This window comes from Burkholderia sp. IMCC1007 (assembly GCF_027257875.1).
GTDB lineage: Bacteria > Pseudomonadota > Gammaproteobacteria > Burkholderiales > Burkholderiaceae > Burkholderia.
The window spans coordinates 1-56094 of record NZ_JAPVQY010000035.1 but is presented as its reverse complement, the minus strand read 5'-3'; the positions used below and the strand labels follow the sequence as shown (position 1 = coordinate 56094).

Below are 56094 nucleotides of genomic sequence, written 5' to 3'. Positions count from 1 at the left end.
CTTTCGTCGCGCCGCTCGGGTTCGCGGCGGTGCTGATCGCGCAGGTCGCGCTGATGCCGCTGAAGGTGCCGTCGATGAACTGGCTCGCGGTCGGCTATCTCGCCGCGGCGCTGGTCGCGATGCAGGCCGGCTATACGCTCGCGCGCGAGGGGCTCGCGGAAGCCGTCGCGCGGATGATGGCCGGTGCGCTGCTGATCGGCGGGGTGTTCGCCGTCGCGAGCCAGATCGTGCAGTTGTTCCATCTCGAGTCCGTGGTGGCGCCGTTCGTCGTCTCGTACAACATCCCGGTCGATCGCCGGCCGTACGGCAACATGGCGCAGGCGAACCACCTGGCCACCTACATCGCGTTCGCGCTCGCGGGGGCGCTGTATCTGGTGCAGACGCGCCGGCTCGCCGCCTGGGCGTGGCTCGCGCTGTCGATCGTACTGTCGGTCGGTCTCGCGCTGACCGTGTCGCGCGGGCCGTGGCTGCAGGTCGCGGTGATGGTGGTCGCGGGGTTCTGGATGGCGTGGCTCGAATCGCGCCGCGAGCCCGGCAACCGGCGTGCATGGCTGATGCCGGTCGTGCTCGCGGTGGCCTTCGTCGCGGTGAACGTCGCGGTGCGCTGGGCCAACGTGCATTTTCATCTGGGGCTCGCCGAATCGGCGGCCGAACGGATGCGTGACGCCGGGCAGATCGCGCCGCGCCTCGCGCTGTGGAAGTATGGTCTGGCGATGTTCCGCGAGCATCCGCTGCTCGGCGTCGGCTGGGGCGAATTCCCGTCGCACCAGTTCGCGCTCGTGCGCACGCTCGGCGGCGTCGAGATCGCGAACAACTCGCACGACATCTTCATCGACCTGCTCGCGAAGTCCGGTGCCGTCGGCCTTGGCGTGCTCGTCGTCGCGCTTGTCACGTGGTTCGTGCGCGCGGTGCGCGCGCCGCAGTCGAGCACGCGCGTGTTCGGCCTCGCGCTGATCGGCGTCCTGCTGATGCATGCGCTCGTCGAGTACCCGCAGCAATACATGTTCTTCCTGCTGCCCGCGATGTTCGTGATCGGTCTGCTTGAAGTGAAGCCGCTGCGGATCCTGCCGGGCCGCGCGGCGTTCGGGCTGTTCGCGGTGCTGTCGGTCGGCGGGGTGCTGGCGGCGGTGCCGGTCCTGCGCGACTACCAGCGTGCGGAAGTGCTGTATTACGGCAGCAATCCGGCCGCGCAGTACCGCGACGCGCCGTCGCGGCTGTTCGGCGCGTGGGGCGACTACGGAGCGGCGACGCTGCTGACCATCTCGCCGGACGATCTGCCGCTCAAGCTTGCCGCTCACGAGCGTGCGATCGCGCTGCTGCCCGGCGAGACGGTGCTGCGCCGCTACGCAGCGCTGCAGGCGATGGCCGGTCGCGAAGCCGATGCGCTCGACACGGTCGCGCGCCTGCACGTGTTCGCGAAGGAGTTGAAGGACTGGCCGCAGCAACTCGCGTCGCTGTACAAGCTGTGCGATCAGCAGCCGTCGTTGAAGGCGTTCAAGGCTGCCGTCGTCGCGAAGTACGGGGAAGTGCCGGCCGACGCGGACGAAGACGACTCGGACGACGATTCCGACTGAAACCGATCGGCGCCCGGCGGGGAATCGCGGCGCCTTTCGTATCGCGATGAAGCAGCGGAGCGGTGACGCGCCGGGGCGGCCCGGCGATTGCTTCCCGTCGCGAATGGATGCGGGCCGAAGCTGGCCTGATTCGCGTCAACCATTGTCAAATTGCCGCCATGTGCGGGGCGGTGCATGCACAATGCGCGAAAGCGGTCGCGTGCTTGGTTGCCCGTTACGGGCCGCCGACGCGAAAGCAGCCCCGGGCATATTCGGGGCACCCATCAAGCAGGATCGCGGCCGATGCAGCCATCGGTCGTGCGGCCGTAACGGGGCGCCGGTCCGATGGCCGCGGCGCAAGGCGACACCCGCGATGCGGCCGGGGGAGGGCTTCCGGTGTGCGGCGAGTTTGCCTGGAACAGTGCTGAAGAACGATATTCGACCATGGCTCTCCGCTCACCCTACCTGATCCTGCCTGCCGTCGCGATGCTGCTTTCCGGCTGCGCGATGCTGTCGTCGTCGCAGGAAAGCAAGCTCACCTGCCACATCCCGCGTGCCGTCTACCCGGATACCGCAAAGCCGCTCACGCGCCCGGTTACGGTGCTGGTGCGCGCACTGATGACGACGTCGGGCGAAGCGCAGAACGTCACCGTGACGACGAGCAGCCGCAATGCGGCGGCTGACCGCGCGGCCGTCGATGCGATGACGCATGCGACCTGCGTGCAGACGGGCGCCACCGCGAATCCGTTCCTGCTGACCCAGCCGTTCGTGTTCGAGCCGCGGCACGCCGATTGATGCGGGGCGGTGCGGACAGTCGGGCCGCATCGTCGTCGTTTCGAACGAACCTCGGGTCGACGGTGTTCTGGCCGGTCAGCCGGCCGCGTCCTCCGCCTTCCAATCGCCCGACTTCCCGCCGCGCTTTTCCCGCACGCTCACGTCGGTGATCACCATCCCGCGATCGACGGCCTTGCACATGTCGTACACGGTCAACAACCCGACCTGCACCGCGGTCAGCGCCTCCATCTCGACGCCGGTCCGGCCGAACGTCTCGACCTGCACGACGCAGTGCACGCCGGGCAGCGCGTCGTCGAGTTCGAAGTCGACGGCCACGCGCGTCAGCGCGAGCGGGTGACACAGCGGAATGAGGTCGGCGGTGCGCTTGGCACCCTGAATCGCGGCGATGCGCGCGACGCCGAGCACGTCGCCTTTCTTCGCCTTGCCGTCGCGGATCAGCGCGAACGTCGCGGGCAGCATCCTGATCGTGCCGCGCGCGATCGCGATGCGTCGGGTTTCCTGCTTGCCGCCGACGTCGACCATGTGTGCGTGGCCCGCGGCGTCGAAATGGGTGAGTCCTGACATGTCTTCCTCTAGTGGAACGGAGTGCGCGCGCACGTCCGTCGATCCTGCTTCGCGATCGGCCGGGCACTGAATCCCATACCGGCGCGACGAACCGATCCAACCTCTCAACGGGCGCCTATCATAGCAGCGGCGTTCGCGTTGCCGGACGCGCAGATGGCGCATGCGCGGCGCGGGACAGTCGTTGCGGCACCGTTACAATGACCGGAATATTCAGACCAAACGCCGCGATGCGCGCCGCTCGCGCGGGACGGCGTCGTTTTCATCCTGCCATGCGTGTCAAACAGTTGCTTGCCGTGTCGCTATCGGCCGCGCTCGCGCTGCCGCCGGGCGGCCATGCGCAGAGCGCGTCCGCGCCGCCGCTCGAGCCGGCGGGCGGCGGCGCGACGTCGATTTCCACGGTGCCGTCCGGCATCGCGACCGGCGTATTCGGCACGTACGGTGGCGCGGAAAGCCGCTTCTCGGGCGCCGGCGGCGCGTCCGCGCCCGCCGCGAACCTGCGTGCGCCACTGCGCGCGCTGGAGCTGCCCGATCTCGGCGACGGCTCCGGCGGCTCGCTGACGCCGCAGGCCGAGCGTCGTCTCGGCGAGCGCGTGATGCGCGAGGTGCGGCGCGACCCGGACTATCTCGACGACTGGCTGGTGCGCGACTACCTAAACGCGATGGCGGCGCGGCTCGCGGCAGCGGCTGCGGCGCGCTTCATCGGCGGCTACACGCCGGACTTCGAGCTGTTCCCGGTACGCGATCCGCAGATCAATGCATTCTCGATGCCAGGCGGCTTCATCGGGATCAACAGCGGGCTGGTGGTGACGACGCAGACGGAGTCGGAGCTCGCATCGGTGGTCGGCCACGAGATGGGGCACGTGCTGCAGCGGCACATCGCGCGGATGATCGGCGCGAACGAGAAGACCGGCTACACCGCGCTCGCGACGATGCTGCTTGGCGTGCTGGCTGGCGTGCTAGCGAGAAGCGGCGATCTGGGCAGCGCGATCGCGATGGGCGGGCAGGCGTATGCGGTCGACAACCAGCTGCGTTTCTCGCGATCGGCCGAGCGCGAGGCCGATCGCGTCGGCTTCCAGCTGCTCGCGGGCGCAGGCTACGACCCGTACGGAATGCCGGGCTTCTTCGAGCGGCTCGATCGCGCGTCGATGGGCGACGCGGGCGTGCCGGCGTATGCCCGCACGCACCCGCTGACGGGCGAACGGATCGCCGACATGGAGGATCGCGCGCGCCGCGCGCCGTACCGGCAGCCGCGCCAGTCGGCCGAATACGGCTTCGTGCGGGCGCGGCTGCGGATCCTGCAGAACCGCGCGCCGAACGACATCGCGGCCGAGGCGCACCGGATGCAGCTCGAGATCGACGATCGCACCGCGCCGAACGTCGCGGCGAACGAGTACGGCGTCGCGCTCGCGAACACGCTGCTCGGCCAGTACGACGCGGCCGACAAGGCGCTCGCATCGGCACGCAGCGCATTCGACGCGCGCGAGCGGCGCGACGGCGATCCGGCGGCGAGTTCGCCGAGCCTCGACGTGCTGGCCGCGGACATCGCGCGCCGCGCGGGCCGGACCGACGACGCGGTGCGGCTCGCGGCGCTCGCGCAGCGGCGCTGGCCGGCGTCGCACGCGGCGATCGTCGCGCACCTGCAGGCGCTGCTGGCCGCGCGCCGCTTCGCCGAAGCGCAAACGCTCGCACGTGCGCAGGCGAAGGCCGACCCCGAACAGCCGGACTGGTGGGATTACCTCGCGAAGGCGAGCGATGGCAAAGGCGACGTGCTCGCGCGGCGCCGCGCGCTCGCGGAGAAACTGGCGCTCGACGGCGCGTGGCCGTCCGCGATCCGCCAGTTGAAGGAAGCGCGCGACGCGAAGGACGTGTCGTTCTACGATCAGTCGATCATCGGCGCGCGGCTGCTGGAATTCGAGGCGCGCTACAAGGAAGAGCGCGAGGAAGAGAAGAACGGCCGCGGATAGCGGCCGTCAGGCGGCCATCAGGTGCGCAAGGGCAGTGGCAGGGCGGGACGCGGGTCAGCTTTCGCTGCTGGTGCTGCGGCCGCCATTGGCTTCTTCATTACGCGCCCGTTGCGCGGGACTCACGACGAAGCCGAACGTCGCAGGCACGTCTGCGCACGCGATGCTGCCGAGCGGCAGCGTGCGGCCGTCGCGCCAGCGCAGCATGGGCGGCTCGGCATCGAAATCCGCGTGATCGGCGAACAGCCCGAGGTCGTGATCGTGCAGTGCCGCGACGCGCGGCGGTGTGCCGGCATCGCGAAACAGCACGCCGCCGCCATCGTCGAGCCATGCGGCGTCCGGTTCGAACGGCGCGCCCGTCTGGTCGGTGAGCGCGAGCTGCCCGTCGCGTTCGGCAAGCCGCACGACCCACGGCGTATACGCGAGCTCGACGTACACGCGCTGCGGCCCGTTCTGGAAGAACCACTGGCCGTGCGCATCGCATTCGTAATTGCGTCCGATGAACGCGTTCAGCGCCGCGTGCCGGATCGGCGAGCCGAGCTCGCCGGCGGCCTGCGCGGCGTCGTCGCGCAGCCGCCATTCGCCGCGCCGGTCGAGCAGCAGCCAGCCGGTGCAGTGCGGAACGTTCGGCCATTTGGCGAGGGCCTGCCTGACGATGTCATCCATGGTCGACGAATTTCGAGCAATAGCCGAACACCCGCGCCGACAGCCAGTCGAGGCGGCCGGGGAACGGCCCGGTCATGAATCCCGCATGGCCGCCGTGCGCGGGCTGGTCGAGCTCGACGGCCGGCGACACGTCGGCGGTGCTCGGCAGTGCGGATTCGGGCAGGAACGGATCGTTGCGGGCGTTGAGGATCAGGGTGGGCACGTCGATTGCGCGCAGCAGCGGGCGCGTCGTGGCCTGGGTCCAGTAGTCGTCCGCGTTCGCGAAGCCGTGCAGCGGCGCGGTCACGACTTCGTCGAAGTCGCGCATCGTCACGGCCCGCAGCATCGCGTCGCGGTCGAACAGCCCCGGATACTGTTCGAGTTTCGCGAGCCCCTTGCGTTTGAGCGTCTTCAGGAAGCTGCGCGTGTAGACCATCGCGAAGCCCTGCGACAGCGCGCGGCCGCCGGCATGCACGTCGATCGGCGTCGAGATCGCGGCGGCGGCGTGCACGATCGACGTGTCGCTGCGGTGCTCGCCGAGCCAGCGCAGCAGCACGTTGCCGCCGAGCGACACGCCGGCCGCGACGATCGGCCCGCGATGCTGCGTGGCGAGCCGGCGCAGGATCCAGTCGACTTCGGCACTGTCGGCGAGATGGTAGAAGCGCGGCTGCCGGTTGATCTCGCCGCTGCAACTGCGAAAGTGCGGGACGACCGCATGCCAGCCCTTCGCGCGCGCGGCGGACATCATCGCGAGCGCATAGTGCGAGCCGGAGCTGCCTTCGAGGCCGTGGAACAGCACGAACAGCGGCGCGTCGCGCGCCGGCGCCGCGCTGTCGAGATGCGCGACCCAGTCGAGATCGATGAAGTCGTGGTCGGGGGTTTCCCATCGCTCTCGTCGATACGCGACGGTCGGTCGTCGCGCGAACAGCGCGGGCACGATGGTTTGCACATGGCTGTTCGGCAGCCAGCGCGGTGCGCGATAGCGCAATGAATCGTCGTCGGGGGCCGGGGCCCCGGTCAGCGGCGAGGTGGGCGGAGAAGCCGTACTCATGATCGCCCCGCTAATGCGTTGCTTCGTTCTTCGTCAGTGCAGCGGACCCTGCCCGTGACGGATCTTCGCGGCGAATTGTCCGGCCGCTTGTTCGGGAATCGGACTCGCGTGGATGTGCGCGATCCGCCATTCGCCGCGTTCGTGGATCATCACGTACGTAGCAAAAACCATGTCGGGGTCGGCCGTCAGGTCGGCCTGCTGATGCGCCTCGGCGATCGTGTAGACGACGGTGCCGAGGCTATCGTATACGCGGATGTCGAGCGGCTCGATCGTCACCGGGCGTGTCGCGAGGCGATTGCCGAGCCCGCTGCGGATCTGGTCGAGGCCGTGCAGATGCTCGCCGTCGGCCCAGACGCAGCTGGCGAAGTCCTCGTCGATCCACAACCCCAGCAGCGCGTCGAGATTGGCATCGGCGACGGCCTGGTAGTAGGCGTTCAGCGTATCGGCAGCGGCTTCGAAAAGGCGGGCAAAACGTGGCATCGGGTTTGTCTCTCGCGCGCGTCGCGCGCCGTATTCAGCACGGCGGCCCGTGTGAGGCCGCCGTACACCGGTGAATCGGATTGCCCGGCGCGTCGTGCGACGCTGCCGGCCAGGGTCAGCGCTGCCCGACGAGCATGCCGCGCAAATCGCCGAATACCTGCTCGGGACCGAGTTCGCGCAGGCAGTTCAGATGGCCGAGCGGGCACTCGCGTTCGAAGCAGGGACTGCATTCGAGATGTAACCATTGTACCTTCGCCAGGTCCGACAGCGGAGGGGTGTGGCGCGGATCGGTCGATCCGTACAACGCGACGAGCGGCCGGCGCAACGCGGCTGCGACATGCATCAGCCCCGAATCGTTGGTGACGACCGCGTTCGCGCGCGCGATCAGCGCGCAGGCCTCGGACAGCGACGTCTGCCCGCACAGATTGCGCACGTTCGGCGCGTGGTCGGCGATCGCCTGCGCGGCGGCCGAATCCTTCGGCGAGCCGAGCGCGACGATCTGCGTGTACGGGAACGACTGGTGGACGATCGTCGCGAGCGTCGCGAAGTGCTCGGGCGGCCAGCGCTTGGCCGGGCCGTATTCCGCGCCGGGGCAGAACACGACGAGCGGCTTGCGCGTATCGAGGTTGAAGCGCGCGGACACGCGCGCCGTCTCGTTCAGGTCGGCGTCCAGCCGCGGCGGCGGCAGCGTCTTCATCGACTCGGGCAGCTTCGCGCCCGGCGCATACGCGAGCGCCGCGTAGTGGGTCGTCATCGGCGGACGCTCGCCCGACTTGTCGGGGTTCGCGTGCCGCACGTTCAACAGCCCGTAGCGGTGCTCGCCCGTGTAGCCGATCCGCAGCGGAATGTTCGCGAGCCACGGGATCACCGCGGACTTCAGCGAATTCGGCAGCACGTACGCCGCGTCGTAGCCGACGTCGCGCAGGTCGCTCGCGAGCTGCCAGCGACGCAGCAACTGCAGCTTGCCGTGCGCGAGGTCGGTCGCGTAGACATCGTGGATCTCGGGCATCCGCTCGAGCACGGGCGCGACCCAGGTGGGCGCGACGGCATCGATCGCGATGCGGGGATGGAGCTTCTTCAGCAGCGCAAAAAGCGGCTGCGCCATCAATGCGTCACCGATCCAGTTCGGTGCGATAACCAGCGCTCGACGCATCAGGTCGACTTCCGATGTCGTAATGAAGCACGGTGCACGGGCACCGCGTTCGGGTTGTTCAGAACGGGAAAAGGGCGGCGCGCCGGCATTCCGGCGGCACCGCCTCGCGTACGGCGGGCCCGTGGGCCCGGCTGACGGGGCTCAGTGGCCCTTGACCACCTCGCCGTCGCGCAGCTTGTAGCGCGTGCCGCAATACGGGCAGCGCGCTTCGCCGTGCGAGACGTCGATGAACACGCGCGGATGTGCGTTCCAGCGCGTCATGGCCGGGTTCGGGCAGTAGGCGGGAAGATCCTTGGCCGTCAGCTCGACCAGCGGCATTTCCTTGATTTCACTCATGAGACGTTCTCTTATCACTCTTTTGTGGGGCGGTCGGTGCGGCAGCGCACTCAGACCTTCGTCAGCCAGTGCGCGTACTTCGCGTTCTTGCCCGACACGATATCGAAGAATGCCGACTGCAGCTTTTCGGTGATCGGGCCGCGTGCGCCGCTGCCGATCGTGCGGTTGTCGAGTTCGCGGATCGGCGTGACTTCGGCGGCCGTGCCCGTGAAGAACGCTTCGTCGGCCGTGTAGACCTCGTCGCGCGTGATGCGCTTCTCGATCACCTCGATGCCGGCGTCCTTCGCGAGCGTGATGACCGTGTCGCGCGTGATGCCGTCGAGGCAGGACGACAGATCGGGCGTGTACAGCTTGCCGTTGTTCACGAGGAAGAAGTTCTCGCCCGAGCCTTCCGACACGTAGCCGTCGACGTCGAGCAGCAGCGCTTCGTCGTAGCCGTCGGCGGTCGCTTCCTGGTTCGCGAGGATCGAGTTCACGTACCAGCCCGACGCCTTCGCGCGCACCATCGACACGTTCACGTGGTGGCGCGTGAACGACGACGTCTTCACGCGGATGCCCTTCGCGAGGCCTTCCTCGCCGAGGTACGCGCCCCACGGCCATGCGGCGATCGCGACGTGGATCGTGTTGCCCTTCGCGGACACGCCGAGCTTTTCCGAGCCGACCCAGATGATCGGGCGCAGGTAGCACGACTCGAGCTTGTTCTCGCGCACGACTGCGAGCTGCGCGGCTTCGAGCGTCTCGCGATCGAACGGCACGTCCATCTGGAAGATCTTCGCCGAATTCTGCAGACGTTTCGTGTGCTCGCGCAGGCGGAAGATCGCGGTGGCGCCGTCGGCCGTCTTGTACGCACGCACGCCTTCGAAGACGCCCATGCCGTAGTGCAGCGTATGGGTCAGGACGTGGATCTTGGCGTCGCGCCAGTCGATCAGCTTGCCGTCCATCCAGATCTTGCCGTCGCGGTCGGCCATTGACATAGGATTCTCCTGGAAGCAGTGGGTGCTGCGGGTTGTGTGCAGCGTTGAGCCGGAAAGACGCTTATTTTAGCGTCATTTGGCGTCGGCCCGGTCGGTCGGCACGGGGCCGGCGCTATAATCGTCCGGCACCGATTCCAATAACGACGGGCTGTGCCGGCAGGAGACGCCGGAGCCCGGACGAACTGCCCGCCGCGGCCCCGCATTCCCATGCTCGCTCGATTGTCCGCCACCGACCGCTTCGCGCTGATCCAGGGCGCGCGCGACTATTCCCCGACATTGATGGCGATCCTGTCCTGGGGGCTCGTCACCGGCATCGCGATGAGCAAATCGGTGATGACGCTCGGGCAGGCGAGCGCGATGTCGATCTTCGTCTATGCGGGCTCGTCGCAGCTCGCGGTGCTGCCGCTCCTCGTCGCGAAGCTGCCGATCTGGACGGTCCTGCTCACGGCCGCGATGGTCAACCTGCGCTTCGTGATCTTCAGCGCCGGGCTTGCTCCCCATTTTTCCTACCTGCCGCTGTGGCGGCGCGTCGCGATCGGCTATTTCAACGGCGACGTGATCTACCTGCTGTTCCAGAAACAAGGCTTCGCCTACGGCCACGTGCCGGGCAAGGAGGCGTACTTCTGGGGGATGGCGGTCGCCAGCTGGGCGTCGTGGCAGGTGTCGTCGCTCGCCGGCATCCTGCTCGCGAGCGTCTTTCCCGCGAGCTGGGGGCTGGAGCTGGCCGGCACGCTCGCGCTGATTCCTATCATGGTGTCGGCGGTCGCGAACCGCTCGACGCTCGCGGCCGTCGCGGTCGCGGGCATCGTGTCGCTGATCGCGTTCGATCTGCCGTACCGGCTCGCGCTGCCGATCGCGGTGCTCGCCGCGCTCGCGGCCGGCTGCACGGCCGATTTGTTCGTCGAGCGGGCCGACTGGCGGCGCATCCGTACCGAAACCGTGCACGAAAAGGACATCGAATGAGCGCGACCGAAATCTGGATCGTCATCGTCGGAATGACGATCGTCACGGCGGTCACGCGCGCGCTGTTCCTGATCGGCGGCGAACGCACGGTGCTGCCCGAGCGCGTGCAACGCGCGCTGCGCTATGCGCCGGCCGCCGCGCTCGTCGCGGTCGTGCTGCCGGACGTGCTCGAAACGCCCACCGGGATCTCGTTCGCGCTGTCCAACCATCCGTTCTACGCGGCACTTGCCGGCCTCGGATGGTTTTTGTGGCGGCGCAGCATGCTCGGCACGATCCTCATCGGGATGCTCGTCTTCACCGTGCTGCGGTTGATCTTCTGACACGTCGTCGTGCCGACCGGCCAAGCGCACGCCGCCCGGATGCTCGCATTGTTGCATTGCGGCAATGTGTCGAACGCCGCGCGCAATCCCAAATAGGCGGAATTCGCTGCCGCGCGGGTCAGTCTGCCGGATGGATCGGCTAGAATGCCCGTTCGAGATTTTTTACGCGTGCGCGCCATGCGAACCGCCAGCCACGGCCGCATCCGGCGCCCTTTCGCGGCAGCCCGCGCACGTTTCAGCGTGAACCCCCTTTCCCCATCCACTACTTCAATCTGTCCAACATGAGCCAAGTCAAGCGTCTTACCGACCTGATCGCCGCCGGCCAGCTCGCCGGCAAGCGGGTGTTCATCCGCGCCGACCTGAACGTCCCGCAGGACGATCACGGCAACATCACCGAAGACACGCGCGTGCGCGCGTCCGTGCCGGCCATCCAGGCCGCGCTCGACGCCGGCGCGGCCGTGATGGTCACGTCGCACCTCGGCCGTCCGACCGAAGGCGAATTCAAGCCGGAAGATTCGCTCGCGCCGGTCGCGAAGCGCCTCGCCGAACTGCTCGGCCGCGACGTGCCGCTCGTCCCGAACTGGGTCGAGAACGGCGTGAACGTCGCGCCGGGCCAGGTCGTGCTGCTCGAGAATTGCCGGGTGAACAAGGGCGAGAAGAAGAATTCGGACGAGCTCGCGCAGAAGATGGCGAAGCTCTGCGACGTGTACGTGAACGACGCGTTCGGCACCGCGCACCGCGCGGAAGCGACCACCCACGGGATCGCGAAGTACGTGCCGGTCGCGTGCGCGGGCCCGCTGCTGGCCGCTGAACTCGACGCGCTCGGCAAGGCGCTCGGCAACCCGGCGCGCCCGCTGGTCGCGATCGTCGCCGGCTCGAAGGTGTCGACCAAGCTGACGATCCTGAAGTCGCTGGCCGGCAAGGTCGACCAGCTGATCGTCGGCGGCGGCATCGCGAACACGTTCATGCTCGCGGCCGGCCTGTCGATCGGCAAGTCGCTCGCGGAAGCCGATCTCGTCGCCGAGGCGAAGGCGATCATCGACGAAGCGCGCGAGCGCGGCGCGTCGGTGCCGATCCCGACCGACGTCGTCACCGCCAAGGAATTCTCGCCGACGGCCGCGGCCACGGTGAAGCAGGTCGCCGACATCGAAGCGGACGACATGATCCTCGACATCGGCCCCGATACGGCCAAGGCGCTCGCGAGCCAGCTCGAGAAGGCCGGCACGATCGTGTGGAACGGTCCGGTCGGCGTATTCGAATTCGACCAGTTCGGCAACGGCACCAAGACGCTCGCCGAAGCGATCGCCAAATCGTCCGCGTTCTCGATCGCGGGCGGCGGCGACACGCTCGCCGCCATTGCGAAGTACGGCATCCACGACCAGGTCAGCTACATCTCGACGGGCGGCGGCGCCTTCCTCGAGTTCCTCGAGGGGAAGAAGCTGCCGGCAGTGGAAGTGCTCGAAACGCGGGCGGCCTGAGCGTGGCGGCGCGCGCAGGGTTGACCAAGGCCGCGCGCTCCGCGAAAGCGGAGCAGCCGGCCGGCGCGGGCAAGCGCAAACGCGCGCCCGCGCGGGCGAACTCAGCTCCGCGCGCACCGGCGGCCGCCGGCGACGCGGCCGTGCAGCACCACGAGATTCAGAACAAAGCGATGCCGGGCGCAAGCACCGGCACGCCCCCCGGAACGGCCGCCGCTGGGCCCGCCGATTCCGGCTCTCGCAGCGTTTCACCCAGCGCATCCACCTTGATCCAGATGAGGAGTTTCATGCAGCGCGCCACCAAGATAGTCGCCACGATCGGCCCGGCTTCCAGTTCGCCGGAGATTCTGCTGCAGATGATGCAGGCGGGCCTCGACGTCGTGCGGCTCAATTTTTCGCACGGCACGGCCGACGATCACCGCCAGCGCGCCGAAATGGTGCGCGAGGCCGCCCGCAAGGTCGGCCGCGAGATCGCGATCATGGCCGACCTCCAGGGCCCGAAGATCCGCGTCGGCAAGTTCGAGAACGGCAAGACGACGCTCGTGCCGGGCCAGGCCTTCATCCTCGACGCGGGCTGCGAGCTCGGCAACGACGAGCGGGTCGGCCTCGACTACAAGGAACTGCCGCGCGATCTGAAGCCGGGCGACCTGCTGCTGCTGAACGACGGGCTGATCGTGCTGACCGTCGAGCGCGTGCTCGGCGAAGAGATCCATACGATCGTCAAGGTGGGCGGCGAGCTGTCGAACAACAAGGGGATCAACCGCCAGGGCGGCGGCCTGTCGGCGCCCGCGCTGACCGCGAAGGACATGGAAGACATCCGCACCGCGATGTCGCTCGGCGCGGACCTCGTCGCGGTGTCGTTCCCGAAGAACGCGACCGACATGGAAATGGCGCGCCAGCTCGCGAACATCGCGGGCGCGCCGTACGGCATCAAGCCGAAGATGATCGCGAAGATCGAGCGCGCCGAGGCGATTCCGGCGCTGCAGAGCATCCTCGACGCGTCCGACGGCATCATGGTCGCGCGCGGCGACCTCGCGGTGGAAGTGGGCAACGCGGCCGTGCCGGCGCTGCAGAAGCGGATGATCCGGATGGCGCGCGAGTCGAACAAGCTCGTGATCACCGCGACGCAGATGATGGAGTCGATGATCTACGCGCCCGTGCCGACCCGCGCGGAAGTGTCGGACGTCGCGAACGCGGTGCTCGACGGCACCGACGCGGTGATGCTGTCGGCCGAGACGGCCGCCGGCAAGTACCCGGTCGTCACGATCGAGACGATGTCGGCCGTGTGCGTCGAGGCGGAAAAGTCCGAAGAGGTCGAGCTCGACAAGGATTTCCTCGACCGCACGTTCACGCGGATCGATCAGTCGATCGCGATGGGCGCGCTGTTCACCGCGTATCACCTCGGCGCGAAGGCGATCATCGCGCTGACCGAATCGGGTGCGACCGCGCTGTGGATGTCGCGGCACTACACGCACGTGCCGATCTTCGCGTTGACGCCGCGCGTCGGCAGCGAGCGCACGATGGCGCTGTACCGCAACGTGACGCCGCTGCACGTCGACTTCAACAGCGATCGCGACTCGGCGCTGCAGGCCGCGCTCGAGATCGTCGTCAAGCAGGGCTACGTGCAGCACGGCGACATGGTCGTGCTGACGGTCGGCGAGCCGATGGGGCAGGCGGGCGGCACCAACACGCTGAAGATCGTGCGCGTCGGCGAGCATTATTGAGCGTCGGCGTGCCAGCGGCCGGCCGAGCGACCGGCCGCCCGAGTCGAACTGGCACCATTTTTTTCGAAGAAAGCCGCGTGGGGTACGACGCCCCGCGCGGCTTTTTTTCTGGTTTTTGCGCGGATTGTGCAGTGCGAAGGTAACAAATTGCGAGTACGCGCCGCCTGACGGTCGGAATCGGAGGCGCTTCGCGATAAAATGCCGCTATTCGACGCTCAGCCGCGCCGCCGCGCCCCGGTCCTCCCGGGTCCGAGCACCGCGCCGGCGTCAGGGCGCACCGGTTTTCATTCCAAGGAGTTCCACAATGCCTCTCGTATCAATGCGTCAATTGCTGGACCACGCGGCAGAGCACGGTTACGGCCTGCCGGCCTTCAACGTGAACAATCTGGAGCAAGTCCAGGCGATCATGGCGGCGGCGGATCAGGTCGGCGCGCCCGTGATCATGCAGGCATCGGCCGGCGCGCGTAAGTACGCGGGCGAGCCGTTCCTGCGCCACCTGATCGAAGCGGCGGTCGAGTCGTATCCGCACATCCCGGTCGTGATGCACCAGGATCACGGCCAGTCGCCGGCAGTCTGCATGGCCGCGATCCGCAGCGGCTTCACGAGCGTGATGATGGACGGTTCGCTGCAAGCCGACGGCAAGACGGTCGCCTCGTACGAATACAACGTCGACGTGTCGCGCAAGGTCGTCGAGATGGCGCACTCGATCGGCGTGACGGTCGAGGCTGAACTCGGCGTGCTCGGCTCGCTCGAGACGATGAAGGGCGACAAGGAAGACGGCCACGGCGCGGAAGGCACGATGACCCGCGAGCAGCTGCTGACCGATCCGGAGCAGGCCGCCGACTTCGTGAAGCTCACGCAGTGCGATGCGCTCGCAATCGCGATCGGTACGTCGCACGGCGCGTACAAGTTCTCGAAGAAGCCGACGGGCGACATCCTGTCGATCCAGCGCATCAAGGAAATCCACGCGCGCATTCCGAACACCCACCTGGTGATGCACGGTTCGTCGTCGGTGCCGCAGGAGCTGCTGGCCGAGATCCGCGAATTCGGCGGCGACATGAAGGAAACCTACGGCGTGCCGGTCGAGGAAATCCAGGAAGGCATCAAGCACGGCGTGCGCAAGATCAACATCGACACCGACCTGCGTCTGGCGATCACCGGCGCGATCCGCCGCTACCTGTTCGAGAACCCGGGCAAGTTCGACCCGCGCGACTACCTGAAGCCCGCACGCGAAGCGGCGAAGCAGGTCTGCGTCGACCGCTACCTCGCGTTCGGCTGCGAAGGCCAGGCCGGCAAGATCAAGCCGGTTGCGCTCGACAAGATCGCCGAGCAGTACAAGTCCGGCGCGCTCGCGCAGGTCGTGCGCTAAGACTGTAGTACGATTGCCCCGCCCGATGCTGCCCGATTCCGTCATCGGGCGGGGGCGGGCAGCCCGGTTGCCGGATCCGATCCGGCCCCGGGCAGCCGTTCCGTCCGGCCGAACGAGGGCCGGCCGGCAACCGCCCGGGCGCCGTCCCGGCCGGTTCGCCGACGCATTGCAAGACCGCCGTTCCCGCCTGCCGCGGGGAACGGCGTTTCCCTTTTTGTTTGGCTCCTTATCTGCGAAAAGACGATGTCTACCCTCTACGAATCCACGCTCCGCTCGCTGCCGCTCCTCGGTCGCGGCAAGGTCCGCGACAACTACGCGGTCGGCAACGACAAGCTCCTGATCGTCACGACCGATCGCCTGTCGGCGTTCGACGTGATCATGGGCGAGCCGATTCCGAACAAGGGCCGCGTGCTGAACCAGATGGCGAACTTCTGGTTCGACAAGCTCGCGCACATCGTGCCGAACCACCTGACGGGCGACGCGCCGGAAGCGGTCGTCGCGGCCGACGAGGTCGAGCAGGTCAAGGGCCGCGCGGCGGTCGTCAAGCGCCTCGAGCCGATCATGATCGAGGCGGTCGTGCGCGGCTACCTCGCCGGCAGCGGCTGGAAGGAATACCAGGCGTCGGGCGCGGTGTGCGGCGTGCAGCTGCCGGAAGGGCTGCAGAACGCGCAGAAGCTGCCGGAGCCGATCTTCACGCCGGCCGCGAAGGCCGAACTCGGCGAGCATGACGAGAACATCACGTTCGAGGAAACCGAGCGCCGCATCGGCACCGAGCTGGCCGCGACGATCCGCGACATCTCGATCCGCCTGTACAAGGAAGCGGCCGATTACGCGGCGACGCGCGGCATCATCATCGCCGACACGAAGTTCGAATTCGGCCTCGACAACCACGGCAAGCTGTACCTGATGGACGAAGTGCTGACGGCCGATTCGTCGCGCTTCTGGCCGGCCGACCAGTATCAGGTCGGCACGAACCCGCCATCGTTCGACAAGCAGTTCGTGCGCGACTGGCTCGAAGCGCAGCCGTGGGGCAAGACCGCACCGGCGCCGGCGCTGCCGGCCGACGTCGTCGAAAAGACGGCCGCGAAGTACCAGGAAGCGCTCGAGCGCATCACCGGCCAGCCGCTCGCCTGATCGAGGAAGAGAAATGAGTGAAGTCCAGACTGCCCACACGCACAGCGCGCCGCTCGTCGGCGTGCTGATGGGCTCGAGCTCCGACTGGGACGTGATGAAGAACGCGGTCGCGATCCTGCAGGAATTCGGCGTGCCGTACGAAGCGAAGGTCGTGTCCGCGCACCGGATGCCCGACGAGATGTTCGACTACGCGGAGAAGGCGCGCGAGCGCGGGCTGCGCGCGATCATCGCGGGCGCCGGCGGCGCCGCGCACCTGCCCGGCATGCTGGCCGCGAAGACCACGGTGCCGGTGCTCGGCGTGCCGGTCGCGAGCAAGTACCTGAAGGGCGTCGATTCGCTGCACTCGATCGTCCAGATGCCGAAGGGCGTGCCGGTCGCGACGTTCGCGATCGGCGAGGCCGGCGCTGCGAATGCGGCGCTGTTTGCGGTGTCGATCCTGTCCGTCACGTCGGTCGACTACGCGAACCGGCTCGCCGCGTTCCGCGTGCGCCAGAACGAAGCCGCGCACGCGATGGTGCTGCCGCCGCTGGAATGACGGCACCGGCGCCCGCGCGTCGCGGCCGCCTGACTCTCCCACTGCGGCGGGCAGCGCCCGCCGCGACCGATCACTGACATGACCGCAACTCCTGATTCCGTTTCCCCGATCCTGCCCGGCGCGTGGCTTGGCATGGTCGGCGGTGGCCAGCTCGGCCGCATGTTCTGCTTTGCCGCCCAGTCGATGGGCTATCGCGTCGCCGTGCTCGATCCCGATCCGGCGAGCCCGGCCGGCGCGGTCGCCGACCGTCACCTGCGCGCAGCCTACGACGACGAAGCCGCACTCGCCGAGCTGGCCGAACTGTGCGATGCCGTGTCGACGGAATTCGAGAACGTGCCGGCCGCGAGCCTCGAGTTCCTCGCGCGCACGACGTTCGTCGCGCCGGCCGGCCGCTGCGTCGCGGTCGCACAGGACCGGATCGCGGAGAAGCGTTTCATCGAGGCGTCGGGCGTGCCGGTCGCACCGCACGTCGTGATCGAATCGGCCGCGGCGCTCGCCGCGCTCGACGATGCCGCGCTCGACGCGGTGCTGCCGGGCATCCTGAAAACGGCGCGGCTCGGCTACGACGGCAAGGGCCAGGTGCGCGTCGCCACCGCGCAGGAAGCGCGCGACGCGCATGCGGCGCTCGGCGGCGTGGCGTGCGTGCTGGAGAAGCGCCTGCCGCTGAAATACGAAGTGTCGGCGCTGATCGCGCGCGGCGCGGACGGCCGCTCGGCCGCGTTCCCGCTCGCGCAGAACGTGCACCACAACGGCATCCTCGCGCTGACGGTCGTGCCGGCGCCAGCCGCCGATGCGGCGCGCGTCGAGGAGGCGCAGCAGGCGGCCGTGCGGATTGCCGACACGCTCGGCTATGTCGGCGTGCTGTGCGTCGAATTCTTCGTGCTGGAAGACGGCTCGTTCGTCGCGAACGAAATGGCGCCGCGCCCGCACAATTCCGGTCACTACACGGTCGATGCGTGCGCAACGAGTCAGTTCGAGCAGCAGGTGCGCGCGATGACGCGCATGCCGCTCGGCAACCCGCGCCAGCATTCGCCGGCCGCGATGCTGAACATCCTCGGCGACGTGTGGTTCCCGAACGGCGCGGCCGAGGCCGTCACGCCGCCGTGGGACACCGTCGCCGCGATGCCTGCCGCACACCTGCATCTGTACGGCAAGGAAGAAGCGCGCGTCGGCCGCAAGATGGGCCACGTGAACTTCACGGCCGAGACGCGCGACGAAGCCGTCGCCGCGGCCACCGCGTGCGCGCAGCTGCTGCGCGTGCCACTCGACTGAGGCGCCAGCCGATGTCCATCGATCTCCCGAATGCCGTGACGCGTGCGCAGATCGACGCGGCCGCCGCGCTGCTCGACGCGGGGCAACTCGTCGCGTTCCCGACCGAAACCGTCTACGGGCTCGGCGGCGATGCGGCCAATCCGGAGGCCGTCGCGCGTATCTACGCGGCGAAAGGGCGCCCCGCGAACCATCCGGTGATCGTGCATCTGCCGCCGGGCGGCGATCCGGGCTACTGGGCCGCCGCCCTGCCGGCCGAAGCGCACGCGCTGATCGATGCCTTCTGGCCGGGCCCGCTGACGCTGATCCTGAAACGCCATGCGCGCATTCCGGACGCGGTGAGCGGCGGGCAGGACTCGGTCGGGCTGCGCTGCCCGTCGCACCCGGTCGCGCAGGCGCTGCTGGCCGCGTTCAGCGCGCGGCGCGGCGGCCACGGCGGCGTGGCGGCGCCGTCCGCGAACCGGTTCGGCCATGTGAGCCCGACCACCGCGCAGCACGTGCGGGACGAATTCGGCGACACGGTGCACGTGCTCGACGGCGGCGCATCCGAAGTCGGCATCGAGTCGACGATTCTCGATCTGTCGCGCGGTTTCCCGGCGCTGCTGCGCCCCGGCCACGTGACGCCGCAGCAGATCGCCGACGTGCTCGGCCGCGCGCCGCAACTGCCCGACGGCAGCGACGCGACCGCACCGCGCGCGTCCGGCACGCTGAAGGCGCATTACGCGCCGCGCACGCCGCTCGCGCTGCTGCCGTTCGACGCACTGGAGGCGCTGCTCGCGGCCGCGCAGACCGACGGCGAACGCGTCGCGCTGGTCGCACGCGCATCGCGCGCGGGGCATTGGGCGCAGGCCGACGGCGTGCATTTCGTCGCGGCGCCGGAAGATCCGCAGGCCTATGCGCGCGATCTGTACGGGATGCTGCGTGCGCTCGACCGTGCGCAGGTCGCTCGCATTCTCGTCGAGAAGCTGCCCGAGACCGTCGAGTGGATCGCGGTCAACGATCGCCTCGGCCGCGCGGCCGCGGCATTCGAAGCGCGCGACTGAACTTGACGCAGCCGGCCTCGGCCGGCCACGAACAAAAAAACGCCCGACCGGCGCATGAACCGGTCGGGCGTTTTCGTTTTCGTTTGCGCTTGCGCGCGCGCGGCGGGTGACTTACTTGCCGATGCCCGCTGCCGCGATCTGCTTCTCGACGTACTGCGCGAACAGCGCGTGCAGGTGCGTCGTCGGGTGGACCGTGTCGGCGAACATGTAGGTCTGGTCCGCGTTGGCGGTCGTGTAGGTCTGCGGCGAGCAGAACAGCGACGAGCCGAACGCGCTCGCGTTCGCGACGCCGTATTGCGTCGCCGCCGCGACCATCGCCTTCAGGTTGCAGCCGGTGTCGGTGTTCGACACGGTGAAGCCGTTCGCCTGGTAGTTGGCCGCGATGCCGTCCTGCCACGTGAACGAATCGACCACCGCATACTTCGTCGTGTCGACCTTCAGCGCGGCCAGCGTGCCGACCAGCGTCTGGTTGAACAGCCCCGACAGTTGCGTGAATACGGCCTGCGTGCCCCCCTGCAGCGCGAGCGGCGTGCCGCCGATGTCCGGCACGTTCGCGACGAACACGTGCGTCGCGCCGGCCGCCACGATCTGCTGGACGAGGCCGGCGAGCTGCTGCGCGGCCAGGCCGATCGCCTGCGCGGCCGCGAGCTGGGCGGTCGGGGTGTTGCCTTGCGCCTGCGCGACTTGCGCCTGATAGAAGATGTCGTTCGCGCCGCCGTTGATCAGCACGATCTGGCCTGCGTTGAAGCTGCCGTGCTGCGACAGGTACTGCTTGACCTGGTCGGCGATCGGCGTCGTGGTCGCCTGCGCGTAGTCGGCGTTCGGCACGCTGGCATCGGCGTGGCCGATGCCCGGCTGCAGCGTCACGCGCGAGCCGCCCTGTGCATAGCCGAGGCCGCCCGTGGCCTGCAGCGGAATGCCGAAGCCGCCCTGGTTCGCGGGCTGCAGCGTGTCGCCGTAGTACTGCGCGACGTCCTGCGTCCATACCTGGCCGGGGTTGGTCGTGAAGCGGCCGCCGCCGAAGCCGAGCTTGATCTGCGAGTAGGTGCCGGCATCCGACAGGCTGTCGCCGAACGACACGATCTGCATCTTCACGCCGGACGGCGGCGTGTTCGATGCGCTGCTGTTGTTGTCGTCGCCGCCGCCGCACGCGGCGAGCAATGCGAGCGCGGCGCCCGCGATCGCGACCTGCGCGGTGCGCAAAAGGCGTTGCCGGTTGCGCGACGGGGTGCGTTGTTGTGCTTGCATCGATGGATCTCCTCGTAGATATGGCCCGATGTAGGGTGCATCTGCCGCGTGTCTCCTCAGGTCGAGCGCGGCGGCCGTTGGCTGAAATGGTTTATTGGTCGCGCACCGCCGCAAGCGGCGTGGTGCGCGGATCGTGGTTTGCGGCCTCGGCGCTCTGCGCATGATAAGCGCTCGCCCATTCGGGCGGGCCGAAAATCGCGCGCAGCTTGTTGCGCCATCCTGCGACGCGCAACGCGTCGGCCGCCATCGACACCCACTCGTGAAACGTCGCGACGAGCGGGTTGTTCGAGCCCAGCGGCTCGACGGTTCCGTATTGCGGCGGGTCGTCGGGCGATTCCTCGACGTAGCTGCCGAACAGGCGATCCCAGATCACGAGTACACCTGCGTAATTGCGGTCGATGTAGCGCGGATTGCGCGCGTGGTGCGCGCGATGGATCGACGGCGTGTTGAGCACGTATTCGAGCCAGCCGAGCTTGCCGATCGCCTGCGTGTGCACGAAGAACTGGAACGCGAGATTGATCAGCACGACGCCGACGATCTGCTGCGGCGGAAAGCCGAGGAACGCCAGCGGCAGCCAGAACACCCACATGCCCGCGATCGGATACATGAGGCTCTGCCGGAACGCGGTCGAGAAATTCATCCGCTCGGACGAGTGGTGCACGACGTGCGCGGCCCACAGCCAGCGCACGCGATGGCTCGCGCGATGGAACACGTAGTAGAGCAGGTCCTGTCCGACGAACAGCACGGCGAACGACAGCCAGCCGTCGTGCCACGTGAACAGCCGGAAATGCGCGTAGCAGTACGCATAAACGGGCATCACGAACAGCCACGCGAGCTTGTCGGCGCCCTGGTGCATCAGCGCGAGCGCCGCGTTGCACAGCGTGTCGCGCCACGCATAGACATGGTCCTGCGCACGTGTGCGGGCGAGGTGCCAGGCCTCCCAGCCGATGCAGAGCAGGAAGACGGGCGCCAGCGCGAGCAGAAGCAATTCGACGTCGAATCGCATGGACGTGTCTCCTCCTTTCCCCTGCAAGCCGTGAGGCCGGGCGCGTGGCCCGTTGTAGATATCGGTCAGGCCAACAGCCTACGCAATCGCCACGCGCTAGGCGAGGGGGCAGCGTAGAGGGTTCCCTCTGAGGACAGGGTTTCTACGGAAGCCGCGCGGCACGGGCGCGGGCGGTGCGGCCCCGTTTCGTGCGCAGGGCGGCGCGCGGGCTGCGGCGCACCGCTGACTGCGGGCGTTTCAAACCGCGCGCGGCGATTCGGAAGGCGGCGGGGCGGCGGCAATTGCCTGCCGGGCCCCGGGATGACGCGTCGCGCCGTCGCGGGCGCGAGCCGCTGGCGCCGCGTCAGTGCGCGCCGGCGTAGATCCATTCGAGCAGGGTGTCGTGCGCGGCGCGCGCGCCTTCCGCGTGATCGTCGTTGATGAAGCTGACGACGATGTAGCTCTCGCCGTCGGCGCCCGCCACGTAGCCGGCGATCGCGCGCACGTCGCGCAGCGTGCCGGTCTTGATGTGCGCGTTGCCGAGCACGCCGGCGCTGGTCAGGCGGTTCTTCATCGTGCCGTCGATGCCGGCGATCGGCAGCGAGTCGACGAACGCCTGCGCGACGGGGCTCGCGTTCGCGGCCTGCAGCAGTGCGGCGAGCGACAGCGCGCTCACGTGCTCGTCGCGCGACAGGCCCGAGCCGTTCTGCATGTCGAGGTCGGGCATCGCGATGCCGTTTTTCTGCAGGAACGCGTGCACCACGCGGCTCGACTGTTCCGGCGTCGCGGGCGGCTTGCCGCCGACCGCGCCGATCGTCAGGAACAGGTTGCGCGCCATCACGTTGTTGCTGAACTTGTTGATGTCGTAGACGATGTTGCCGAGCACGGGGCTGTGATGCACGGCGAGCGCACGCGCGTTGCCCGGCACCTTGCCTTCGCTGACCGGCCCCGCGATCGTGCCGCCGTCCTGCTGCCACAGCGCGAGGAAGCCGCGCGCGAAGAACGTCGTGTGATCGAGGATCGCGAGGTTGGTCGTACGCGCGCCGCAGCGCAGCGGATAGTCGCCGGCGAACGATGCGGTCACGATTCCACCGGTGCCGGTCGACAGCGTCGGGCGCGCGGCCTCGGCGGCCGCGCCGCACGAACCCTTGCCTTCATGCAGCTGGTTGTCGATCGACAGATCCGCGAGCGGCGGCAGCACGTCGACGGCGACCTTGCCGTCGTCGCCCGGCGTGACCGTAAACGACACGGCCTTGAATGCATACAGCAACGGATCGGGGCCGACGTTGTACGGCGCGCTCACGTCGTCGTCGAACGACGGCAGGTCGCGCGTCGACGCCGCGAAATAGCTCTTGTCGAGCACGAGGCCGCCGGCCACGTGCTTGACACCGGCCTTGCGCAGCTTGTCGACGAGGTCGATCAGTTCCTCGGGCACGAGCTTCGGATCGCCGGTGCCCTTGATGTACAGGTTGCCCTGCAGCGTGCCGTCCGGCGCGACCGGGCCGTCCGCATACGCGGTGGTGCGCCAGCGGAAGTCGGGGCCGAGGATCGACAGGCCGGAGAAGGTCGTGACGAGCTTCATCGTCGACGCCGGCAGCATCGGCCGGCTCGCGTTCCATGCGATCAGCGGCTCGGGGTTGCCGACCCGCTCGACGACGACGCTCATTGCGGATGCCGGCACCTTCGCGCGCTGCAGCGCGACGAGCACCGACGCCGGCAGGCCGGCGGCGCGCGCGGCCGGCGAAACTGCGACGCCGTTGCGCGCTTCCTTGCGGGCTTCCTGATGGGACTTCTTGCGGGCTTGCGCGGGCGGTGCGAAGGCCACGGCCGCGCAGGTGGCGACGACGGCGGCGATGCGCAGGCAGTGGCGGGCGCCGGGCGCGAGCCGGGCGGAAAGATCGGAAATCGGCATGGGCGAATACGGGAAAAGCACGAGACTGGGGCAGGGCGCGCGCGGCGCCGGACCGCACATTGTAGAGACAAGTCCGCACACGTCCCTTGCAATCCGCCTTTCTGTTGCATTGCAAGGAGCGCCGGCAATTCGCGGCGCTACAATGGGCGCCATGTCTTACTCGTCCCATGGGTTCCTGTTCCGATGCGCATTCTGCTTGTCGAAGACGACCGGATGATCGCGGAGGGCGTGCGCAAGGCGCTGCGCTCCGACGGCTTCGCGGTCGACTGGGTGCAGGACGGCGACGCGGCGCTCACCGCGCTCGGCGGCGAGGCGTACGACCTGCTGCTGCTCGATCTCGGCCTGCCCAAGCGCGACGGCATCGACGTGCTGCGCACGCTGCGCGCGCGCGGGCTGTCGCTGCCGGTGCTGATCGTCACCGCGCGTGACGCGGTCGCCGATCGCGTGAAGGGGCTCGACGCCGGCGCCGACGATTACCTCGTCAAGCCGTTCGATCTCGACGAGCTCGGCGCGCGGATGCGCGCGCTCATTCGCCGCCAGGCGGGGCGCAGCGAGTCGCTGATCCGGCATGGCGCGCTCACGCTCGATCCCGCATCGCACCAGGTGACGCTCGACGGCGCGCCCGTCGCGCTGTCCGCGCGCGAGTTCGCGCTGCTCGAGGCACTGCTCGCGCGGCCCGGCGCGGTGCTGTCGAAGAGCCAGCTCGAGGAGAAGATGTACGGCTGGGGCGAGGAGATCGGCAGCAACACGGTCGAGGTCTACATCCACGCGCTGCGCAAGAAGCTCGGTTCGGACCTGATCCGCAACGTGCGCGGGCTCGGCTACATGGTCGTCAAGGAAAGCTGACGCGTGCGGTCGATTCGTCATCAATTGCTGATCTGGCTGCTCGCGATCGTCGTCGCGGGCGTGGGCATGGCGGGCTGGCTCATCTATCGGCAGGCGCTCGCCGAGGCGAACGAGCTGTTCGACTACCAGCTGCAGGAAATCGCGGCGGCGCTGCCGTCCGAGCCGTTTTCGCAGGTGTTCGGCTCGCGCACCAACGGCGACGAAGGCATCGTGATCCAGATCTGGAATCGCAACGGCGTGCTGATGTATTTCTCGCATCCGCGCGCGCCGATCGCGCCGCGCGCGGAGCTGGGCTTCTCGACCGAGCGTACCGATCGCGGCGAATGGCGCGTGTACGGCGCGATCGTCGGCGACAACGTCGTGCAGCTCGCGCAGCCGCTGTCGGTGCGCAACCGGCTCGCGGCGAACGTCGCGCTGCGCACGCTGTGGCCGCTGATCGTGCTGCTGCCGTTCCTCGGCGCGGCGGTGTGGACGATCGTCGGGCGCGGGCTCGCGCCGCTCGAGCGCGTGACGCGCGCGGTCGAGGCGCGCCGGCCCGAAGCGCTCGATGCGCTGCCCGATGGGCGCCTGCCGCTCGAGGTGCAGCCGCTCGTGCGCGCGCTGAACGGGCTGCTCGCGCGGCTGTCGGCGGCGCTCGACACGCAGAAGGCCTTCGTCGCCGATGCCGCGCACGAACTGCGCACGCCGCTCGCGGCCGTGCAGATCCAGTCCCAGCTCGTCGCGCGGGCGAAGGACGATGCGTCGCGCCGCGAGGCGCTCGCCGATCTGCAGGACGGCGTCACGCGTGCGACGCGTCTCGCGGAGCAGTTGCTCGCGCTGGCCCGCGCCGAACCCGACGGCGCGACGATGCGCGAGCCGGTCGACCTGCAGGCGCTGCTGACGGAATGCGTGGCCGCGCATGCGCCGCTTGCGCAGCGGCACGACATCGATCTCGGCTTCGAGGAGACGTGCGCGGCCACGGTCGTCGCGGACGCCGCCGCGCTGCGCGTGATGTTCGGCAACCTGCTGGACAACGCGGTGAAGTACACGCCCGACGGCGGCCGCATCGACGTCTCGCTGACGCGCGACGCGGCCGGCCGCGCGTGCGTGCAGATCGGCGACAGCGGGCCCGGCATCCCGGCCGACGAGCGCGAGCGCGTGTTCGACCGCTTCTATCGCGACAGCTCGGCGCGCGCGCGTGCCGACGTGTCGGGCAGCGGGCTCGGGCTCGCGATCGTCAAGCGCGTGGCGGCACAGCAGGGTGCGACGGTGACGCTCGGCGACGCGGCCGCGGGCGGGCTGCTCGTGAGCGTCGTGTTCCGCGACGCCGAAGCCCCCGCGCCCGAATCCCTGTGAAGAACGGCGCCGGCGGGACGGCGTCGACCGGCTTAAGCCCCGCTTAAGGCCAATTAAGCCTCCTTTAAGTCAGCGTCGTTACGCTGCGTTCTAACAAAGAGGAGGTCCTACGATGAATACCCGATTCCTTGCGCGCGGTGCCGTCGCGGTCGCCGTGGCGGCCGCCCTGTCCGCCGGCTATGTCGCGGGCACCCGCCGCGCCGATCCGCAGATCATCACGCCCGCGCAGGCGGCCGCGCTGATGCCGGCCGAGGCCGCGGCGAAGACCGGCATTCCCGATTTCTCCGGGCTGGTCGAAACCTACGGCCCGGCCGTCGTGAACATCAGCGCGAAGCACGTCGTGAAGCAGGTGTCGCGACGCGTGCAGCAGCCGCAGCTGCCAATGGACCCGAGCGACCCGTTCTACCAGTTCTTCAAGCGCTTCTATGGCCAGATGCCGGGCATGGGCGGCGACGCGCAGCCGGACGACCAGCCGAGCGCGAGCCTCGGCTCGGGTTTCATCGTCAGCGCCGACGGGTACATCCTCACCAACGCACACGTGATCGACGGCGCGAACGTCGTGACGGTCAAGCTCACCGACAAGCGCGAGTACAAGGCGAAGGTCGTCGGCTCCGACAAGCAGTCCGACGTCGCGGTGCTGAAGATCGACGCGAGCGGCCTGCCGACCGTGAAGATCGGCGACCCGGGGCAGAGCAAGGTCGGCCAGTGGGTCGTCGCGATCGGTTCGCCGTACGGCTTCGACAATACGGTCACGTCCGGCATCATCAGCGCGAAGTCGCGCGCGCTGCCCGACGAGAACTACACGCCGTTCATCCAGACCGACGTGCCGGTGAACCCCGGCAACTCGGGCGGCCCGCTGTTCAATCTGCAGGGCGAGGTGATCGGCATCAACTCGATGATCTACTCGCAGACGGGCGGCTTCCAGGGCCTGTCGTTCGCGATCCCGATCAACGAGGCGATCAAGGTCAAGGACGAGCTCGTGAAGACGGGCCACGTGAGCCGCGGCCGCCTCGGTGTTGCGGTGCAGGGCCTCAATCAGACGCTCGCGAGCTCGTTCGGGCTGCAGAAGCCGGACGGCGCGCTCGTCAGCTCGGTCGATCCGAACGGTCCGGCCGCGAAGGCCGGCCTGCAGCCAGGCGACGTGATCCTGTCGGTCAACGGTTCGCCGGTTGCCGATTCGACGTCGCTGCCCGCGCAGATCGCGAACCTGAAGCCCGGCACGAAGGCCGACCTGCAGGTGTGGCGCGACAAGGCGAAGAAGTCGATCACCGTGACGCTCGGTGCGATGACCGATGCGAAGCTGGCGTCGAACGACGGCGGCCCGGTCGAACAGGGGCGCCTCGGCGTCGCGGTGCGTCCGCTCACGCCGCAGGAACGCAGCGCCGCCAACCTGTCGCACGGGCTGATCGTGCAGCAGGCCGGCGGTCCGGCTGCCAGCGCGGGCATCCAGCCGGGCGACGTAATCCTGGCGGTCAACGGCCGCCCGGTCACGAGCCCCGAGCAATTGCGCGACGCGGTCAAGGGGGCAGGCAACAGTCTTGCTCTGCTGATTCAGCGCGACAATGCACAGATCTTCGTGCCGGTCGACCTGAGCTGACCGGTGATCGTTGCGGGCCGGCCCTGGCCGGCCGCGGCGGGCGCCGCCGTCATTCGGCTTCGTAGTGCTGTGTTCCGACCCTAAAGGAGAGAGCCATGCAATATCTACGCAATCTGTCCCGATTTACCGTCGCGGCGGCGCTGGCCGCAGGCCTCGCAACCGTCGCGACCGGCGCGTACGCGCAGTCGGACGACTTGCCCGCCGCGACCCAGCAGGGCGACGTGAGCTTCGTGTCCGGCGGCATCGGCAAGGATCAGTCGACGGCATTCGAGCGCAACGAATCGGCGTGGCCGCTGGCGCTGCGCTTCACCGGCCAGGGCGGTGAATATCTGGCCGACGTCCACGTGCGGATCGTCGACGGCAAGAACAACGAGGTGCTGAAGACGGACGCCCGCGGGCCGTACATGCTCGTGAAGCTGCCGCCGGGGCGCTACACGGTCCACGCGTCGTATCAGGGCAGCGACGAGTCGCGCGCGGTCACGGTCGGTTCGAAGGGCGGCGCGAAAGCGGCGTTCCAGTGGAGCGCGCAATAGATTGTCGGCCGCGGCCCCGTCCGGGGTCGCACAATCGGACGAAGTTTCGCCCATAATGAAAGCCACGGCTGCGCGCCGTGGCTTTTTCGTTTCCAGCGTCCGGCTTGCGTGCCGGAGCCGTCCGAAGGAGAAACGATGTCCGATTCCCCTCGCCTCGAAATCGTGCCGAACCGCCATCGCGTGCGGGTGATCCATCGCGGCATCACGTATGCCGATTCGCAGGGTGCGCTGACGGTGCGCGAAGCGGATTTGCCGGACACGCACTACCTGCCGCGCGACGACGTCAACATGCGCCGGCTCGTGAAGTCGGGCCACACGACGGTCTGTCCGTTGCGGGGCGAGGCCGTGCATTTCGATCTACAGACCGAAGACGGCGTGATCGAGAACGCCGCATGGAGTTACGAGCAACCGCGGCCCGCCGCGTCCGTGCTTGCGCACTACGTTGCCTTCGACCCGGCACGGATCGACAGTCTCATCGAAACATCCTGATGCGGCACGCGTTCATCGGGGAGGCATCATGGAACTGAACGACACGTTACGCGTCCCGCTCGCGCGGGCGATCGTGCGGGACGCGTTCGAGGATCTCGCGCTGCTGCGCGCGAGCTTCGACCATTGCGAATCGTTCGTGAAGCTGCCGCACGGCGAGTTCGCGCTCACGATCACGGTGCCGCTCGGCCCGCTGCGCGCGCGCTACGACGTGCGTGCGCATTCGGCGGCCGAGCAGGGCGATGCGGAAGGGCAGCCGCGCCGCGTGCTCAGCTTCAAGGCGCGGGCCGACGGCCTCGGGGCGCTGCGCGGCCAGGTCGAACTCATGCTGCTGCCGGACGACGCTGACGCCGGCGCGACGTGCATCGACTACGTGGTGTGGGCGACCGCGAGCGGGCCGCTCGCGGAATTGCCGGGGCGGCAGATCGAGAACGCGCTGCGCGAGTGGACCGACGATTTCTTCCGCGAGTTCTGCGCGGTCGTGCAGGCGAAGCACGGACTCGTGCCGAACCGTGCGCGCCCGGGCCCGCAGCGTCGCCAGCACGTGTTCCTGCGGCCCGCGTCGATCATGGCCGCGACGAAGCGTCCGCTGCCGCCGCACCTGGGCGGCGCGCTGAGCGGCCGCGCGACCAGTGCGCTCCATCATCGCGGATCCGGCCCGCTGCCCGTGTGGGTATGGGCGGCGATCATCGTGTTCGTCGCGCTGCTGCTTTACGCGGCGCGCTGGATCAACGGCGCCTGAGCGCGCCGCCGCGTGGCCGGCTGCCGGCGGCCGGCGCTCGCCGCGGCGGCGGCCGCTACCGTCGCGCGTCGGTTCCGGCGCCGCGAAATTCCCTCCGATAGGCCGATGGCGACGTGCCGAGCGCGCCGGCGAAATGCTGGCGCAGCGACACGCTCGACCCGTACCCGGCCGCCTGCGCGATCGCATCGATCGATTGGCCGGTGGTTTCCAGCAGATGCTGCGCGCGCGTAAGCCGCTCGGCCTGCAGCCACGCGGTGACGGTCGTGCCGGTGGCCTGGCGGAAATGACGCGTGAACGTGCGCCGGCTCATCAGCACGCGCTCGGCGAGCGAATCGACGCTGTGCGCGACGTCCAGATGCGCGCGCACCCAGTCGAGCAGCGCCGCGAGCCGCGCGTCGCGCGGATGCGCAGCGACCGGCTGCGGCACGTATTGCGCCTGTCCGCCCTGGCGGTGCGGCGGGATCACGAGGCGGCGCGCGATCTGGTTCGCCGCGTCCGAGCCGAAGCGGCGGCGCACCACGTGCAGGCAGCAGTCGAGCCCCGCGGCCGTGCCGGCCGACGTCATCAGGTTGCCGTCGTCGACGTACAGCACGTCGGGGTCGAGCTTCACGCGCGGAAAGCGCTGCGCGAAGTCGTCGGCCCACGCCCAGTGCGTCGTGGCCGGCCGGCCATCGAGCAGCCCGGCCGCGGCGAGCACGTACGCGCCGAGACACAGGCCGACGAGCTGCGCGCCGCGCGCGGCGGCTGCGCGCACCGCGTCCAGCATGACGTCGGGCGGCGCTTCGTCCGGGTCGCGCCACGCCGGCACGATCACGATGTCCGCGTCGTCGAGCGCATCGAGCCCGTACGGCGCGGTGATCGTGAAGCCGCCCGTCGTCGCGAGCGGGCCGCGCTCGGCCGAGCACACGCGGAACTCGAACGCGGGCGTCGCGGCCGCATCGCGCTCCTTGCCGAACACGACGGACGGCACTGACAGGTGGAACGGGCTGATGCCGTCGTACGCGATCACGGCGACGACGGTCGGGGCAGCGGCAACGGGCGACGCAACGGCGCTCATGACGGGCTCCGGGATGGCGATGGCCCGATTCTATCGAAGAATGGCAATCGGGCCACTGTCCGCGTGCGCGTTGCGATCCGACAATGCATCGCATCGCGCTGCCAGCTGCTCCGTTCCGGAGCGGGGCGGCGCCGTCGAACCCGGAGCCACCCATGTCGAACGCCGCATCGTCTTCCGCGTCCCGCCGCGCCCTCATCGTGATCGATGTCCAGAACGAATACGTGACGGGCAACCTGCCGATCGAGTATCCGCCCGTCGACGCGTCGCTCGCGAACGTCGGCCGCGCGATCGACGCCGCGCATGCGGCCGGCGTGCCCGTGATCGTGGTCCAGCATGTCGCGCCGGCCGGCGCGCCGATCTTCGCGCCCGGCACGGACGGCGTCGCGCTGCATCCGGTCGTCGCCGGGCGGCCGTACGCGCATCTGATCGTGAAGGCGCAAGCCAGCGCGTTCGCCGGCACCGACCTCGCCGCGTGGCTCGCCGCGCATGGGGTCGACACGCTCGCGGTCGCCGGCTACATGACGCACAACTGCAATGCATCGACGGTCTATCACGCGGCGCACGCGGGGTTGAACGTCGAGTATCTGGCGGACGCGACCGGCGCGTTGCCTTACGAGAATGAAGCGGGCGCGGTGAGCGCCGAGGAGATTCACCGCGCGTACACGGTGGTGTTCCAGTCGAATTTCGCGGCAGTGATGTCGACCGATGCGTGGATCGCCGGACTCGCCGGCACGGCGATGCCCGCGCGCGATTCGGTGGCCGCGTCGAACCGGCGGGCTCGTGCGCAACGCGCGAAGGCGGCGTGAGCGAACCGGGGGAGGGCAGGGGAATCGATCGGGCGGCGCGACGCCGCCGCCCGTGCGCGGCCGGCACGACGGGCCGCCGATGACGATGAAACGGCGCGTATCGCGCCGTCGCCGGGGCGAGCGTCAGTCGTCCGCTTTCAGCATCGCGGGGCTGCAGCGCAGCATGTCGAAGCAGCCGTCGACGAGCTTTTCCGCATGCTGCTCGGCATCGATCTCGTCGGGCAGCATCAGCATGTCGCGCACGAAGCCGCTCACCAGCGTGTGCAGCATCAGCGTCGCGCGCCACGTGTCGAGCCGCTCGGGCAGCAGCTTGAGTCGCACGGCCACCGCGAGGTCGGCGTCGATCGCGTGCAGCGCCTCGCTCATCCCCGCGCGGTTGCGCTGTAACAACGGCTCCATATCGGCGACGTATTCGCACTTCATGAACAGGATGCTGAACACGCGCCGCAGCTGCGAGTCGCGCTGCACGCCGAGCAGGCACCAGATCAGGATCTTGCGGATCTTCTCGAGCGGATTGCCGCCCGGTGCGTCGAGCGGCATCGTCTTCAGTTCGTCGATCGGCAGAAACACGCGGTCGAACATCGCGTCGAACAGTTCGCTCTTGTTCGCGAAATGCCAGTAGATCGCGCCGCGCGTCACGCCGGCGTGATGGGCGATGTCCGCGAGCGACGTGTGCGACACGCCTTTCTCGAAGAACACGTGCTCGGCGGCGTCGAGAATGCGGTTGCGCGTCTCGAGCGCCTCCTCCTTGGTGCGTCTGACCATGTGCAGGCCTGAATGGATCGATCGTAGGTGAATATAGGGTCTGCAACGCTCGTCGCGATCGCGTGGAGCCGCTATGCTTGCGAGTGGTAATGATTCGTAAGACGTGGCAGTTGGCGACGGGCGCGCGGGCTTTTTACATACATTCGTGAATGTATATACAATACCACCCTACGATCGAATGACCCAAGTGGCAATCAGTTAATATCCCACTCTGCTGATTCCGCCCCAAGTCACAATCCGCAGTTCGCGGCATCTCGTCGGCATGGATGTTTCGTGCCGGCTTGCTGTATCCAGCAGTCCAGTAATTCAGGTGTTCGATCAGCGCCGCGAGGCGCATCCGTGTTGCGCTCCGGTCGGGCGCGGCACTCATTCCATTGGTTATACAAGAGGTCGCTCCATGCGCGTCGAACGGGTTCCATACCGCTTAATCACTGTCGCGACGGCCGCCGTTTTCCTGGCCGCGTGCGGGAAAAAAGAATCGGCACCGCCGCCGCAAACGCCGGAAGTCGGCGTCGTCACCGTCCAGCCGCAAAACGTACCGGTCTTCACCGAACTGCCGGGCCGCACCAGCGCATTCCTCGTCGCGCAGGTGCGCGCGCGGGTCGACGGCATCGTGCTGCGCCGTGAATTCACCGAAGGCGGCGACGTCAAGGCCGGCCAGCGCCTCTACAAGATCGATCCCGCGCCGTACCTCGCGCAGCTGAACAGCGCGAAGGCGACGCTCGCGAAGGCGCAGGCGAACCTCGTCACGCAGAACGCGCTGGTCGCGCGCTACAAGGTGCTGGTCGCCGCGAACGCGGTCAGCAAGCAGGACTACGACAACGCGGTGGCCACGCAAGGGCAGGCCGCGGCGGACGTCGCGGCCGGCAAGGCAGCGGTCGAGACCGCGCAGATCAACCTCGGCTATACGGACGTCGTGTCGCCGATCACCGGCCGCGTCGGCATTTCGCAGGTCACGCCGGGCGCGTACGTGCAGGCGAGCCAGGCGACGCTGATGTCGACGGTGCAGCAGCTCGACCCGGTCTACGTCGATCTCACGCAGTCGAGCCTCGACGGGCTGAAGCTGCGCCAGGACGTGCAGAGCGGCCGCCTGAAGACGAGCGGCCCGGGCGCCGCGAAGGTGTCGCTGATCCTCGAAGACGGCAAGACCTATTCGGAAGCCGGCAAGCTGCAGTTCTCGGACGTGACGGTCGACCAGACGACGGGCTCGGTCACCATCCGCGCGGTGTTCCCGAACCCGGGCCGCGTGCTGCTGCCGGGGATGTTCGTGCGCGCACGGATCGAGGAAGGCGTGAACCAGAACGCGTTCCTGGTGCCGCAGATCGGCGTCACGCATGACCAGAAGGGCCAGGCGATCGCGATGGTCGTGAACGCGAGCAACAAGGTCGAGCCGCATCCGCTGAAGACGAGCGGCATGCAGGGTCAGAACTGGGTCGTCGAAGGCGGTCTGCAAGCGGGCGACCGCGTGATCGTGCAGGGCGTCGACAAGGTGCGTCCGGGCGCGACCGTGAAGGCCGTGCCGGCGCAGCTGTCGGCACCGGTCGCCGCCTCGGGCGCTGCCGCGTCCGCCGCCCCGGCCGCCGCCGGTTCCGGCACCGCAGCCGCCTCGGGCGCCGCCGCATCGGGCGCTGCTCCGGCAAGCGCCGCCGCTGCGTCGAGCGCGCAATAACAGGGAGCCTGTTTCATGGCAAAGTTTTTTATCGATCGCCCGATCTTCGCGTGGGTGATCGCCATCATCCTGATGCTGGCCGGGGTTGCGGCGATCTTCACGCTGCCGATCTCGCAGTATCCGACGATCGCGCCGCCATCGATCCAGATCACCGCGAACTACCCGGGCGCTTCCGCGAAGACGGTGGAAGACACGGTGACGCAGGTGATCGAGCAGCAGATGAGCGGTCTCGACAACTTCCTGTACATGTCGTCGACGAGTGACGACTCGGGCAACGCGACGATCACGCTGACGTTCGCGCCGGGCACCAACGCCGACATCGCACAGGTTCAGGTCCAGAACAAGCTGTCGCTCGCGACGCCGGTTCTGCCGCAGGTCGTGCAGCAGCTCGGCCTGTCGGTCACGAAGTCGAGCAGCAGCTTCCTGCTGGTGCTCGCCTTCAACTCCGAAGACGGCAGCATGAACAAGTACGACCTCGCGAACTTCGTGGCGTCGCACGTGAAGGATCCGATCAGCCGGTTGAACGGCGTCGGTACCGTCACGCTGTTCGGCTCGCAGTACGCGATGCGGATCTGGCTCGACCCGACCCGCCTGACCAACTACGGCCTCACGCCGGTCGACGTGACGAGCGCGATCACCGCGCAGAACGTGCAGATCGCGGGCGGCCAGATCGGCGGCACGCCGGCCAAGCCGGGCACCGTGCTGCAGGCGACGATCACCGAATCGACGCTGCTGCAGACGCCCGAGCAGTTCGGCAACATCCTGCTGAAGGTCAACCAGGACGGTTCGCAGGTGCGCCTGAAGGACGTCGCGCAGATCGGCCTCGGCGGCGAAAACTACAACTTCGACACGAAGTACAACGGTCAGCCGACCGCGGCACTCGGTATCCAGCTCGCGACCAACGCGAACGCGCTCGCGACCGCGAAGGCCGTGCGCGCGAAGATCGACGAGCTCGCACCGTTCTTCCCGCACGGCCTCGTCGTCAAGTATCCGTACGACACGACGCCGTTCGTGAAGCTGTCGATCGAGGAAGTGGTCAAGACGCTGCTCGAAGGTATCGTGCTCGTGTTCCTCGTGATGTATCTGTTCCTGCAGAACCTGCGAGCGACGATCATCCCGACGATCGCGGTGCCGGTGGTGCTGCTCGGCACGTTCGCGATCATGTCGCTGGTGGGCTTCTCGATCAACACGCTGTCGATGTTCGGCCTCGTGCTCGCGATCGGCCTGCTGGTCGACGATGCGATCGTGGTGGTCGAGAACGTCGAGCGCGTGATGGCGGAAGAGGGGCTGTCGCCGAAGGAGGCGACCCGCAAGGCGATGGGCCAGATCACCGGCGCACTCGTCGGCGTGGCGCTCGTGCTGTCGGCGGTGTTCGTGCCGGTCGCGTTCTCCGGCGGTTCCGTCGGCGCGATCTATCGTCAGTTCTCGCTGACGATCGTGTCGGCGATGGTGCTGTCGGTGCTCGTCGCGTTGATTCTGACGCCGGCCCTGTGCGCGACGATCCTCAAGCCGATCCCGCAAGGGCATCACGAAGAGAAGAAGGGCTTCTTCGGCTGGTTCAACCGCACGTTCAACAACAGCCGCGACAAGTATCACGTCGGCGTTCACCACGTGATCAAGCGCTCGGGCCGCTGGCTCATCATCTATCTGGTCGTGATCGTCGCGGTCGGGCTGCTGTTCGTGCGCCTGCCGAAGTCGTTCCTGCCCGATGAAGACCAGGGCCTGATGTTCGTGATCGTGCAGACGCCGTCGGGCTCGACGCAGGAAACGACCGCGAAGACGCTCGCGAACATTTCCGACTACCTGCTGAAGGACGAGAAGGAAATCGTCGAATCGGCGTTCACGGTCAACGGCTTCAGCTTCGCGGGCCGCGGCCAGAACTCTGGTCTCGTGTTCGTGCGCCTGAAGGACTACTCGCAGCGTCAGCACGCGAACCAGAAGGTGCAGGCGCTGATCGGCCGGATGTTCGGACGCTACGGCGGCTACAAGGACGCGATCGTGATCCCGTTCAACCCGCCGTCGATTCCGGAACTCGGCACGGCTGCCGGCTTCGACTTCGAGCTGACCGACAACGCGGGCCTCGGCCACGATGCGCTGATGGCCGCGCGTAACCAGCTGCTCGGGATGGCTTCGAAGGATCCGACGCTGCAGGGCGTGCGTCCGAACGGGCTGAACGATACGCCGCAGTACAAGGTCGACATCGATCGCGAGAAGGCGAACGCGCTCGGCGTGACGGCGGATGCGATCGACCAGACGTTCTCGATCGCGTGGGCGTCGAAGTACGTGAACAACTTCCTCGACACCGACGGCCGGATCAAGAAGGTGTACGTGCAGTCCGATGCCCCGTTCCGGATGACGCCGGAGGACATGAACATCTGGTACGTGCGCAACGGGTCGGGCGGGATGGTGCCGTTCAGCTCGTTCGCGACCGGTCACTGGACGTACGGTTCGCCGAAGCTCGAGCGTTACAACGGCGTGTCGGCGATGGAAATCCAGGGTCAGGCCGCACCGGGCAAGTCGACCGGTCAGGCGATGGCCGCGATGGAAGGGCTCGCGAAGAAGCTGCCGGTCGGTATCGGCTATTCGTGGACGGGCCTGTCGTTCCAGGAAATCCAGTCCGGTTCGCAGGCGCCGATCCTGTACGCAATCTCGATCCTGGTCGTGTTCCTGTGTCTCGCGGCACTGTATGAAAGCTGGTCGATCCCGTTCTCGGTGATCATGGTGGTGCCGCTCGGCGTGATCGGCGCACTGCTGGCGGCGACGATGCGCGGCCTCGAGAACGACGTGTTCTTCCAGGTCGGCCTGTTGACCACGGTGGGCTTGTCCGCGAAGAACGCGATCCTGATCGTCGAGTTCGCGCGCGAACTGCAGCAGACGGAGAAGATGGGGCCGATCGAGGCCGCGCTGGAAGCGGCGCGCCTGCGGCTGCGTCCGATCCTGATGACGTCGCTCGCGTTCATACTCGGCGTGATGCCGCTCGCGATCAGCAACGGCGCGGGTTCGGCCAGCCAGCACGCGATCGGTACCGGCGTGATCGGCGGGATGATCACCGCGACGTTCCTCGCGATCTTCATGATCCCGATGTTCTTCGTGAAGATCCGTGCGATCTTCAGCGGCGAGAAGGAAGACGTCGACGACGCGCTGCGCCTCGCTCAGGAGCACTCGCACCACGAAGAGAAGCCGGGCAACGGCGACGAAGGCAACAAGGGACAGTGATGATGCAAAAACACGCTTTGACTGCAATCGCGGTCGCGCTCTTTGCCACAGGCTGCACGATGGCGCCGCATTACAAGCGGCCCGACGCGCCCGTCGCGCAGGCGTATCCGGCCGGCGGCGTCTATGCGACGCAGCCGGGTGCGGCCGGCGCGCGCAGCGCGAACGGCCAGGCGGCGACCGCCATCGGCTGGCGCGAATTCTTCGTCGATCCGCGCCTGCAGCGGCTGATCGAGATCGCGCTGAAGAACAACCGCGACCTGCGCGTGTCGGTGCTGAACATCGAGGCGGCGCGTGCGCAGTACCAGATCACGCGCGCGGGGCTCTTCCCGACGCTCGACGGCACGGGCACGGGCAGCATCCAGCGCGTGCCGCAGGGTCTTTCGCAGACGGGAGCGCCGTACATCTCGCGCGCCTACAACGTCGGGCTGTCGGCGTCGTGGGAGCTCGACCTGTTCGGTCGCGTGCAGAGCCTGAAGGACCAGGCGCTCGCGCAGTACCTGTCGACGTCGTATGCACGGCAGGCGTCGGAAATCTCGCTGGTGTCGCAAGTGGCGGATCAGTACCTGACGCTGTTGTCGACCGACGACCTGCTGCAGGTCACGGAAAACACGCTGAAGTCCGCTCAGGCGCAGTACGACCTGACCAAGCTGCGGTTCGACAACGGCACGGGCTCCGAGCTCGAGCTGCGTCAGGCGCAGACGGTCGTCGAGACGGCGCTCGCGAACCAGCAGCAGCAGGCGCGTGCGCGTGCGCAGGCACTGAACGGACTGGTGCTGCTGATCGGCGAGCCGTTGCCGGACGATCTGCCGGCCGGCATGCCGCTCGACGCGCAGAACCTGCTGACGGACGTGCCGGCCGGCCTGCCGTCGGACCTGCTGACGCGTCGTCCGGACGTGATGCAGGCCGAGCAGACGCTCCTGGCCGCGAACGCGAACATCGGCGCGGCGCGTGCGGCGTTCTTCCCGCGCATCTCGCTGACGGGCGCGTTCGGTACCGGCAGCCCGACGCTCGGCGGCCTGTTCAAGGCCGGCACGGCGGCGTGGTCGTTCGCGCCGCAGATCACGATGCCGATCTTCGAAGGCGGGCAGAACCTCGCGAACCTGAACCTCGCGAACGTGCAGAAGCGTATCGAGATCGCCAACTACGAGAAGGCGATCCAGTCGGCGTTCCGCGAAGTGTCCGACGGGCTGGCGGCACGCGGCACGTACGATCAGCAGATCGCCGCGCTCGAGCGCAACGAGCATGCGCAGCAGCGCCGTTTCGAGCTGTCCGACCTGCGCTACAAGAACGGCGTCGACAGCTACCTGTCGGTGCTGACCGCGCAGACCGATCTGTACTCGGCGCAGCAGTCGCTGATCAGCGCGCGTCTGGCGCGCTGGACGAACCTGGTCACCCTGTACCGTGCACTGGGCGGCGGGTGGATCCAGCGTGCAGGCGAAGCGCCGCGCGCGCCGGATGCGCCGGTCGACTACGACCAGGAAGCTGCGCCGGCGCCTGCGTCGGCAGCGGCGACGAACGGGTAAGCGCAGGAAAGGGCAGGCGCGGTTGCCGCGCTTGCACGTCGTACCGGCTGTATGCGGAAACGAGAACGCCACGGATGAAAGTCCGTGGCGTTTTCTTTGTGCGCTGCCGGATCGTGCGCGGGGAAGGCCGTTGTCGGGACGAGGCGTGCGTCGCGTTGCCGGCGACCCACCTTCTCGCGCGCAGAGCGATCGTCCGGACACCGCGCGTGGTCCTGCGCCCCCAAAGCAAAACGCCACGGCATGCCGTGGCGCTTTACATGACTGCCGCTGCGCGCCGTCGTCCGGCGCGGCGGCCCGATCAGTGGTGCACGTCGGCCGCGCGTCCGTCGAAGTCGTGTCCGGCACGGCGGATGTCGCAACGAGCGTCCTTCTCGCCTTTCACGCCGTTGAACACGATGTTCAGGATCACGGAGGTCGCCGATGCCAGCAGGATGCCGCTGTGCAGGATCGGTGCGAGCGCCGGCGGCAGCTTCGAGAAGAAGTGCGGCGACACCACCGGCACGAGGCCCATGCCGACGCTCACGGCGACGATGAACAGGTTGTGCGTGTTGTTCACGAAGTCGACCTTCGACAGCACCTTGATCCCGTTTGCGGCCACCATCCCGAACATCACGATGCCTGCGCCGCCCAGCACGAACGGCGGCACCGACGCGACGACCTGCGCCATCTTCGGAAACAGGCCGAGCATGACCAGGATCACGCCGCCCGTCGCGCAGACGAACCGGCTCTTCACGCCCGTCACGCCGATCAGGCCGACGTTCTGCGAGAACGACGTATGCGGGAACGAGTTGAAGATGCCGCCGATCAGCGTGCCGAGACCGTCGACGCGCAGGCCGCGCACGAGGCGGTCCTGGTTCACCGGACGGTCGACCATGTCGCCGACCGCGAGGAACATCCCGGTCGATTCGATGAACGTGACGAACATCACCGTGACCATCGTCGCGATCGACAGCGGGTCGAAGTGCGGCAAGCCGAAGTGGAACGGCATCACGATGCCGACCCACGGCGCGTGCGCGACGCCGTCGGTATTCACGCGGCCGATCGCGAACGCGATCACGAAGCCGGCGACGATGCCGAGCAGCACCGAGATGTTCGCGAGGAAGCCGCGGCCGTACTTGTTGATCAGCAGGATCAGCGTGAGCACGAGCAGCGACAGGCCGAGGTAGACGGGGCTGCCGTATTCGGGGTTGCCGACGCCGCCGGCCGCCCAGTTGATGCCGACTTCCATCAGCGACAGCCCGATCACCGCGATCACGGTGCCGACGACGACGGGCGGGAAGAACCGCAACAGCTTGCCGATCATCGGCGCGAGCACGATGCCGATGATGCCGGCCGCGATCGTTGAACCGAAGATGTCGAGAATGCCGAGGCCGGGGTTGGTGCCGATCGCGATCATCGGGCCGACTGCCGCGAACGTGCAGCCCATGATGACGGGCAGGCGGATTCCGAAGATCCACAGGCCGAGCGTCTGGATCAGCGTGGCGATGCCGCACGAAAACAGATCGGCGCTGATCAGGAACGCGATCTGGTCTTTCGGCAGCTTCAGCGCGCCGCCGATGATGAGCGGCACGGCGACGGCGCCGGCGTACATGACGAGGACGTGCTGGAGACCAAGCGTTACAAGCTTGCCGGTCGGCAGCACCTCATCGCACGGATGGACCGTGTTCGATTGCATCTGTCTCACTCCATGATCTTGTTTTCGGGGTGATACGAAGTTATTCGGAATGAATCCATGCAACAAGAGCGCTGGGTACTATTCCGTTCTTTGCTGGTTCGATATGCCATTTCGGCATGAAACAGGGTGTCGATCATCGGGAAACTGCCGCAGGAGTGAGGTTCCCCGGTTTTATAGCGCTCCAAAATAGCGCGGACCCCCGAGCCAAATATCGGTGGCTTTATGGTGTGTATCGCGCGTGCGGCATAGTGGCAAATTCGACCGGCGAAAAATCGTGCCGGGTTAACCCGCGAGCGGTCGTTTTCTGCGCCAAGGTGCACCCGGCGCCACCCGCCGCCCGCGGCCGCGTTTTAGCATCATCGATACGCAAATTCGCAGCGCGAAGCGGGGCGCGTATCGCGATCCCGCTATCATCGACATTTGTTCATTCGAATATCGTCCGCGTCATGCGCCTGCTCGGAATCGACCTCGGCACCGGCTCCATCAAACTCGTCACGCTCGATGCCGACGGCACCGAGCGTGCGGTCGCGAGCGAACCCTATTCGTTGTCGTCGCCGCAGCCTGGCTGGGCGGAAATCTCGCCGCACGTGTGGTGGGATGCGCTCGTGCGTGCCGCCGCGAAACTGCCGGCCGGTGAGCGCGAGCAGGTCGTCGCGATCGGTTTCTCCGGGCAGATGCATGGCGTCGTGCTGATCGACGCGGCCGGGCAGCCGGTGCGGCCCGCGCTGCTGTGGCCCGATACGCGTGCGGTGCGCGAAGCCGATATGGTCAGCGGGGCCGGCGCCGGTGTGCCCGTCGCCGGTGTGCCCGTCGCACCGAACCCCGTCGCGCCCGGCATGGCGGGCCCGCTGTTGCGCTGGCTGGCCGAACACGAGCCGCATGCATTGCGTGCCGCGCGCTGGGCCGTGCAGCCGAAGGACTGGCTGCGCGTCGCGCTGGGCGGCGACGTTGCGGCCGATCCGAGCGACGCGTGCGCGACCGCGCTCGCGACGCCCGATGGCGCGTGGGATGCGCGGCGGATCGACGCGCTCGGCCTGCCGGCCGACCTGTTCGCGCTGGTGAGGGCGTCGGGCATGCGCTGCGGCGCGCTCGGTGCGCAGGCCGCCGCGGCACTCGGGCTGCCGGCCGGCGTGCCGCTCGCGACGGGCGCCGCCGATACCGCCTGTGCGGCGCTCGGCAGCGGGCTCGTCGCGGCCGGCGACGCACTGCTGACGACCGGCAGCGGCGGCCAGATCGTCGTGCTCGCGGATGCGCTGCCACCGGCGCGGCGTGGACTGCATCGCTATCGCACGGCGGCCGGCGGCGGCTACTACACGATGGCCGCGATGCAGAACGTCGGGCTCGCGCTGGAAGCCGTGCGCGGCTGGCTCGGTTATGCGAACTGGCGCGACGCATACGACGACGCGTTTGCGCAACCGGCGTCCGAGCGCGTGTGTTTTCTGCCGTATCTGACGGGCGAGCGTTCGCCATGGATGAACCCCGATGCGCGCGGCGGCTGGCTCGGTCTCGGGCTCGGCGATACGCGCGGCGCGATGATGCGCGCGGCATTCGAAGGCGTCGCGTTCGCATTGCGCGCCGGGCTCGATGCGATCCGCGACGCGAACCGTGCGGATCCGGTGGCGACGCTGCGTCTCGCGGGCGGCGGCTCGGTCGATCCGCGCTGGCGCCAGTTGCTCGCGGACGCGCTCGGCGCGTCGCTCGATGCGGTCGATTGTCCGAACGCCGCGACACGCGGTGCCGGGCTGCTCGCGGGCGTCGCGATCGGGCATTGGCGGGAAGACGCGTTGCACACGCTGGCGCCGGCCGCATCGCCCGTGGCCGCGCCGCGCGACGATCGCGCGCTGGCCGCACGTCATGCACGCTTCGTCGACCTGTACGCACGAACCGATGCGTGGTTCACGATGGGTGTTTAAACTCGGCACTTGTCCGGGTGCGTCAGCGATGACGCATCGTGGCAAGCCGACGGCTGTTTCCGGCACACGACGCGTGCCGCGATCGACGATCATGCCGGGCATGACAGGCGCTCCAATGTACCGGGCGGCATGGCGTTACACGGGGCAGGTCGCTCGGAGCAGTACCGAAGCGCCGGCTCCATCGACACGGATGCAGGTCTATGATCGGATCACACACGCGCTGCCGCTCGATGAGATCGACGGCGGACGCGACCTGATGAACGAGCGCGAATCGATTCGCTCGATCGTGCTGTATTGAACGGAAGGGAAACCCCATGCTCGAACTCGTTTCTTCGCATGCTTGCCACGGCGGCGAGCAACGCTTCTATCGCCACGATTCGAAGGCGATCGGCCTGCCGATGAAGTTCTCGGTGTACCTGCCGCCGCAGGCCGCGCACGGCCGCGTGCCGGCGCTGTTCTATCTCGCGGGGCTCACGTGCACCGAAGAGACGTTCGCGATCAAGGGCGGCGCGCAGCAATACGCGGCGCAGCACGGCGTCGCGCTCGTGATGCCCGATACGAGCCCGCGCGGTGCCGGTGTGGCGGGCGAGACCGATGCGTGGGATTTCGGCGTCGGCGCGGGCTTCTACGTCGATGCGACGCAAGCGCCGTGGTCGACGCATTACCGGATGGAGTCGTACGTGACGGGTGAGTTGCGCGAGCTCGTCGCGGCCGAGCTGCCGATCGACGGCGCGCGGCTCGGGATCTTCGGTCACTCGATGGGCGGGCACGGCGCGCTGACGCTCGCGCTGCGTCACCCGGGCCTGTACCGGTCGGTGTCGGCGTTCGCGCCGATCGCCGCGCCGACGCGCTGCCCGTGGGGCGAGAAGGCGTTCTCCGGTTATCTCGGCGCCGACCGCGACGCGTGGAAGCAGCACGATGCGAGCGAACTGGTCGCGCGCGCGGATGCGCCGAAGTTCGCGGACGGCATCCTCGTCGACCAGGGCCTTGCCGACCAGTTCCTCGCGAACCAGCTGAACCCCGACGTGTTCGAAGCCGCGTGCGCGAAGGCAGGGCAGCCGCTGACGCTGCGCCGCCATCCGGGCTACGACCACGGGTACTACTTCATCTCGACGTTCATCGCCGATCACATCGCGCATCACGCGCGCGTGCTGGCGCGGTGAGCTGTCGCTGACAGCCCGTCGCCGCACTCAGGGGCGACGTGGCCGTCGTTCGCCGCTATACATGCAACGCGAATACGCATCCGTAAACAGCATTTACCGTCGCAAATTCGTACCCGTTCTATAGGAAACCGAATCGCTTTTCGGAATAATGATCGACGATTTGATCGTTGGAAAACATATTCGAGCGAGGCTTCGATCCGGATGGACGACGTGGTTTGCGATGTATCGAACAACTCCCCGAGTTGGGGGGTGTTCAATCTGTTTGCATGGCGTCACCCATTGGCCGCGTTTCGTGCGGCTCATGCGCTAACGCCCGGATGCGAAATATGACCCGACTTCTCCGTTTCGCCATTCATGCCGGCTGTATCGCCGGCTTGCTCGTCGTCGTCGCGATGACCCGGAGCAAGTACGCGTGGATGAACGAAATCGATCCTTCCGTCACGATCGGTGCAATCAAGGACGAAGCAGGCGACCGGACGCTCGTCGTCTATGCACTGCTGATGGTCGTTGCGATCACGCAGATCGTATTGCTCGCGAGATCCAGAGCGGTCGGTGTCAGGCCCTGGGCCGGCTTTCTGATTCTCGCGGCGACCGCGCTATGCGCGTGGAGAGCGAGCATGTGACGGCATCGAGCGGCGTCCACGTCATCAGGGCTTGCGCAACAGACTCGCCCCATACACCAGCGCCGACAACGCGGTGATCCAGAAGCTCGTCGGCCAGTCGGTGTGATATGCGAGCGCAATCCCGACCCACGCTTCGAACAGTGCGAACAGCGCAGCGAGCAGCGCGCCCGTCGACAGCCGCGTCGCCACGTTCTGCGCGGCCGCGGCCGGCCCGACCAGCAGCGTGAACACCAGCAGCACACCGACGATCTGCGTCGCCGCGGCCACTGCAAGCGCGCACACCGCGAGGAACAGCACCGACACCGTACGCAGCGACACGCCCTTGGCTTCCGCCAGTTCGGGCTGCAGCGACGCGAACAGCAGCGGCCGCGCGATCACCGCAAGCGCGATCAGGCTCACCGCGCCGATGCCCGCCAGCACCGAGAGCGTATCGTGGCTGACCGCGAGCACGTTGCCGAACAGCAGCGCCGTGACTTGCGTCGCGAACGACGTGTAGAAGTGCAGGAACAGCAGCCCGAAGCCGAGCGCACCCGACAGGATCACGCCGATCGCGACGTCGCGGCCCGCGAGCCGTTCGCCGAGCGCGCCCATCCCGATCCCGGCCGCGAGCGTGAAGCCGACCATCCCCCAGATCGGCGAGATGCCGAGCAGCACCGCGCCGGTCGCGCCGGTGAAGCCGACGTGCGACAGCGCATGGCCGGCGAAGGTTTGTCCGCGCAGCACCAGGAAGTAACCGACGATGCCCGCGAGCACCGCGACGATCCCCGACGCGGCGAACGCGTTGATCATGAAGTCGTATTCAAACATCGTGCGATTGCCCGGGATGAGCGTGTCCGTGGTGATGATGGCCGTGGCTGCCGCCACCGGCGCCGTGCGAGTGATCGTCGTCGTCCTCGTGTTCGTGATCGTGCTTTTCGATTTCGACGTCGCCCGACATCACGAAGATCTTCCCGTTCACGCGCATCACGTCGATCGGCGAGCCGTACAGCCGCGACAGCACGGGCTTGGTGATCACCTCGTCGACGGTGCCGAGCGCGGCGACGCCGTTGCCGAGATACAGCACGCGGTCGAGCGCGTTCAGCAGCGGATTCAGCTCGTGTGCGGAGAACAGCACGGTGATGCCGAGCTCGCGCTGCACGCTGCGCACGAGTTCGACCACGCCGCGCTGATGGTTCGGGTCGAGGCTGATCAGCGGCTCGTCGAGCAGCAGCAGCTTCGGGCTGCCGAGCAGGCATTGCGCGAGCAGCAGGCGCTGGCGCTCGCCGCCGGACAGTTCCGACAGCGGCCGGCGCGCGAGCGTGGGGCCGCCGACGAGATCGAGCACGCGGTCGACGTCGCGCCGCGTCGCGGCATTCGTGTGCGGCAGCCCCCAGCGGTGGCCGTCGGCGGCCATCGCGACGAAGTCGTAGCCGCGCATCCGGCGATTCGCGAGGCCGCTCCTGATCTGCGGCATGTAGCCGATCGACGCGTTGCCGCGCACGAGCGGCACGCCGCCGACCGACAGCGTGCCGCTCGACACGGGGACGAGGCCGAGCACCGCGCGCATCAGCGTCGTCTTGCCCGCGCCGTTCGGCCCGAGCACGCCGACGAATTCGCCGGGTTCGATCGAGAAGCTGACGTCGCGCAGGATCGTGCGACCGCCCAGTTCGAGCGTGACGCGATCGACGTCAAGTGCGTGGGGAGTGGCAGTCATTGGGTTGCGGCGGTTATTTCCTGGTGGCGGCAAGCGCGGCGGCGAGCGCGTCGAGCTGACCGGCCATCCATTGCTGGAAGGTCTTGCCGGCCGGTTGCGTCTCGGTGACGCTGACGCTCGGCACGCCGGCGTCACGCGCGATCTTCAGCATCCGCTTGGTCATCGGTTCTTCGGCCTGGCTGTTGTAGATCAGCACGCGCACCTGCTTCTTGCGCAGGTCGTTCTCGAACGCGGCGACATCCTGCGCGCTGGCTTCGGTGTCGTTCATCGTCGCGAGCTGGAAGCGCAGGTTGCGCATGTCGAGGCCGATCGCATCCGACATGTAGCCGAACACGGGTTCGGTGGCCGTCACCGGCACGCCCTTGTACTGCGCGCGCAGCGCGGCGACCTTGTCGTCGACGGGCTTCAGCGACGCGACGAACTTCTGCAGGTTCGCATCGTACTCGGCCTTGTTCGCCGGGTCCGCGCGGCCGAGCTCGGTGGCGATCGCGCGTGCGGCGGCCGGCATCGTCGCCGGGTCGTACCACAGGTGCGGATTGTCGCCGGGCTTCTTGCCGACCAGATCGGCGACGACGATCGTCGCGCGCCTGGCCTGCTTCGACGCGGACAGCAGCTTCCCCATCCACGGATCGTAGGCGGCCCCGTTGTAGATCACGACCTGCGCGTGCTGCAGCGCGCGCGCGGTTTTCGGGCTCGCTTCGAACAGGTGCGGATCCTGGTCGGGATTGCTGAGGATGCTGGTGACCGCGACGTGGCTGCCGCCGATCTGCGACGCGACGTCGCCATAGAAATTCTCCGCGGCGACGACGTTGACGGTCGCGGCCTGCGCGAAACCGGGCGCCGCGAGCGACAGCGCGGCGGCCGTGACGGCAAACAGGCGTGCAAGCGACAGGGCACGCCGCGGCGCGCGCTTCAGGGCAATGGACATGAAACTCCTCGTTGGAAAGGGCGCCGGCACGGCGCCGTGCGATGCGGGCTCAGCGCTGCGCGGGCTTGGCCTTGCAGTGCCCGCACAGGCCGTTGAGCTCGACCACCTGATGGTGGACTTCGAAACCGTGCGCGGGCGCGCTCGCGGACAACTGCTTCGCGAGGTCGCTGCCCGGAATCTCGACGGTATCGCCGCACGAATCGCAGATCAGGAACTGGCCTTCATGCGGCACCCCGATCTCGCAGCACGCGAAGAACGCGTTCTTCGATTCGATCCGGTGGATGAACCCGTGTTCGACGAGGAAATCCAGCGCGCGATAGACGGTCGTGGGCGGCACGCGGCCGCGTTGCGGTTCGAGTTCGGCGAGCAGGTCGTATGCGCCGATCGGGCGCTGCGCGGCGAGCACGCGTTCGTAGACCTGACGGCGCAGCGGCGTCCACGCGAGCCCGTGCTCGGCGGCGAATGCGTCGGCCCGGGACAGCCGGGCGTCAATGGACGATGAGGTAGCCATGGCGTGAAGCACGCGAATGAAACGAAGTATCGCGATGATATAACGTATCCCGTCCCCGTGCAGCGCGAATTCTCGGTTCGGCCCGCACTCCGTCCCCTTCAGCGCCGCTTCAGCCGCGCCGCACCCACCGCGCCGCGCCTTGCCAGGCGCGCGTCCCCCGCGCGCGGCCCATGCCGCCGTGCCGCAGCGCATCATCGAAAGCCGCCAGGTCGCCTTGACAGCGCGAATCGCGTATCCGATCATTCGATCACCAACAGAGCAATTGATCGGCTAGCGAGCGTTCGCTCACCTCGCGGCCTTCATCCAGCAGAACGAACCGGAGACAACCAGTGAGACTGGACAACAAGGTCGCGATCCTGACGGGCGCGGCAAGCGGCATCGGCGAAGCGGTCGCGCAACGCTATCTGGACGAGGGCGCGCGCTGCGTGCTGGTCGACGTGAAACCGCCGAGCGGGTCGCTTGCGCGGCTGATCGAAGCGAATCCCGGCCGCGCGGTGGCGGTCACCGCGGACGTCACGCGCCGCGACGACATCGAACGGATCGTCACCACGGCGGTCGAGCGCTTCGGCGGCGTCGACATCCTGTTCAACAACGCGGCGCTGTTCGACATGCGCCCGCTCCTCGACGAATCGTGGGACGTGTTCGACCGGCTGTTCTCGGTCAACGTGAAAGGGCTGTTCTTTTTGATGCAGGCCGTCGCGCAGCGGATGGTCGAGCAGGGCCGCGGCGGCAAGATCGTCAACATGTCGTCGCAGGCAGGGCGTCGCGGCGAGGCACTCGTTTCGCACTACTGCGCGACCAAGGCCGCGGTGATCAGCTACACGCAGTCCGCCGCGCTCGCGCTCGCGCCGCACCGGATCAACGTGAACGGCATCGCCCCGGGCGTGGTCGACACGCCGATGTGGGAACAGGTCGATGCGCTGTTCGCGCGCTACGAGAACCGGCCGCTCGGCGAGAAGAAGCGGCTCGTGGGCGAAGCCGTGCCGCTCGGCCGCATGGGCGTGCCGGGCGACCTGACCGGTGCCGCGCTGTTTCTCGCGTCGGCCGACGCCGACTACATCACCGCCCAGACGCTGAACGTCGACGGCGGCAACTGGATGAGCTGATATGGCGCCGCTCGCACGCGCCATTCGCCAGCCGGCCCGCGATGCGGCGGCATGGCCGCACGCCGCGCCCGCCGGCGCACGAGGAGGGCTCGCCTGATGGCCGAGATCGTCGTCGCCGGCGAACTGCTGGCCGAATTCGTCGCCGCCGAGCGTGGCCAGGGTTTCGACACGCCGGGCCTGTTCGCCGGGCCGTTTCCGAGCGGCGCGCCGGCGATCTTCGCCGACCAGGCCGCGCGGCTCGGCGCGCGCGTCGCGTATGCGGGCTGCGTCGGTCGCGATGCGTTCGGCGACGCGATCGTCGCACGGCTCGCACGCGACGGCGTCGACGTCGCGCGCATCCGCCGCGTCGCACGCCCGACCGGCACCGCGTTCGTCGCGTATCGCGACGACGGGTCGCGCAGCTTCGTGTTTGCGCTGTCCACCAGTGCGGCCGCCTGCGTCGATGCATCCGACGTCGACGCCGCGATGTTCGGCGGCTGCCGCTACTTCCACGTGATGGGCTCGTCGCTGACGAGCGAATCGGCGATCGCGGCGGTGCAGCGCGGCGTGATCGAGGCGGCGCGCGCCGGCGCGAAGGTGTCGTTCGATCCGAACGTGCGGCCCGAGATGCTGAGCTTCCGCCCGATGCGCGCGGCGCTCGACGAGATGCTCGCCGCGTGCCACCTGTTCCTGCCGAGCGAGGCCGACCTGCCGTTCTTCTGCGGGCCGCAGCCGGCCGAGCGGGCGATCGCGGGCTTGCTCGCGACGCATCCGTTGCTCGAGCGCGTCGTGCTCAAGCGCGGCGCCCAAGGCAGCGTCGCGTTCGATCGCGCAAGCCGCGTCGATGCGGCCGCGTACGTCGTCGACGAACTCGACCCGACGGGCGCCGGCGACTGCTTCGGCGGCACGCTGGTCGCGAGCCTGGTGGCCGGCCTGCCGATCGATGTGGCATTGCGCCGTGCGAACGCGGCCGGCGCGATCGCGGTCACGCGGCGCGGCCCGATGGAGGGCAACAGCGGCGCCGCCGAGATCGACCGTTTCCTGACCGAACGAGGTATCGCATGTCCGGCTTGACCCCCACCGCCGAGCGCGCGCGCATCGCGCATGCCGACGCCGTGCTGCGGATGATCTTCGACGCGAACCGCGCGGACGCACAGCGTGGCATCTATTCGATTTGCAGCGCGCACCGGCTCGTGCTGGAAGCCGCATGCGAAGCCGCGCGCGCCGACGGCTCGCCGCTCTTGATCGAGGCGACCTGCAACCAGGTGAATCATCTCGGCGGCTATACGGGCATGACGCCGGCCGATTTCCGGCGCGACGTCGATGCGATTGCGCAGCGCTGCGGGCTCGCGCCGTCGGCGCTCGTGCTCGGCGGCGATCATCTGGGCCCCAATCCGTGGCGACACCGCCGCGCGGCCGACGCGATGCGCGAAGCGGCTGCGATGGTCGCGGCCTACGTCGAAGCCGGGTTCGAAAAGATTCATCTCGATGCCAGCATGGCGTGCGCGGACGACCCCGCGCGGCTCGACGATCGCACGATAGCCGCGCGTGCGGCCGAGCTGTGTCGCGCAGCGGAAGACGCGGCGGCGCGGGCCGGCACCGCGCCCGTCTACGTGATCGGCACCGAAGTGCCGACGCCGGGCGGCGAGGTGAGCGGCGCGGCCGGCAATGACGCAAGCGGCGACGCGATCGCGCAGATCGCGGTCACGCGCAGCGACAGCATCGCCGCGACACTCGACGCGCACCGCAGCGCGTTGGCGGCGGCGGGGCTCGACGACGCGTGGACGCGCGTGGTCGCGATCGTCGCGCAGCCGGGCGTCGACTTCGACGATCGCCACGTGCTCGACTACGACAGCACGAAGGCCGCATCGCTCGGCGCAAGCATCCTGCGCACGCCGCGCCTCGTGTTCGAAGCGCATTCGACCGACTATCAGACCGAAGGCGCGCTCGCCGCGCTCGTGCGCGATCACTTCGCCATACTGAAGGTCGGCCCCGCGCTGACCTTCGCGCTGCGCGAGGCGCTGTTCGCGCTGACCTTCATCGAGGACGCGCTGATCGACGACGCCGCGCAGCGTTCGCGGCTGCGCGACGTGGTCGACGCCGCGATGCGCGCGCAACCCGAGCATTGGGCGCCGTACTACCGCGGCGACGAGACCGAGCAGCGGCTTGCGCGCCAGTTCAGCTACAGCGACCGGATCCGTTACTACTGGCTGCAGCCGGCCGTCGCGGCGGCGGTCGAGCAGATGTTCGACAACCTCGCGCGGCAACCGGTGCCGGAAACGCTCGTCGCGCAGTGGCTGCCGGACGTGTACGCGGCGTGCCGCGCGGGCGATCTCGCGAAAGAGCCGCGCGCATGGGTGCGCCACCGGATACGCGACGTGATCGCGCACTATGCGCGCGCGTGCGGAATGCAGCGGCGGGTGTGACGGGCCGCGAAGGACACGACGCAATGACGACGCAATAACGATGCAATAACGACGCAGTTCGAACAATCACAGGAGACATGCCATGCAACGAAAGATGCTCGACGCCGCCGCACGCTGTTTCGCCGGAGCCGCGCTCGCGACGGCGACCTGCGCGGCGTCCGCCGGCACGCTGACGATCGCGACGCTGAACAACCCTGACATGATCGAGTTGAAGAAGCTGTCGCCGGCGTTCGAGAAGGCGAATCCCGACATCAAGCTGAACTGGGTGATCCTCGAGGAGAACGTGCTGCGCCAGCGCGCGACCACCGACATCACGACCGGCAGCGGCCAGTTTGACGTGATGGCGATCGGCACCTATGAAACGCCGCAGTGGGGCAAGCGCGGCTGGCTCGCGCCGATCACCGGGCTGCCCGCCGACTACGACCTGAACGACATCGTGAAGACCGCGCGCGACAGCCTGTCGTACAACGGCCAGCTGTACGCGCTGCCGTTCTACGTCGAAAGCTCGATGACGTTCTACCGCAAGGACCTGTTCGCGGCGAAGGGGCTGAAGATGCCCGACCAGCCGACCTACGAACAGATCGCCGAATTTGCGGACAAGCTGACCGACAAGTCGAAGGGCACCTACGGGATCTGCCTGCGCGGCAAGGCCGGCTGGGGCGAGAACATGGCGTACGTGTCGACGGTCGTGAACACGTTCGGCGGACGCTGGTTCGACGAGAACTGGAACGCGCAGCTCACGTCGCCCGAATGGAAGAAGGCGATCACGTTCTACGTGAATCTGCTGAAGAAAGACGGCCCGCCGGGAGCGAGTTCGAACGGCTTCAACGAGAACCTGACGCTGACCGCATCGGGCAAGTGCGCGATGTGGATCGACGCGACGGTCGCGGCCGGGATGCTCTATAACAAACAGCAGTCGCAGGTCGCCGACAAGATCGGCTTCGCGGCCGCACCGGTCGCCGCGACGCCGAAGGGCTCGCACTGGCTGTGGGCGTGGGCGCTGGCCGTGCCGAAGACGTCGAAGCAGCAGGACGCCGCGCGCAAGTTCATCGCGTGGGCGACGTCGAAGCAGTACATCGAGATGGTCGGCAAGGACGAAGGCTGGGCGTCGGTGCCGCCGGGCACGCGTACGTCGACGTATCAGCGCGCCGAGTACAAGACTGCCGCGCCGTTCTCGGACTTCGTGCTGAAGGCGATCGAGACGGCCGACCCGAACGATCCGTCGCTGAAGAAGGTGCCGTACACGGGCGTGCAGTACGTCGGGATTCCTGAATTCCAGTCGTTCGGCACGGTGGTTGGTCAGGCGATTGCCGGCGCGGTGGCCGGCCAGATGCCGGTCGACCAGGCGCTCGCCGCCGGACAGGCCGCCGCGGATCGCGCGGTGCGCCAGGCCGGCTACAAGAAGTAACGCGGCGGCCCGCACCGTGCGCCTCATTGCGCACGGATGCGTGTCGCGTCAGCAGAAAGGCGGGCAGCCGTTCGCGCCCGCGCCTCAACTGGAGGGACTCCGATCATGCGTCACTTACGTCTTCCCCTGAGCCACGCGCCGTCGGTCGGCGACGCGGCGTCGCCGCCGGGCGCACCGCGCCGCACACGGGGCGGCGCACGCTGGCTCGTCTCGCCGTCCGTCGCGGTGCTGCTGCTGTGGATGTCGATTCCGCTCGCGATGACGATCTGGTATTCGTTCTCGCGCTACAACCTGCTGAACCCGGACGTGAAGGGCTTCGCCGGGTTCGACAACTACCGCTTCCTCGCGACCGATCCGTCGTTCCTGCCGGCGATCTGGCACACGCTCGTGCTGATCGGCGCGGTGCTCGCGATCACGGTGGTCGGCGGCGTGCTGATGGCCGTGCTGTTCGACCGCAAGTTCTACGGGCAGGGCATCGCGCGGCTGCTCGCGATCGCGCCGTTCTTCGTGATGCCGACGGTTGCCGCGCTGATCTGGAAGAACATGATCCTGCATCCGGTGTACGGGCTCGTCGCGAACGCGATGCGCGCGCTCGGGATGACGCCGGTCGACTGGTTCGCCGATTACCCGCTCACCGCCGTGATCATGATCGTCGCATGGCAATGGCTGCCGTTCGCGTTCCTGATCCTGTTCACCGCGATCCAGTCGCTCGACCAGGAGCAGAAGGAAGCCGCGCGCATCGACGGCGCCGGCCCGATCGCGATGTTCTTCTACATCACGCTGCCGCACCTGAAGCGCGCGATCGCCGTGGTCGTGATGATGGAGACCATCTTCCTGCTGTCGATCTTCGCGGAGATCTACACGACGACGGGCGGCGGCCCGGGCGACGCGACCACCAACCTGTCGTACCTGATCTATGCGCTCGGCCTGCAGCAGTTCGACGTCGGCCTCGCGTCCGCGGGCGGCATCATCGCCGTCGTGGTCGCGAACGTCGTGTCGTTCTTCCTCGTGCGGATGCTCGCGCGCAACCTGAAAGGGGAGTACGAAAAATGAGCGACCTGACCTTGGCAGGCCGGCGCGCGCCGGCTGCATTCGACCTCGTGCGGCGCGCGCTGCCCGGCGCGCTCGCGTGGCTCATCGCACTGCTGCTGTTCTTCCCGATCTTCTGGATGGCGATCACCGCGTTCAAGACCGAGCAGCAGGCGTACGCATCGTCGCTGTTCTTCATGCCGACGCTCGACAGCTTCCGCGAGGTGTTCGCGCGCAGCAACTACTTCGCGTTCGCATGGAATTCGGTACTGATCTCGGCCGGCGTCACGGCGATCTCGCTGCTGCTGGCGGTGCCGGCCGCGTACGCGATGGCGTTCTTCCCGAACCACCGCACGCAGAAAGTGCTGCTGTGGATGCTGTCGACCAAGATGATGCCGTCGGTCGGCGTGCTGGTGCCGATCTATCTGCTGTGGAAGAACGCGGGGCTGCTCGATACCGTGTCGGGGCTCGTGATCGTCTACACGCTGATCAACCTGCCGATCGCGGTGTGGATGACCTTCACGTATTTCAACGAGATCCCGAAGGACATCCTCGAAGCCGGGCGCATCGACGGCGCGTCGACGTGGCAGGAGATCGTCTATCTGCTGATGCCGATGGCGCTGCCGGGGCTCGCGTCCACCGCGCTGCTGCTCGTGATCCTGTCGTGGAACGAGGCGTTCTGGAGCATCAACCTGTCGAGCTCGAACGCGGCGCCGCTGACCGTGTTCATCGCGTCGTACTCGAGCCCCGAAGGCTTGTTCTGGGCGAAGCTGTCCGCGGCATCGCTGCTCGCGGTCGCGCCGATCCTGATCGTCGGCTGGCTGTCGCAGAAGCAGCTCGTGCGCGGGCTCACGTTCGGGGCCGTCAAATGAGCGGCGCAAGCGAACGGACGAACGTGCTGATCTGCGATTGCGATGGCGTGCTGATCGACAGCGAGGCCGTGGCCGCCGACGTGCTCGTGCGCGAACTCGATGCGCGCTGGCCGGGTATCGATGCGCGGCCGGCGGTGATGCCGCTGCTCGGGCTGCGCATCGAGCGCGTGCTGGCCGGCGCGAGCGAAGCGCTCGGGCGCACGCTGTCGGCCGACGACGTCGACGCGATTCGCCGCGCGGTCGAGGCGGCGGCCGTCAACGCGCCGATGGTCGACGGCATCGACGAAGCGCTCGCCGCGATCACGCTGACCACCGCATGCGCGAGCAACAGCTACCGCGCGTACGTCGAGGCGGCGCTCGCGCGCACCGGCCTCGCACGTTTCTTCGGCGACCGGATGTTCTGCGCGGACGCCGTCGCGCGCCCGAAGCCGGCGCCCGACGTGTATCTCGCGGCCGCGCACACGCTCGGCGTCGTGCCCGCGCAATGCCTCGTCGTCGAGGACAGCGTGGCCGGCATCACCGCGGCCGCCGCGGCCGGCATGACCGTGCTCGGCTTCATTGGCGGCGGGCACGCATCGGCCGCCCAGATCGACGCGTTGCGCAGCATCGGCGCGCGTCACGTATTCGACGACATGCACGAGCTGCCCGGCTACGTCGCGCGCTGGCAGGCGACGGGTGCGGTGCTGCCCAACTAGCAACTACGAACGATTGCGCGCCGCGTGCCACGCGGCGCATCACGAACGAACGGAGACAGATCATGGCAAGCGTGCTCCTGCGCAACATCGCGAAGCGCTACGACGATACCGAAGTGCTGCGCAACGTGAACCTCGACATCGCCGATGGCGAATTCGTCGTGTTCGTCGGGCCGAGCGGCTGCGGCAAATCCACGTTGATGCGGATGATCGCCGGGCTGGAGGACATCTCGAGCGGCGACCTGCTGATCGACGGCGCGAAGGTCAACGACGTGCCGAGCGCGAAGCGCGGCATCGCGATGGTGTTCCAGTCGTATGCGCTGTACCCGCACATGACGCTGTACGACAACATGGCGTTCGGCCTGAAGCTCGCGGGCGCGAAGAAGCCCGAGATCGACCAGGCGGTGAAGCAGGCCGCGAAGATCCTGCACATCGATCATCTGCTCGACCGCAAGCCGAAGCAGCTGTCGGGCGGCCAGCGGCAGCGCGTCGCGATCGGCCGCGCGATCACGCGTAAGCCGAAGGTGTTCCTGTTCGACGAACCGTTGTCGAACCTCGACGCCGCGCTGCGCGTGAAGATGCGGCTGGAATTCGCGCGGCTGCACGACGAGCTGAAGACGACGATGATCTACGTGACGCACGACCAGGTCGAGGCGATGACGCTTGCCGACAAGATCGTCGTGCTGTCGGGCGGCGCGGTGCAGCAGGTCGGCACGCCGAACGCGCTCTATCACGCGCCGGCGAACCAGTTCGTCGCGGGCTTCATCGGCTCGCCGAAGATGAACTTCCTGAAGGGCACGGTCGAATCGGCCGATGCGACGGGCGTGCTGGTGCGCTTCGGCAGCGGCGAGACGCAGCACGTCGCGGTCGATGCGGCGGGGTTGCAGCGCGGTGCGGCCGTGACCGTTGGCGTGCGGCCCGAGCATTTGATCGTGGGGCAGGCGGCGGCCGGTGTCGCCGCGCGGACGATGGCCGTTGAATCGCTCGGCGATGCCGCGTATCTGTATGCGGAGTCGGCTGTCGCCTCGGACGGGCTGATCGCCCGGATTCCGCCGCTCGACACGTATCGCACCGGCGAGGCGCTGCACGTGCATGCGCAGGCGGAGCACTGCCATCTGTTCGACGAAAACGGGCAGGCGTTGCGGCGGCTCGGCGTGCATGCGAAGGCGGCGTGAGGGGGTGACGATGCGGCGCGCGCGCTGACGTTTCAGTCGATCACCGGGAGACGGTTTGCCATCGCGGCAGACTCTGCGTGCCGGGCATGACGGCTGCGCGTATCGATGGTGGATTGCGCGTCGGTCAGGCTCGGATGCAGGCACCGGGCCATGTGGTCAACGAGCGCGTCGCTTTAGCCCGGGGGCATCCAACGTCGCTTTACGTGACTGTGTGGCTTTAAACACCGAGGTATCCGGTTAGAAAGGGCGGTCTCAAATCTGAAGTGCAACACTCTCGCCAGCCGGTAAATTCCGTGAATGGCAAAGAGAACGTACCAACAACTGCAACCTGAAGAACGTATGAGATTCGACTTCTGGCGGGATGAGGGATTGAGCTTGCGGGCGATCGCCCGCAAGCTCAATCGCGCACCCTCGACGTTGAGTCGCGAACTGGCCCGCAACACGCAGACCGACGGCCTGTACTGCCCACATGTAGCCCAAGCGTCCCGCAACATTCGACGGCAGGCCGCGCGCCCTGCGCTTAAGCTCGCTCCCGACTCGATTCTCTGGGGTGTCGTTTGCCAGCGCTTGCGCGAGCGACAGTGGTCCCCGCAGGAGATTGCAGCTACCCTGAAGCGCACCTTCCCCGACGATCCGAGCCTGCACGTGTCCCACGAAACGATTTACAACGCCATCTACGCCCAGCCCCGCGGCGAGCTGCGCCGCGAGCTGATTGCCTGCCTGCGCCAGCACCGCAACAAGCGCCTGCCGCGATCGCGCGGCACCGATCGGCGGGGGGCGATTCCCGACATGGTCAGCATTCACGTGCGACCGCCCGAGATCAACGACCGCCTCATG

At 68.1% G+C, this 56094-nt stretch carries 52 protein-coding genes and 1 pseudogene (1 of these 53 only partly in view); 35 read left to right on the top strand and 18 right to left on the bottom strand.

Annotation, left to right across the window (positions count from 1 at the left end):
* Window positions 1–1574 carry the 3' portion of a PglL family O-oligosaccharyltransferase gene (locus tag O1Q03_RS25775; protein ID WP_269506845.1) on the top strand. The gene continues 205 nt to the left of window position 1, outside the view, so only the last 1574 of its 1779 coding nucleotides appear in the window; its start codon lies beyond the left edge, outside the window; its stop codon occupies window positions 1572–1574.
* Window positions 1575–1997: 423 nt separating this feature from the next.
* Window positions 1998–2348, top strand: a complete 351-nt coding sequence (locus O1Q03_RS25770; protein ID WP_269506844.1) for a TonB family protein — start codon at window positions 1998–2000, stop codon at window positions 2346–2348.
* A 75-nt stretch (window positions 2349–2423) separates the two neighbouring features.
* On the opposite strand, the gene moaC is transcribed toward O1Q03_RS25770, so the two are convergent.
* Entirely contained in the window at window positions 2424–2912 is a 489-nt protein-coding gene (gene moaC / locus O1Q03_RS25765) for a cyclic pyranopterin monophosphate synthase MoaC (protein ID WP_269506843.1), read from the bottom strand.
* Window positions 2913–3181: 269 nt separating this feature from the next.
* Between moaC and O1Q03_RS25760 the strand changes: the two genes are divergently transcribed.
* Window positions 3182–4876, top strand: a complete 1695-nt coding sequence (locus O1Q03_RS25760) for a M48 family metalloprotease (RefSeq protein ID WP_269506842.1) — start codon at window positions 3182–3184, stop codon at window positions 4874–4876.
* Window positions 4877–4930: 54 nt separating this feature from the next.
* Here O1Q03_RS25760 and O1Q03_RS25755 read toward each other — a convergent pair whose 3' ends face one another.
* From O1Q03_RS25755 to O1Q03_RS25730, 6 genes are all read right to left on the bottom strand, one after another.
* Complete coding sequence (locus tag O1Q03_RS25755; RefSeq protein ID WP_269506840.1) at window positions 4931–5539, bottom strand: DUF2946 family protein; 609 nt, start codon at window positions 5537–5539, stop codon at window positions 4931–4933.
* Window positions 5532–6569, bottom strand: a complete 1038-nt coding sequence (locus O1Q03_RS25750) for a hydrolase (RefSeq protein ID WP_269506839.1) — start codon at window positions 6567–6569, stop codon at window positions 5532–5534. The genes O1Q03_RS25755 and O1Q03_RS25750 overlap by 8 nt, the downstream gene beginning before the upstream one ends.
* A gap of 33 nt (window positions 6570–6602) precedes the next feature.
* A complete protein-coding gene (locus tag O1Q03_RS25745) occupies window positions 6603–7049 on the bottom strand; it encodes a nuclear transport factor 2 family protein (RefSeq protein ID WP_269506838.1) in 447 nt (148 codons plus the stop codon).
* Between the two features lie 115 nt (window positions 7050–7164).
* Complete coding sequence (waaF, locus tag O1Q03_RS25740) at window positions 7165–8202, bottom strand: lipopolysaccharide heptosyltransferase II (protein ID WP_269506837.1); 1038 nt, start codon at window positions 8200–8202, stop codon at window positions 7165–7167.
* 141 nt (window positions 8203–8343) lie between these two features.
* Entirely contained in the window at window positions 8344–8538 is a 195-nt protein-coding gene (locus O1Q03_RS25735) for a zinc-finger domain-containing protein (protein ID WP_006482499.1), read from the bottom strand.
* Window positions 8539–8588: 50 nt separating this feature from the next.
* Window positions 8589–9512 carry a branched-chain amino acid transaminase gene (locus tag O1Q03_RS25730; protein ID WP_269506836.1) on the bottom strand — a complete coding sequence of 308 codons (924 nt, stop codon included), beginning with the start codon at window positions 9510–9512 and terminating at the stop codon, window positions 8589–8591.
* Window positions 9513–9719: 207 nt separating this feature from the next.
* On the opposite strand from O1Q03_RS25730, the gene O1Q03_RS25725 reads away from it, so the two are divergent.
* From O1Q03_RS25725 to O1Q03_RS25715, 3 genes are all read left to right on the top strand, one after another.
* On the top strand, window positions 9720–10475 hold the full coding sequence (locus O1Q03_RS25725; RefSeq protein WP_269506835.1) for an AzlC family ABC transporter permease: 756 nt from the start codon (window positions 9720–9722) through the stop codon (window positions 10473–10475).
* Complete coding sequence (locus O1Q03_RS25720; RefSeq protein ID WP_269506834.1) at window positions 10472–10795, top strand: AzlD domain-containing protein; 324 nt, start codon at window positions 10472–10474, stop codon at window positions 10793–10795. The genes O1Q03_RS25725 and O1Q03_RS25720 overlap by 4 nt, the downstream gene beginning before the upstream one ends.
* 281 nt (window positions 10796–11076) lie before the next feature.
* Window positions 11077–12273 carry a phosphoglycerate kinase gene (locus O1Q03_RS25715; protein ID WP_269506833.1) on the top strand — a complete coding sequence of 399 codons (1197 nt, stop codon included), beginning with the start codon at window positions 11077–11079 and terminating at the stop codon, window positions 12271–12273.
* Window positions 12274–12430: 157 nt separating this feature from the next.
* On the opposite strand, the gene O1Q03_RS25710 is transcribed toward O1Q03_RS25715, so the two are convergent.
* Window positions 12431–12559, bottom strand: a complete 129-nt coding sequence (locus tag O1Q03_RS25710) for a hypothetical protein (protein ID WP_256097633.1) — start codon at window positions 12557–12559, stop codon at window positions 12431–12433.
* Here O1Q03_RS25710 and pyk point away from each other — a divergent pair.
* From pyk to O1Q03_RS25680, 6 genes are all read left to right on the top strand, one after another.
* On the top strand, window positions 12558–13994 hold the full coding sequence (gene pyk / locus O1Q03_RS25705; protein ID WP_269506832.1) for a pyruvate kinase: 1437 nt from the start codon (window positions 12558–12560) through the stop codon (window positions 13992–13994). The two genes, O1Q03_RS25710 and pyk, sit on opposite strands and share 2 nt — an antisense overlap.
* 304 nt (window positions 13995–14298) lie before the next feature.
* The gene (fba, locus tag O1Q03_RS25700; protein ID WP_269506831.1) at window positions 14299–15363 is read left to right on the top strand and encodes a class II fructose-bisphosphate aldolase; all 1065 of its coding nucleotides are present in this window, start codon (window positions 14299–14301) and stop codon (window positions 15361–15363) included.
* Between the two features lie 243 nt (window positions 15364–15606).
* Entirely contained in the window at window positions 15607–16497 is an 891-nt protein-coding gene (locus tag O1Q03_RS25695; RefSeq protein WP_269506830.1) for a phosphoribosylaminoimidazolesuccinocarboxamide synthase, read from the top strand.
* 13 nt (window positions 16498–16510) lie between these two features.
* Entirely contained in the window at window positions 16511–17032 is a 522-nt protein-coding gene (purE, locus tag O1Q03_RS25690) for a 5-(carboxyamino)imidazole ribonucleotide mutase (protein ID WP_098550759.1), read from the top strand.
* A gap of 78 nt (window positions 17033–17110) precedes the next feature.
* Entirely contained in the window at window positions 17111–18304 is a 1194-nt protein-coding gene (locus tag O1Q03_RS25685) for a 5-(carboxyamino)imidazole ribonucleotide synthase (protein ID WP_269506829.1), read from the top strand.
* An 11-nt stretch (window positions 18305–18315) separates the two neighbouring features.
* Complete coding sequence (locus O1Q03_RS25680) at window positions 18316–19344, top strand: L-threonylcarbamoyladenylate synthase (RefSeq protein ID WP_269506828.1); 1029 nt, start codon at window positions 18316–18318, stop codon at window positions 19342–19344.
* Between the two features lie 111 nt (window positions 19345–19455).
* Here the strand turns inward: O1Q03_RS25680 and O1Q03_RS25675 are convergent, their stop codons facing one another.
* The 3 genes from O1Q03_RS25675 to dacB all read right to left on the bottom strand — a co-directional run bounded on the left by O1Q03_RS25675 (window position 19456) and on the right by dacB (window position 23489).
* On the bottom strand, window positions 19456–20592 hold the full coding sequence (locus tag O1Q03_RS25675; RefSeq protein WP_269506827.1) for an SGNH/GDSL hydrolase family protein: 1137 nt from the start codon (window positions 20590–20592) through the stop codon (window positions 19456–19458).
* Between the two features lie 91 nt (window positions 20593–20683).
* On the bottom strand, window positions 20684–21598 hold the full coding sequence (locus tag O1Q03_RS25670) for a sterol desaturase family protein (RefSeq protein WP_269506826.1): 915 nt from the start codon (window positions 21596–21598) through the stop codon (window positions 20684–20686).
* Window positions 21599–21941: 343 nt separating this feature from the next.
* The gene (gene dacB, locus O1Q03_RS25665) at window positions 21942–23489 is read right to left on the bottom strand and encodes a D-alanyl-D-alanine carboxypeptidase/D-alanyl-D-alanine endopeptidase (RefSeq protein ID WP_269506825.1); all 1548 of its coding nucleotides are present in this window, start codon (window positions 23487–23489) and stop codon (window positions 21942–21944) included.
* 183 nt (window positions 23490–23672) lie between these two features.
* On the opposite strand from dacB, the gene O1Q03_RS25660 reads away from it, so the two are divergent.
* The 6 genes from O1Q03_RS25660 to O1Q03_RS25635 all read left to right on the top strand — a co-directional run bounded on the left by O1Q03_RS25660 (window position 23673) and on the right by O1Q03_RS25635 (window position 29028).
* Complete coding sequence (locus O1Q03_RS25660) at window positions 23673–24335, top strand: response regulator (protein WP_269506824.1); 663 nt, start codon at window positions 23673–23675, stop codon at window positions 24333–24335.
* Window positions 24336–24338: 3 nt separating this feature from the next.
* Entirely contained in the window at window positions 24339–25670 is a 1332-nt protein-coding gene (locus O1Q03_RS25655; RefSeq protein ID WP_269506823.1) for an ATP-binding protein, read from the top strand.
* Between the two features lie 112 nt (window positions 25671–25782).
* The gene (locus O1Q03_RS25650) at window positions 25783–27267 is read left to right on the top strand and encodes a DegQ family serine endoprotease (RefSeq protein WP_269506822.1); all 1485 of its coding nucleotides are present in this window, start codon (window positions 25783–25785) and stop codon (window positions 27265–27267) included.
* A 95-nt stretch (window positions 27268–27362) separates the two neighbouring features.
* Window positions 27363–27800 carry a carboxypeptidase-like regulatory domain-containing protein gene (locus tag O1Q03_RS25645; protein WP_269506821.1) on the top strand — a complete coding sequence of 146 codons (438 nt, stop codon included), beginning with the start codon at window positions 27363–27365 and terminating at the stop codon, window positions 27798–27800.
* Window positions 27801–27935: 135 nt separating this feature from the next.
* Window positions 27936–28289, top strand: coding sequence for a DUF427 domain-containing protein (locus tag O1Q03_RS25640; protein ID WP_269506820.1), 354 nt, complete (start codon window positions 27936–27938; stop codon window positions 28287–28289).
* Between the two features lie 28 nt (window positions 28290–28317).
* Entirely contained in the window at window positions 28318–29028 is a 711-nt protein-coding gene (locus O1Q03_RS25635; protein ID WP_269506819.1) for a CoxG family protein, read from the top strand.
* A 55-nt stretch (window positions 29029–29083) separates the two neighbouring features.
* On the opposite strand, the gene O1Q03_RS25630 is transcribed toward O1Q03_RS25635, so the two are convergent.
* A complete protein-coding gene (locus O1Q03_RS25630) occupies window positions 29084–30085 on the bottom strand; it encodes a helix-turn-helix domain-containing protein (RefSeq protein ID WP_269506818.1) in 1002 nt (333 codons plus the stop codon).
* Window positions 30086–30237: 152 nt separating this feature from the next.
* Here O1Q03_RS25630 and O1Q03_RS25625 point away from each other — a divergent pair, with 152 nt between their 5' ends.
* Window positions 30238–30891, top strand: a complete 654-nt coding sequence (locus tag O1Q03_RS25625) for a cysteine hydrolase family protein (protein ID WP_269506817.1) — start codon at window positions 30238–30240, stop codon at window positions 30889–30891.
* Window positions 30892–31014: 123 nt separating this feature from the next.
* Here O1Q03_RS25625 and O1Q03_RS25620 read toward each other — a convergent pair whose 3' ends face one another.
* On the bottom strand, window positions 31015–31656 hold the full coding sequence (locus O1Q03_RS25620; RefSeq protein WP_269506816.1) for a TetR family transcriptional regulator: 642 nt from the start codon (window positions 31654–31656) through the stop codon (window positions 31015–31017).
* A 397-nt stretch (window positions 31657–32053) separates the two neighbouring features.
* On the opposite strand from O1Q03_RS25620, the gene O1Q03_RS25615 reads away from it, so the two are divergent.
* The 3 genes from O1Q03_RS25615 to O1Q03_RS25605 are packed head-to-tail and all read left to right on the top strand — an operon-like array spanning window position 32054 to window position 38064.
* The gene (locus O1Q03_RS25615; RefSeq protein ID WP_269506815.1) at window positions 32054–33325 is read left to right on the top strand and encodes an efflux RND transporter periplasmic adaptor subunit; all 1272 of its coding nucleotides are present in this window, start codon (window positions 32054–32056) and stop codon (window positions 33323–33325) included.
* 15 nt (window positions 33326–33340) lie between these two features.
* Entirely contained in the window at window positions 33341–36541 is a 3201-nt protein-coding gene (bpeB, locus tag O1Q03_RS25610; RefSeq protein ID WP_269506814.1) for an efflux RND transporter permease BpeB, read from the top strand.
* Window positions 36541–38064 carry an efflux transporter outer membrane subunit gene (locus O1Q03_RS25605; RefSeq protein ID WP_269506813.1) on the top strand — a complete coding sequence of 508 codons (1524 nt, stop codon included), beginning with the start codon at window positions 36541–36543 and terminating at the stop codon, window positions 38062–38064. Before bpeB ends, O1Q03_RS25605 begins: the two co-directional genes overlap by 1 nt.
* 298 nt (window positions 38065–38362) lie before the next feature.
* Here the strand turns inward: O1Q03_RS25605 and O1Q03_RS25600 are convergent, their stop codons facing one another.
* Window positions 38363–39739 carry a nucleobase:cation symporter-2 family protein gene (locus O1Q03_RS25600; RefSeq protein ID WP_269506812.1) on the bottom strand — a complete coding sequence of 459 codons (1377 nt, stop codon included), beginning with the start codon at window positions 39737–39739 and terminating at the stop codon, window positions 38363–38365.
* 446 nt (window positions 39740–40185) lie between these two features.
* On the opposite strand from O1Q03_RS25600, the gene O1Q03_RS25595 reads away from it, so the two are divergent.
* The 4 genes and pseudogenes from O1Q03_RS25595 to O1Q03_RS25580 all read left to right on the top strand — a co-directional run bounded on the left by O1Q03_RS25595 (window position 40186) and on the right by O1Q03_RS25580 (window position 43438).
* A complete protein-coding gene (locus O1Q03_RS25595; RefSeq protein WP_269506811.1) occupies window positions 40186–41652 on the top strand; it encodes a xylulokinase in 1467 nt (488 codons plus the stop codon).
* A 202-nt stretch (window positions 41653–41854) separates the two neighbouring features.
* Window positions 41855–41950 (top strand): annotated as a pseudogene (locus O1Q03_RS40250) (zinc-binding alcohol dehydrogenase); the annotation flags it as partial.
* Window positions 41951–41966: 16 nt separating this feature from the next.
* On the top strand, window positions 41967–42815 hold the full coding sequence (gene fghA, locus O1Q03_RS25585; RefSeq protein ID WP_269506809.1) for an S-formylglutathione hydrolase: 849 nt from the start codon (window positions 41967–41969) through the stop codon (window positions 42813–42815).
* Between the two features lie 326 nt (window positions 42816–43141).
* Window positions 43142–43438 (top strand): hypothetical protein, encoded by a 297-nt coding sequence (locus O1Q03_RS25580; RefSeq protein ID WP_269506808.1) that lies wholly within the window; start codon window positions 43142–43144, stop codon window positions 43436–43438.
* A gap of 24 nt (window positions 43439–43462) precedes the next feature.
* Here O1Q03_RS25580 and O1Q03_RS25575 read toward each other — a convergent pair whose 3' ends face one another.
* From O1Q03_RS25575 to O1Q03_RS25560, 4 genes are read right to left on the bottom strand one after another with little or no spacing between them, the layout of a single operon-like run.
* On the bottom strand, window positions 43463–44245 hold the full coding sequence (locus O1Q03_RS25575; RefSeq protein ID WP_269506807.1) for a metal ABC transporter permease: 783 nt from the start codon (window positions 44243–44245) through the stop codon (window positions 43463–43465).
* A complete protein-coding gene (locus O1Q03_RS25570; RefSeq protein ID WP_269506806.1) occupies window positions 44238–45131 on the bottom strand; it encodes an ABC transporter ATP-binding protein in 894 nt (297 codons plus the stop codon). Before O1Q03_RS25570 ends, O1Q03_RS25575 begins: the two co-directional genes overlap by 8 nt.
* Before the next feature lie 13 nt (window positions 45132–45144).
* The gene (locus O1Q03_RS25565) at window positions 45145–46059 is read right to left on the bottom strand and encodes a metal ABC transporter solute-binding protein (RefSeq protein WP_269506805.1); all 915 of its coding nucleotides are present in this window, start codon (window positions 46057–46059) and stop codon (window positions 45145–45147) included.
* A gap of 49 nt (window positions 46060–46108) precedes the next feature.
* Entirely contained in the window at window positions 46109–46570 is a 462-nt protein-coding gene (locus tag O1Q03_RS25560; RefSeq protein WP_269506804.1) for a Fur family transcriptional regulator, read from the bottom strand.
* A gap of 329 nt (window positions 46571–46899) precedes the next feature.
* Here O1Q03_RS25560 and O1Q03_RS25555 point away from each other — a divergent pair, with 329 nt between their 5' ends.
* From O1Q03_RS25555 to O1Q03_RS25515, 9 genes are all read left to right on the top strand, one after another.
* On the top strand, window positions 46900–47676 hold the full coding sequence (locus O1Q03_RS25555; RefSeq protein ID WP_269506803.1) for an L-iditol 2-dehydrogenase: 777 nt from the start codon (window positions 46900–46902) through the stop codon (window positions 47674–47676).
* Between the two features lie 96 nt (window positions 47677–47772).
* On the top strand, window positions 47773–48729 hold the full coding sequence (locus O1Q03_RS25550; protein WP_269506802.1) for a sugar kinase: 957 nt from the start codon (window positions 47773–47775) through the stop codon (window positions 48727–48729).
* A complete protein-coding gene (locus O1Q03_RS25545; RefSeq protein WP_269506800.1) occupies window positions 48717–50081 on the top strand; it encodes a D-tagatose-bisphosphate aldolase, class II, non-catalytic subunit in 1365 nt (454 codons plus the stop codon). The genes O1Q03_RS25550 and O1Q03_RS25545 overlap by 13 nt, the downstream gene beginning before the upstream one ends.
* Window positions 50082–50163: 82 nt before the next feature.
* Window positions 50164–51489 (top strand): ABC transporter substrate-binding protein, encoded by a 1326-nt coding sequence (locus O1Q03_RS25540; protein ID WP_269506799.1) that lies wholly within the window; start codon window positions 50164–50166, stop codon window positions 51487–51489.
* Window positions 51490–51594: 105 nt separating this feature from the next.
* Window positions 51595–52542: a carbohydrate ABC transporter permease gene (locus O1Q03_RS25535; RefSeq protein WP_269506798.1), complete on the top strand. Its 948-nt coding sequence runs from the start codon at window positions 51595–51597 to the stop codon at window positions 52540–52542.
* Complete coding sequence (locus tag O1Q03_RS25530) at window positions 52539–53390, top strand: carbohydrate ABC transporter permease (RefSeq protein ID WP_269506797.1); 852 nt, start codon at window positions 52539–52541, stop codon at window positions 53388–53390. The genes O1Q03_RS25535 and O1Q03_RS25530 overlap by 4 nt, the downstream gene beginning before the upstream one ends.
* Window positions 53387–54085 carry an HAD family hydrolase gene (locus O1Q03_RS25525; protein ID WP_269506796.1) on the top strand — a complete coding sequence of 233 codons (699 nt, stop codon included), beginning with the start codon at window positions 53387–53389 and terminating at the stop codon, window positions 54083–54085. The genes O1Q03_RS25530 and O1Q03_RS25525 overlap by 4 nt, the downstream gene beginning before the upstream one ends.
* A gap of 62 nt (window positions 54086–54147) precedes the next feature.
* Window positions 54148–55257, top strand: a complete 1110-nt coding sequence (locus O1Q03_RS25520) for an ABC transporter ATP-binding protein (protein WP_269506795.1) — start codon at window positions 54148–54150, stop codon at window positions 55255–55257.
* Window positions 55258–55554: 297 nt separating this feature from the next.
* Window positions 55555–56094: IS30 family transposase (locus tag O1Q03_RS25515; RefSeq protein ID WP_269506794.1), on the top strand; the 540-nt coding region annotated here is incomplete at its 3' end.

Coding starts and splice junctions, on each gene's coding strand:
- O1Q03_RS25520 (WP_269506795.1), top strand. CDS start 54,148: ATGGCAAGCGTGCTCCTGCGCAACATCGCGAAGCGCTACGACGATACC.
- O1Q03_RS25745 (WP_269506838.1), bottom strand. CDS start 7,049: ATGCCACGTTTTGCCCGCCTTTTCGAAGCCGCTGCCGATACGCTGAAC.
- O1Q03_RS25545 (WP_269506800.1), top strand. CDS start 48,717: ATGTCCGGCTTGACCCCCACCGCCGAGCGCGCGCGCATCGCGCATGCC.
- O1Q03_RS25530 (WP_269506797.1), top strand. CDS start 52,539: ATGAGCGACCTGACCTTGGCAGGCCGGCGCGCGCCGGCTGCATTCGAC.
- O1Q03_RS25760 (WP_269506842.1), top strand. CDS start 3,182: ATGCGTGTCAAACAGTTGCTTGCCGTGTCGCTATCGGCCGCGCTCGCG.
- O1Q03_RS25630 (WP_269506818.1), bottom strand. CDS start 30,085: ATGAGCGCCGTTGCGTCGCCCGTTGCCGCTGCCCCGACCGTCGTCGCC.
- O1Q03_RS25650 (WP_269506822.1), top strand. CDS start 25,783: ATGAATACCCGATTCCTTGCGCGCGGTGCCGTCGCGGTCGCCGTGGCG.
- O1Q03_RS25710 (WP_256097633.1), bottom strand. CDS start 12,559: ATGAAACTCCTCATCTGGATCAAGGTGGATGCGCTGGGTGAAACGCTG.
- purE (WP_098550759.1), top strand. CDS start 16,511: ATGAGTGAAGTCCAGACTGCCCACACGCACAGCGCGCCGCTCGTCGGC.
- O1Q03_RS25600 (WP_269506812.1), bottom strand. CDS start 39,739: ATGCAATCGAACACGGTCCATCCGTGCGATGAGGTGCTGCCGACCGGC.
- O1Q03_RS25570 (WP_269506806.1), bottom strand. CDS start 45,131: ATGACTGCCACTCCCCACGCACTTGACGTCGATCGCGTCACGCTCGAA.
- O1Q03_RS25595 (WP_269506811.1), top strand. CDS start 40,186: ATGCGCCTGCTCGGAATCGACCTCGGCACCGGCTCCATCAAACTCGTC.
- O1Q03_RS25615 (WP_269506815.1), top strand. CDS start 32,054: ATGCGCGTCGAACGGGTTCCATACCGCTTAATCACTGTCGCGACGGCC.
- O1Q03_RS25670 (WP_269506826.1), bottom strand. CDS start 21,598: ATGCGATTCGACGTCGAATTGCTTCTGCTCGCGCTGGCGCCCGTCTTC.
- dacB (WP_269506825.1), bottom strand. CDS start 23,489: ATGCCGATTTCCGATCTTTCCGCCCGGCTCGCGCCCGGCGCCCGCCAC.
- O1Q03_RS25560 (WP_269506804.1), bottom strand. CDS start 46,570: ATGGCTACCTCATCGTCCATTGACGCCCGGCTGTCCCGGGCCGACGCA.
- pyk (WP_269506832.1), top strand. CDS start 12,558: ATGCAGCGCGCCACCAAGATAGTCGCCACGATCGGCCCGGCTTCCAGT.
- waaF (WP_269506837.1), bottom strand. CDS start 8,202: ATGCGTCGAGCGCTGGTTATCGCACCGAACTGGATCGGTGACGCATTG.
- O1Q03_RS25680 (WP_269506828.1), top strand. CDS start 18,316: ATGTCCATCGATCTCCCGAATGCCGTGACGCGTGCGCAGATCGACGCG.
- O1Q03_RS25525 (WP_269506796.1), top strand. CDS start 53,387: ATGAGCGGCGCAAGCGAACGGACGAACGTGCTGATCTGCGATTGCGAT.
- O1Q03_RS25660 (WP_269506824.1), top strand. CDS start 23,673: ATGCGCATTCTGCTTGTCGAAGACGACCGGATGATCGCGGAGGGCGTG.
- O1Q03_RS25750 (WP_269506839.1), bottom strand. CDS start 6,569: ATGAGTACGGCTTCTCCGCCCACCTCGCCGCTGACCGGGGCCCCGGCC.
- fghA (WP_269506809.1), top strand. CDS start 41,967: ATGCTCGAACTCGTTTCTTCGCATGCTTGCCACGGCGGCGAGCAACGC.
- fba (WP_269506831.1), top strand. CDS start 14,299: ATGCCTCTCGTATCAATGCGTCAATTGCTGGACCACGCGGCAGAGCAC.
- bpeB (WP_269506814.1), top strand. CDS start 33,341: ATGGCAAAGTTTTTTATCGATCGCCCGATCTTCGCGTGGGTGATCGCC.
- O1Q03_RS25580 (WP_269506808.1), top strand. CDS start 43,142: ATGACCCGACTTCTCCGTTTCGCCATTCATGCCGGCTGTATCGCCGGC.
- O1Q03_RS25625 (WP_269506817.1), top strand. CDS start 30,238: ATGTCGAACGCCGCATCGTCTTCCGCGTCCCGCCGCGCCCTCATCGTG.
- O1Q03_RS25735 (WP_006482499.1), bottom strand. CDS start 8,538: ATGAGTGAAATCAAGGAAATGCCGCTGGTCGAGCTGACGGCCAAGGAT.
- O1Q03_RS25730 (WP_269506836.1), bottom strand. CDS start 9,512: ATGTCAATGGCCGACCGCGACGGCAAGATCTGGATGGACGGCAAGCTG.
- O1Q03_RS25540 (WP_269506799.1), top strand. CDS start 50,164: ATGCAACGAAAGATGCTCGACGCCGCCGCACGCTGTTTCGCCGGAGCC.
- O1Q03_RS25770 (WP_269506844.1), top strand. CDS start 1,998: ATGGCTCTCCGCTCACCCTACCTGATCCTGCCTGCCGTCGCGATGCTG.
- O1Q03_RS25675 (WP_269506827.1), bottom strand. CDS start 20,592: ATGCAAGCACAACAACGCACCCCGTCGCGCAACCGGCAACGCCTTTTG.
- O1Q03_RS25720 (WP_269506834.1), top strand. CDS start 10,472: ATGAGCGCGACCGAAATCTGGATCGTCATCGTCGGAATGACGATCGTC.
- O1Q03_RS25605 (WP_269506813.1), top strand. CDS start 36,541: ATGATGCAAAAACACGCTTTGACTGCAATCGCGGTCGCGCTCTTTGCC.
- O1Q03_RS25685 (WP_269506829.1), top strand. CDS start 17,111: ATGACCGCAACTCCTGATTCCGTTTCCCCGATCCTGCCCGGCGCGTGG.
- moaC (WP_269506843.1), bottom strand. CDS start 2,912: ATGTCAGGACTCACCCATTTCGACGCCGCGGGCCACGCACACATGGTC.
- O1Q03_RS25755 (WP_269506840.1), bottom strand. CDS start 5,539: ATGGATGACATCGTCAGGCAGGCCCTCGCCAAATGGCCGAACGTTCCG.
- O1Q03_RS25715 (WP_269506833.1), top strand. CDS start 11,077: ATGAGCCAAGTCAAGCGTCTTACCGACCTGATCGCCGCCGGCCAGCTC.
- O1Q03_RS25565 (WP_269506805.1), bottom strand. CDS start 46,059: ATGTCCATTGCCCTGAAGCGCGCGCCGCGGCGTGCCCTGTCGCTTGCA.
- O1Q03_RS25695 (WP_269506830.1), top strand. CDS start 15,607: ATGTCTACCCTCTACGAATCCACGCTCCGCTCGCTGCCGCTCCTCGGT.
- O1Q03_RS25640 (WP_269506820.1), top strand. CDS start 27,936: ATGTCCGATTCCCCTCGCCTCGAAATCGTGCCGAACCGCCATCGCGTG.
- O1Q03_RS25620 (WP_269506816.1), bottom strand. CDS start 31,656: ATGGTCAGACGCACCAAGGAGGAGGCGCTCGAGACGCGCAACCGCATT.
- O1Q03_RS25725 (WP_269506835.1), top strand. CDS start 9,720: ATGCTCGCTCGATTGTCCGCCACCGACCGCTTCGCGCTGATCCAGGGC.
- O1Q03_RS25645 (WP_269506821.1), top strand. CDS start 27,363: ATGCAATATCTACGCAATCTGTCCCGATTTACCGTCGCGGCGGCGCTG.
- O1Q03_RS25635 (WP_269506819.1), top strand. CDS start 28,318: ATGGAACTGAACGACACGTTACGCGTCCCGCTCGCGCGGGCGATCGTG.
- O1Q03_RS25535 (WP_269506798.1), top strand. CDS start 51,595: ATGCGTCACTTACGTCTTCCCCTGAGCCACGCGCCGTCGGTCGGCGAC.
- O1Q03_RS25575 (WP_269506807.1), bottom strand. CDS start 44,245: ATGTTTGAATACGACTTCATGATCAACGCGTTCGCCGCGTCGGGGATC.
- O1Q03_RS25550 (WP_269506802.1), top strand. CDS start 47,773: ATGGCCGAGATCGTCGTCGCCGGCGAACTGCTGGCCGAATTCGTCGCC.